Genomic DNA, 57,671 nt, shown 5'->3' with positions numbered 1-57,671 from the left:
TTCATCACCGCCTGCATACTTGGAGGTCAGCAGCTCGAGCTCATTCAATATCGTCGTATCCATGGAGTCAAAATCATACCGTTCGAACACTTCCTGAAGCGTTGTCTGGACTTTTCGCCGGAGCGCTTGTTCTTTTCCGAAGAAATCATAGGTCCCTTTGACATTTTGCATAACGATCATTCCTTTCGATTTGGCAAAATAAAAAACGCGCTGGACCTCTTGGTCCTGCGCGTTTCATATGCCGCAGGGAGGCCAACGCAAGAAGCGTTAGCCCACCCTGAATTTTATACAGGTGTGCTAACGCTGTTTGTGATGATGATGAAGTTGATTCAGTAGGGTTCGATTCATGATTCAATCACCTTCAACTGTTGATTACAAACGATTATAACGAATCGCTATGGCTCATGCAACAATCATTGCCTTAACAGTCCCGGCAGCGGCTGCGATTTTCTGGAAAAAATAACTTGATCGAAGCCGGTTTTTCTGGTATTTTCTTAGTAACAAATTGTTATTATCAATATCGAACTAAGAGATGGGCTACGATGAGCTAACTGCTGCGTTCGCGATATTTTAACAAGAGAAAGAGGGATACATATGAAGAAATTACCCGGCAACTGGAATTTATTCGAATTGGTCTGGCTTGGACTGTTCTGCGGAACAGCGATCGTATTGACTGTGATTATGAAGGATACTTTCTTAGGGTTCACGGTCTTCATGACCGGGGTATTATGCGTGGTTCTCGCGGCCAAGGGCAATCTGATGACCTATGTGTTCGGTATGTACAATACGTTCGGATACGCTTATTTAGCTTATACCAACGGATTGTTTGGGGAGGTCATGCTGAATCTGCTCTTCTTCGTTCCCATGAACGCCATCGGCTTCCTGATGTGGAAGAGAAATCGCCACGACGGCAAGCTCACCATGCGGGAGATGGATCAGAGAAGCTTGCTTCTCATAGTGGTGGTATGTGTACTGGGCAGCCTGGGACTTGGTTTCGGACTTTCATTCATCCCGGGGCAAAATTCGCCGTATATTGATGCTCTAACGACAGTGTTGTCCGTTGTGGCGACATTCCTGATGGTGAGAAGGTTCAAGGAGCAGTGGCTGCTCTACATTGTCCTGAATGCCTTCACGGTGCTGCTATGGGTGATCCGAATGCTGGAAGGAAGCAGCGACGGCGGGCTGATGATCGTGATGTGGGGCGCGTACCTGATTAATGCGGTCTATGGATATTACACCTGGAACAAAGGGGTTAAGGAGGTTCTGGCATGAGAACGTTGGGATTGACGCTGGGGAAGTTCGCTCCGCTGCATAAAGGGCATCAATTCATGTTCGACACCGCCCTGCAAGAGGTCGATGAGTTGATCGTAGTCATCTATGACACGCAGGTTATGCCGGTTCCGCTGCATGTCCGGGCGAACTGGATTCGTGAGCTTTATCCGACAGTAAGAGTCATCGAGGCCTGGGACGGCCCGGACGGATACTCGAATGATCGGGAGCATGAGATCAGGGAGGAGCAGTATATTCTGGGCCTCTTGAATGGCGAGCAGGTCACGCATTTCTACTCCAGCGAGTTCTATGGCGAGCATATGAGCCTTGCGCTGGGTGCGGTGGACAGGCGGGTGGATGAAGAGCGTAAGCTCGTTCCGATCTCGGCAACGATGATTCGCTCCGATCCATATAAGTACCGGGAGTTCATCAGTGATGTCGTATACCGGGACTTGATCACGAAGGTCGTGTTCGTAGGAGCGATGTCGACCGGCAAATCCACAATCACGGAAGCATTGGCACGGAAGTACCAGACGGTATTCGCAAGCGAATATGGGCGGGATTATTGGACCGATCATCAGGTGGACCGCAGAATCGGGCTGGCAGCATTCGACGAGATTGCGGCCGGGCATATCGAGCGGGAGGAGCAGGCCTTGCTTCAAGCGAACCGGTATTTGTTCGTCGATACCAATGCGATTACCACCTATATGTACGCTCTGGACTATCACGGGCAGGCGCCGGAGCTGTTAACACGGATAGCGCTGGAGAACGCGCAGCGATACGACTTGTTCTTCTTGTGCGACGACGATATTCCGTATGACGATACATGGGATCGCAGCGGGGACCAGAAGCGGCATGTTTTTCACAAACAAATTATCGCGGATTTGAAGGAGCGCAGAATTCCCTATATTATGCTGAGAGGGAGTCTGGAAGAGCGGATGCGCAGGGTGGAAGAGGTATTGGCTGGGTTCCAGCCGTACAGCAATTATTTTGGAGAGTTGAGCAATTAATTAAGTAACTGGAAGAGGGAGGTGAAGCTGGTGGATAGGCTGGATCGCGACGGTCTGACGGAACGCGAATTTATGGAGCGGTACCGGGCTGAGGATTACGAACGGCCCTCGGTAGCGGCAGACATGGTGATCTTCACCGTTACGGATAACGAGGCGGACAGTTACCGCAAGCTTCCGGACAAGGAGCTGAGGATTCTGCTGATCCGGCGGGGTGCGCACCCTTATCTGGGCCATTGGGCGCTCCCGGGCGGCTTCGTCCGGCCGAATGAAACGACGGAGCAGGCCGCGGCGAGAGAGCTGCGGGAGGAGACGGGAGTGGACGACGTCTATCTGGAGCAGCTGTATACGTTCAGCGACATTGGGCGCGATCCCCGTACCTGGGTGATGAGCTGCAGCTACATGGCTCTGGTGGCCGGCAGCCAGCTTGAGCTGAAGGCCGGAGATGACGCTGCCGATGCGGCCTGGTTCAAGGTATCCCACCGGCTGCTGCGGGAAGGCAAGGAGCTGACCGATGATGGATACGTCAAGACGCAGCAGTATGAGCTGAGGCTGAGCTCACATGAGGCGGAACTCGCTGCGGTCGTGGAACGGACGGTGACAGTGAAGCAAAGCTCGACAGGCACCTCTTATTCGATCGTGTCCAATGAAGGGCTGGCATTCGATCATGCGAAGATTATCGCCTACGCCATAGAGCGCTTGCGGGGCAAGGTGAATTATACCGATATCGCGCTTAACCTGATGCCGAAGCTGTTCACCTTAACGGAGCTGCAGCAGGTTTACGAGGTCATTCTGGACAAAGAGCTGCTGAAGGCCGCCTTCCGGCGCAAAGTGGCCGATCTCGTTACAGAAACGGATCATTACACCGAAAATGCGGGCCATCGCCCATCCCGTCTATATCGAAGAAATATGGAGGATAACCGATGATTTACGGAATCGAGGCCAGTGGTGGATGAGCCCGTTCACCGTTGAAGGAATCGAGTATTCCTGCGCCGAGCAGTTCATGATGGCGGAGAAGGCGCGGCTGTTCGGGGATGAGGAAATGCTGACGCTGATTGTGCGGGCCAAGCATCCCAAGGAGATGAAGGCATACGGGCGCGCGGTCCGGAGCTTCGACAAGGATGTCTGGGACAGGGAGTGCTACGGAATCGTCAAGCGGGCCAGTCTGGCCAAATTCGCGCAGAACCCGCTGCTAGGCGATTACCTCAAATCTACGAAAAACCGCATCCTGGTGGAGGCCAGCCCGCGGGACCGCATCTGGGGAATTGGCATGGGTGGGTCCAACCCGAACGCAGAGAATCCCGTTAAATGGCGGGGTAAAAACCTGCTGGGGTTCGCGCTGACCGAAGCGCGGGATGAGTTATTGCAGAAAGAAGGGGAATGAAGTGGACCGAAAACAGATTGCACAGGAGACTTTGCGAATACAGCAGCAGGGCTTCTATGAATACGAGGGGCAGCGGGTTGATTTTGCCTCGGCGCAGAAGCATTCCGAGGACGACAGTGAGCTGATAACGCCCGAACAGGGGGCGGAGCTGGTAACGGAATGCAATAAGCTGCCGAGGTTGCAGCGAGCGGCGGTCTATTCCGCCGCCAATGAGGCTACCGTGAAGGCGATCATAGATCTGGCGGAAGCAGAGAAAGACCGGGCCGGGGTGCTCAACTTCGCTAGTGCGAAAAATCCGGGCGGCGGATTTCTGAACGGAGCTATGGCCCAGGAGGAGAGCCTGGCGGCGTCCAGCGGATTATACAATACGCAGCTTCGCAACGAAGGCTACTATTTGGCTAATCGCGCCTGCCCAAGCATGATGTATACCGACCATGCGATCTATTCGCCGGATGTGGTCTTTTTCCGTGATGAGCGCTTTAATCTCATGAAACAGCCGGTTACGGCTTCCGTGCTGACGCTGCCCGCCGTGAATTACGGACAGGTGCTGCTTAAGGGAGAGGACAGTCTGCAAGCGGAACGGGTGATGAAGGACCGGATGCGGCTGGCGCTGGCGATATTTGCGCAGAAGGGAGACCAACATCTTATCCTCGGAGCTTACGGATGCGGTGTGTTCCGGAATGATCCGGTGAAGGTCGCGGGATGGTGGCGGGAGCTGCTGGACGATGAAGGCTTCGGATTATTATTTTCAACAATCAGGTTTGCTGTGCTGGATACATCCAAGGATCGTAAATGCATACATGCATTCGAAAAGGCGTTTATTGGCTGATGAGACCTATAAGCTAAGCGCCGTGAGTACGAATTGAATCGGTGGAACCTCTCAAAAGCAATGGGCATAAGCTGATCTATGTCAATTGGAGAGGATGTTGGAGTATGTTTCCTTATCGCCCGGGATTTACGCCCTGCGGGTGTTATTATTCCCCCTATTGCCAAGGCGGATGGCTCTGGCGGTACGGCGCCACGGAACCGGCTGATAGCAGCCGGCTTCCCCATCAGCAGCGGCTCACCTTCGTGCTTGTCCATGGCTCTTGGGCCGACGCCCACTTCTGGGACGGCGTAGCGGCGGCACTGCGCAGCAAAGGGCATATTGTCCATACGCCGGAATATGCCGGTCACGGCAAAGATCCGAACAAAGATGTCACCCATGCGATGATCACGAAGTCCGTTGTCGACTATATTACGAGGCTGAACCTGCATGACATCATTCTCGTCGGGCACAGCTTCGGGGGAAGCGTCATCCAGAAGGTAGCCGAACAGGTGCCGGACCGCATCAGACGCCTCGTCTTCTGGGATGCGTTCGTTCTGAAAGACGGCGAGTCGGTTGCCGATGAGCTTCCGCCCCAGACGAGACAAGGCTTTGAGCAGCTGAGAGCTGTTTCAGGTAACGATACGATCATGCTCCCGTTCCCGCTGTTTCGGGATTTGTTCGTTAATACAGCTACGCTGGAGGTAGCCAAGCGGATGTATGCAGGCGTCGCTCCGGAGCCGGCGAAGCCGCTGTTCGAGAAGCTGGATCTTAAAGCATTCTACGCGCTGACTACGCCGAGGAGCTATGTGTATTTCTATCAGGACAATGTTCTGCCGCAAGGAGAAGGCTTCGGCTGGAATCCGCATATGTCCACACGGCTCGGGCAGTTCCGCCTGATCGTCGGAGACGGGGATCATATGACGGATACGATCACAAGACCGGCTATATTGGCGCAGAAGATATACGAGGCGGGCCGGGACTGACGTGCCGTCTCGATTTTATAACCGATAAGCCTTGTTCCCTTCGATCCTGGCGGATCATGGAGTGGAGGAGGGCTTTTTGCACGCGCAAGGCTCATTATGACCCTTACTATAAGACCCTTGCTATAGGCTCCCATTGGCGCCCATAGGCATACGCGCAACTCAGGACGATCACCCCTTCTGTCTTTCCCTCACCGTCTCCCCATCAATCAGCACAGGCTGATAATAGGTGCTATTTCTCAGATCCTTCTTCCCCTGCAGCTTCTTAATGACCCAATCGGCGGCATCGCGTCCCATTTGTTCCTGCGGATGTGTCAATGTCGTGAGTTTGATGTTTGCATTTTTGGCGATATAGGAATTGTCCTGACCAATAATCGATATGTCTTCCGGAACGGACAGGTCGAGTTGTCTGCATACATTTACGACCTCCAATCCTACCTCGTCGTTATAGCAGACGATTCCAGTTAAGATGTCTCTATTTTCGGTTAGAAATTCCTTTAAGTTGGTGGACAGGTCCATTTTCGTCTCGGTATCGAAGGACAGCACCTGCTCGGGGTGGAACCGTAATTTGGCCTCTCCAAGCGCCTTGATATATCCCTTCATGCGGTATTTCCCCTGCAGATCATCCATTTTGGCAATGATGCCAATTTGGGTATGTCCTTTGGAGATCAATTCCTTGGTCGCCAGATAGCTGGATTGTACGTCATCGAGGCAAAAGAAAGGCACATCCAATTCCTCGTAATAAGCATTGATCATGATGAACGGTACGTCCTGTTCCTTGAACGACAGGTAGTACGCGATATTCGGATTGTATAGATTGCTCTTCGTAGGTTCAATAATAAGACCGTCCACGCCAAAGGACAGCATCATTTCCAGAGCCTTCTTCTCCTGCGCGACATCGTTATTGGTACTGGCTAGCAGCAGCGAATAATTATCCTCATTCAATCGTCCTTCAATCCCGCGAATAATGGAGGGGAAGATGTAGTCCGAAATGTAGGTCGTGATGACGCCGATTGTCCGATTGTTGGCATTCCCGCCGGATTTGGAGCGGAACTGGTTGCTGACATAAGTGCCCGAGCCTTTTTCACTTCTTAAAAAACCCTCATTGGACAGCTCCAAAATGGCCTTTCGAACCGTCTGCCGGCTTACATCATACATATCCTGCAAAGCGGATTCCGTAGGAATTTGTTCGCCCACGCTGTAAGCTCCTGAGAGAATATTGCTCTTAATATCATCTATGATGACCTGATACTTTGGCTTCACCTATACTCACTTCTTTCCTGTTTGTTCGCATACCAATTTATTCAATCACAATATTTGTATGTACATATTTTAACATGATTATGAACCTATTATAATCCATAGATCCGGATGTATAAACATTAAAGAGAAAAAAGAGGAAGGTTCATTGTGATATTTGTAAGTATATCTTGTAATGTATGTTGACAAATGTACGAACAAAAAATATACTAAGGCTGTCAATAAGGGAAAGCGCCTTCTTTCGATTATAGAGGTTAAAACAGTTGTTGTTGTTATAGAGGGGAGTAACGTGGTCATGGATCAGAACATTCAACAAGCGATTGCTAAGGGAGAGACTTCACTTGGTATCGAATTAGGATCCACACGTATCAAGGCAGTGCTGATTGATCACCGTTTTGAGACGATCGCATCCGGAAGCTATGAATGGGAGAATCTCCTGGTAGACGGATATTGGACGTACAACTTGGCGGATATTATCACGGGTCTGCAAGAGGCTTACAGTGAGATGAAGCAAGAAGTTGTACGCAAATATGGAATCACCATTTCAACAGTCGGTTCCATCGGATTATCGGCAATGATGCACGGATATATGGCTTTTGACAGCACGGGCGAGCTGCTTGTCCCGTTCCGGACTTGGCGTAATGCAACAACCGGTGCCGCAGCCAAGGAATTAACGGAGAAATTCCAATTCAACATTCCTGAACGGTGGAGTATCGCCCACCTGTATCAAGCCATTTTGAATGAAGAACCGCATGTGAATCGCATTGATTACTTTACGACTCTGGCCGGATACATTCACTGGCTGCTGACCGGCAGCAAGGCCATCGGCATCGGAGATGCCTCGGGCATGTTCCCGATTGATGAGACGACGCATGACTACAATGAATCGATGGTTAAGCAGTTCGACGAGCTTGTCGCGGCCAAAGGCTACTCCTGGAAGCTGAAGGGTATTCTCCCCAAGGTCTATACCGCAGGCGAGCAGGCGGGAATATTAACTGCAGCCGGAGCCAAAATTCTGGACCCATCCGGGAATTTGCAAACGGGTATTCCGCTGTGTCCTCCGGAAGGCGACGCCGGCACCGGGATGGTGGCCACGAATAGCGTGAGAAAGCGGACGGGCAACATCTCTGTGGGAACCTCCGTTTTTGCCATGATCGTATTGGAGAAAGAGCTTTCAGCCGTATATCCGGAAATTGATATGGTAACCACTCCGGACGGCAGTCCGGTCGGGATGGTCCATGCCAACAACTGCTCCAGCGACATCAATGCCTGGATGGGCTTGTTCCGCGAGTTCTATGAGGCCATGGGGCAGAAGACGGATTCCGGGCAGCTGTTCAGCGTGATGTTCAACAAGGCTTTGGAGGCAGACCCGGATGGCGGCGGCTTGCTGAGCTACGGGTATTTCTCGGGTGAAAATATTACCGGCATCGAGAAAGGCCGGCCGCTGTTCGTCCGTTCGCCGGAGAGCCGGTTCAATTTGGCCAATTTCATGCGGATTCATCTGTTCTCGGCGTTTGGCGCTTTGAAGATCGGAATGGACATTCTAACCAAGAAAGAGGACGTCGCCATTGACAGCATTCTGGCTCACGGCGGTCTTTTTAAAACCCCTGTCGTTGGACAAAAAATGGTCGCCGCCGCTTTGAATGTTCCGGTTTCCGTTATGGCAACAGCCGGAGAAGGCGGGGCGTGGGGAATGGCTATTCTGGCCTCTTACCTGACGAACCAGGATCAGCGGGAAAGCCTGGATGACTTCCTCGACAATAAGGTCTTCAAGGACACCGAGGGACAGGTCATTCATCCGGACGCTTCCGACGTGAAAGGCTTTGAAGCCTTTATGGAACGGTACACGCAAGGCTTGGCGATTGAGCAGGCTGCTGTAGATCATCTAGTAGAGAATTGGAGGGAATAACGTGTTAGAGCAACTGAAAGAAGAGGTATATGAGGCTAATCTGGACCTGCCCAAGCATGGACTCGTGAAATACACATGGGGCAATGTAAGTGCGGTTGACCGCGCAAGCGGCTTGTTCGTTATCAAACCGAGTGGCGTCAGCTATGACAAAATGAAGCCGAGCGACATGGTGGTTGTGGATTTCGACGGCAATGTGGTTGAAGGAGAGCTCAGACCTTCCTCCGATACACCGACTCACGCCGTGCTCTACAAGCATTATTCAGAGATCGGCGGCATCGTGCACACGCATTCGAATTGGGCGACGATCTGGGCTCAGGCCGGACTAGATGTTCCTGTAATGGGAACGACTCATGCCGACACTTTCTATGGCTCCGTTCCCTGTGCCCGTTTCCTGACACAAGAGGAGATCGACCGTGGATATGAGGCGGAGACCGGACGCGTGATCATCGAGACTTTTGAGCAGCGCGGGCTGGATGTTATGGCGGTTCCCGGTGTCCTGCTTAAGGGCCATGCTCCCTTCACCTGGGGCAAGGATGCCCACTCGGCGGTCATGAACAGCGTCGTGCTGGAAGAAGTGTCGAAGATGAACTTATTCGCACGGGAACTGAACCATTTTGCCGAAGAACTGCCGCAGCGTATTCTGGATAAGCACTATTTGCGCAAACACGGGAAAGACGCTTACTACGGTCAAAAGTAAATAGATTGACCTGAAAATAAGAGGAGAGGGAAGGGCAACGGAGGGGAAGTTTGGAACTGTAGGAGCGTAGGCGACCGCCTACAAGCTTTTCGCAGAAAAGCTCGCTACGTAAGCATTGGCTGTCTCCGGATTTCAACCGCAGGAGTGAAAATCAAGAAATCTGGAGACAACAGCGGCCGGAAGTCCAAACATTCACCGTAGTTGCGAGTATTCCCGAACGCTCTTCAAATATCCGGTTCAATCTAAATATCAAATAAAGAGAAGAGGATGAGCATCATGACAACCGTAAGTACCAAAGAATTCTGGTTCGTCGTAGGTTCGCAGCATCTGTATGGAGAAGAAGCGCTCTCGGAAGTTAAAGCAGATGCCCAGCAAATGACCGACGCCTTGAACAAGAGCGGCGTTCTGCCTTACCCGCTTGTATTGCAGGATCTGGCGGTTAGCGCAGATAAAATTACATCGATCATGAAAGAAGTCAACTATCGTGACGAGGTTGCCGGTGTCATCACCTGGATGCATACCTTCTCGCCTGCAAAAATGTGGATTCGCGGAACAAAACTGCTGCAGAAGCCTTTGCTGCATTTGGCAACTCAATATAATGAGAGCATTCCTTGGGCAACGATTGATATGGACTTCATGAACCTGAACCAGGCCGCTCATGGCGACCGTGAATATGGCTTCATCAATGCCCGTCTGAATAAGCAAAATAAAGTGGTAGTCGGCTACTGGGAACGCCCTGAAGTGCAGAAGCAAATTGCGGAATGGATGGACGCAGCGGTTGCCTATAACGAAAGCTTCAACATCAAAGTTGCCCGCTTCGGCGACAACATGCGCAACGTTGGCGTTACCGAAGGGGATAAAGTCGAAGCCCAGATTCAATTCGGCTGGACCGTGGATTACTTCGGCATTGGTGACCTTGTTACGTACGTAAACGCGGTTACGGAAGCAGAGATTGACGCTCTGTTTGCGGAATACGCAGAGCTGTACGATTTCGATTATGGCACTTACAGCAAGGAAGCTTGGGAAGCCAGCGTCAAAGTACAAGCCAGCTACGAAATCGCCCTGAAACGCTTCCTGGACAACGGCGGCTACAACGCCTTCACGTCCAACTTTGAAGACCTGTACGGAATGAAACAGCTTCCCGGCCTGGCCGTCCAACGTCTCATGGCGCAGGGTTATGGCTTCGCCGGCGAAGGCGACTGGAAGACGGCAGCGCTCGACCGCCTGCTGAAAGTGATGAGCCATAATCAGAACACCGGATTCATGGAAGATTACACGTATGAGCTGGCTGCCGGTCAGGAAGCCATCCTGCAATCGCATATGCTTGAAGTAGATCCGAGTCTGGCAAGCAACAAGCCGAAGATTCTTGTGTCCCCGCTCGGTATTGGCGACCGCGAAGATCCAGCCCGTCTCGTATTCGACGGCAAGGCGGGAGAAGGCATGGTTGTATCGATGGCCGACTTCGGCACTCACTACAAGCTGCTCATCAACGAAGTTGAGGCATTCGAACCGACGGTTCCAGCCCCTAAACTTCCGGTGGCCCGCGTATTGTGGAAGGTGAAGCCGAACTTCCAGGATGGGGTTAAAGCCTGGATCGAGAACGGCGGCGGCCACCACACCGTTGTCTCCTTGAACCTGACGACAGACCAAATTGTTGCCTATGCCAAACTGGTTGGCCTGGAGTACGTCATAATAAGGTAATGTATTGGCCCCCGGCGTTAGGGGGGCCTTTAAGATGACACGAAGGATGAAATGAAAGACAACACGAAAGACGAAACGACCTGCACTGATGCGGTCGTTTCGTCTTTTTCTGTTGGCCGGAGCTTCTCGCTGCTGCTTACGGGATACGGCGGAGGCGGAAAACGCTTCCCCGAGATCCTCGGATGCGAACATGCCGCTGGCTCGAGTCCGGCTTCCTGATCCGCGAGGACCTGCGCGAGAAATACGGCATGCCGGAGCTGAAGACGGTCGCGGATGTCGAGAAGTTCCTCTACATCGTGAAGGAGAAAGAGGCGACAGTTAAGCCTTTCGTCATCGATGGCCGCAAAGCGGACAGACTGGCCCTCATTTTTAACAATAACGTAAATACAAGCAAGGACATTGACCTTGAAACCACGGTCTCGATGTTCTACTACTCCTTGTCGGATAAAAAAAGTTGTCGGAGCCTGGGATGCCAAATCGCTGAATCAGCCTCTGGAACGGGTAACAAAGTATTACAAGGACGGCATCCTGTCCAAGAACATTGCCCAAGGGCAAGGAAACCTTGAAAGACAAGGTGCTCGGAATCGGCGGCCAAAAAGTCATCGATGAGATTCAGAAGCAAATTGACGTATTCGTAGCCGGTAACTGATTCAGTTATCTGACATGGGCATGGGCCGGTTATTGAAGCACAGCCGGTCCTTGTCCCGGATTCTACCCCATTAGGAGAAAGAGGAGATTGCATTGCCAGTCATACGAAGTGAGTATAATCCGGTGGTGAAGACCGCCGATGTCAAGCCTTCCCGTCCCGACTTCAAAGTGCTCGGAGCCTTCAACGCCGCGGTAGCGACTTATGGAGACGAGACCATCCTTCTTCTCCGCGTGGCCGAAGCGCCGATCTCAGAGCGCGAGGATGAACTCCTGACCCCCAAGCTGAATGAAGCGACGGGCGAAGTTGAGGTGGTCAGGGTATCAAAGGACGATCCGCGCTACAGCTTCGCCGATTCCCGCTTTGTTGCGGAGAACGGGAAGATGGTCATGCTGACCTCCATGTCCCATCTTCGGGTTGCGCGAAGCAAGGACGGCTACCATTTCACGGTTGAGGACACGCCTGCCGTGTTTCCGCAGACGGCCCTCGAAGCCTGGGGAGTGGAGGACCCCCGCATCACTCTGATCGGAGACAAGTACTACATCACGTACAGTGCAGCCTCCGTCCGGGGAGTTGGTGTCGGCCTTGCGGAGACGAGCGACTTTCGCACGTTCAAGCGTCATGGAGTCATGATGGCGCCCGAGAACAAGGACGTCATGCTCTTCCCGGAGAAAATCGGCGGCCGTTATTATGCGCTCACCCGCCCGGTTCCCCATTCCTTCGGCGCGCCGGAGATGTGGATCGCCGAGTCGCCCGATCTGCTGCATTGGGGCAATCACCGCTTCTTGATGGGACTTCGTCCGGGGGCTTGGGACGGAGGCCGAATGGGCGGGGGCGCGGTGCCGATCCGTACAGACCGCGGCTGGCTGGCCTTGTACCACGGCGCGGATGCGAAGCATCGCTACTGCATGGGCGCCGTATTGCTCGACCTCGAAGATCCGGGCAAGGTTGTGGCGCGGTCGACGCGTCCCTTCATGGAGCCGGAAGCGGATTATGAGCTGAACGGCTTCTTCGGCGGAGTGGTGTTCTCCTGCGGCGCTCTCCTGATCGGGGACACCGTCCGGATGTATTACGGGGCTGCGGATGAAGTGATGGCGGTAGCCGATATTCCGCTGGCCGAAGTTTTTGATACGCTCTCGTATGAGAAACCTTTGGCCTAATGAATATGTCAACTCGTTGCCCTATTGCGTCAACGCGCGGGCTTCGGGTTGAACTGATTATCCTCTTTCCCTGGTACGCATCGTCGTGCCCGATTACGACGACGCCACGACAATCGCTATTGATCGATCCTCAGAACAAGGCTTGCGGATAAAATGGATGAGCCAGACTGTGTCTATCATCTATATTTTCTTATAAATCAATAAAAATCTATTAAAATATTGATATATAAAATAACATGGGTATATAATATGTCCGATCATATCCATTCTTGCGTAAGGAAATATAACAATTCATTCGGGAGGCTATCATGCGCAAAAAATCCAGAAGTCTCAAAGTCTTGACGGCAGTCACCTTATCCGCAGCACTGCTGCTGCCGTCCGTTCAAGCGCCGTCCGCTTACGCGGCTGCTTCCGGCGAACATCTGACCGGCTTGGCAACCGTGCTTCAGCCCATTATCGATGCGGCTGAAGAGCATGGGGTCGGCGTATCGGTCGACATCGAAGATTTGAGCGGTACATACGGACATGAGACGATCGAGCTCGGCTCTCAGGATGCCTATTACTCCGCAAGCATTATCAAGCTGGCGTTGATTGCGACCCTTATGCAGGAAGTAGATGCCGGCCAGCACACGCTGGATGAGACGCTGACGGTGAAGCCTGAAGATGTCGTCGGCGGAGCCGGTTCGCTGCAGAAAGAGAAATTCCCGCAGGATGTGACGATCGGGCGGCTGGCCAAGCTGATGATCACGCAGTCGGACAATACCGCAACGAACGTCCTGATCGGCCTCGTCGGCTTCGACAAGGTTAACGCGTTCATCAAGAGCCAAGGCTTCACTGTCACCCATCTTGGACGCAAAATGATGACCCCGGCCAAATCTCCTGCCGAGGATAACTATACGAGCGCCCCCGAGATGCTCACTTTGCTTGATCGAATCTATAACGCGGAGGTCGTGTCAGCGAAGTCCCGCGACCAGATTCTCGAGTGGATGAAGGCGCAGGAGGTCAATACGAAATTCGGCGCCGTGCTGCAGGGCAAGCCGATTGCACATAAGACCGGGGAGCTTGGGGACGTCAGCCACGACGTCGGCTACTTCCTCATTCCGGGCCGCGAAATCGCGATAGCCGTACTTACGAAGGTGCTGAAGCCGGAAGACGCCGGCAAAGCCCAGGAGCTCGACAACCCTTACGTGCAGCGCATCGCCAAGGCAACATACAACTATCTGTCCGACCATCCATCATCTGCGGCTTCTACCGCTTCGGCATGGCCGGCTATGTCTCTGGCGGTTGCCCCAATCATCGACGCAGCCGAGAGGGAGGGCATTCGCGTGTCGGTCGACATCAAGGATTTGAGCGGACAAGCTGGCGGCGCCGAAGTTCTGCTGGGATCGCGGCAGTCTTATATGCCGGCCAGCACTATCAAAATGGCGCTTGTATCGACCCTGATGCAGCAAGTGGACAAGGGCGCATTAACGCTGGGCCAGAAGGTGACGGTTGAACCGGACGATGTTGTCGGAGGCACGGGATCGCTCCAGAAGGAGACTTTCCCGCAGGATGTGACAATCGAGCGGCTAGCGCGGCTGATGATCACCCAGTCTGACAATACTGCGACCAACGTGCTGATCGACGTTGTCGGATTGGACAAGGTTCAGGCGCTCATGGATCAATTGGGTCTTAAGACGATGCATCTGGGCCGCAAGATGTTTGCCGCAGCGCCGACACCGGCGCAGGACAACTATATCGACGCGGCCGACCTGGTGACGCTGCTTGCCAAAATCTACAACCATGAGTTTCTGTCCACCCAATCGAGTGAGCAGATTATCAATTGGATGAAGGCGCAAGAGGTGAACACGAAGTTTGGCGCCGCGCTGCCGGATGCTCCGATTGCCCACAAAACAGGCGAGAATGCGAACGTGACCCATGACGTCGGCTATTTCCTCGTACCGGGCAAGGAGGTCGCCATCTCCGTCATGACCGAGGTCACGACGACGGGCAGTTTCGATGAGGCACAGGCGATTGGCAATCCGGTCGTGCAATCCGTCGCTAAGGCGGTATACAGCAGCCTGACCAATAATGTAAAATTCACGGATGTGAAGCCCGGCTACTGGGCGGAATCGCTAATTGAGAGCGCCGCTGCCGCGAATGTCGTAAAGGGAAGTACAAGCAGCACGTTCAGTCCGGAACGCGATATTACTCGCGCGGAATTCGTCTCCCTGCTTGCGCGGTCCCTCGGTCTTGCGGCTTCCACCGGCGGTCAGCCGTTTGCCGACGTCCCGAGCGAGGCCTGGTATGCGTCAGACGTCGCTGCCGCTCAAGCGGCGGGCATCGCGCTCGGATCGGACGGCTCCTTCCGGCCGAATGCTTCGATCAGCCGCGCGGAGGTCATGTCCTTGATTACCCGGGCCTATGAATACAAGCATGGCAAGGTCGCCGTACCTTCGGCAGCCGCCTCCTTCAAGGACGGAAAGAGCATACCGTCCTGGGCGAGCGAGGCTGTCGCCAAAGCAGTCTCCCTGCAGCTTGTGAACGGCTATCCGGACGGCACCCTCCGTCCCGGCAATCCGGCCACGAGAGCCGAAGCTGTGAAGCTCATCGCAGATTTGCGTTTTCAGCTATAATCCGAATCCGATCATAAAAGAGAAGGGCGCGAAAGACCTGAATGAACAGGTCCTTCGCGCCTTTTTTTGCGACCATAATGCAGGGCTTGCTTACGGTAGCCTTACTCATCGCTTGCCGTTCCTTCCAGTATGCTTGCGCGCATAATTTCGTATGAGAGAGGGAAACCGGGGCATACTGTCCCTAAAGCTTGTCACCTTAACCGATAAATACCGGTCATTGTTAAAATTTCAGCATAAGGATGTCGTTGATGATGCAGGAGAACAATTCAAACCATAAACCTGCCGAGCGTACAACGCCAGAGGCTTCCTCAAATCAAAAGGGCAAGACAGCAGGGGAAACGGGGCAAACGCCGATTTCACCGTGTCTGCAGGACAATCTGAAGCGGATTCAGGATACATTTCAGGACTGCAACGACCTCACCATAATTCCCTGGAGCTATGGTCCTTCCTTGGAATATAAGGCGTTCTCCGTTTATTTTGACTCGCTGATCCAGAACAAAAAGACCAATTACATGAAGGAATCGCTGCAGGATTTGGTTACACATGAAATCGGACCGGCGACAACGATTACGCCTGAAGTGATTAAGAGCTTTTTTGCGAATAACGGGGTATCGGCCCAGTCGGCTAACGTCGAGGATGATTTCACGAATGCCGTCAATTCTGTCCTGGAAGGCAGCATTGTCATCTTCTTTGACCAATGGGACAAGGCGCTAAGCTATTGTGCGTTCGGGATACAGCTGCGCCAGGTTGCGGAGCCGATTACGGAATCGGTCGTGCAGGGGCCTCATATGAGCACTATCGAGGATCTGGAGACGAATATTGGCTTAATCCGTTTTTTGCTGAAATCGAGCCGTTTGAAGCTTCAATCATTAACGGCGGGCAAGGAGAGCAGAAGGAAGATCACCTACGGATACCTGGATGGTGTCGTGAATCCAGAGACATTATCCGAGTTCAAGCGGAGGATCTCGCAAATTGACCAAGAGGAGATTCTGGAGACATCCTACCTGGAGGAATGGATCGGGGATTCGCGTTATACACCTTTTCCCCAGGTCCGATATACGGAAAGACCGGATACGGCGGTAGCCGCACTGCTGGACGGCAAGATTATTGTAATGGTAGACGGAACACCGACCATTCTGATTTGCCCCGGGCTCTTCTTTGAGTATTTCTCATCAAGTGAAGATTATTATCACAACACGGTCTACTCCTCATTGATCAGAATACTCCGGATCGGCGCATGCATCATAGCGCTGCTGCTGCCAAGCTCCTACATTGCCTTAACTACCTTTCATTCGGAATTAATACCCACCATTTTGCTGCTTGCCATTCTGGATACGCGGGAGGGGATTCCGTTCCCCGCCTTTGTCGAGGCGCTGCTTATGGAATTCTTCTTTGAACTGCTCCGGGAAGCCGGCATACGCCTGCCGCGGCCGATCGGTTCCGCCGTCAGCATTGTCGGAGCGCTCGTAATCGGACAGGCGGCAATCCAGGCGAAGATCGCATCCCCGGTGATGGTCATTGTTGTCTCCCTGACGGGGATCGCATCGTTTGCCCTTCCTCAATACAGCATGTCCATCGCCATCCGCGTCTTGCGGTTTCCTTTGATGGCTCTGGCGGCAACGCTTGGAGGATTCGGTGTTATGCTCGGTCTGCTGCTCTCCTTTCTTCACTTGTCAAATATGAGATCGCTCGGACAACCGTATCTGTCCTCTGCCGCACCGCTTGATGTGAAGCAATTTCGGGATATTTTCGTTGTATTCCCCCGTCAAATCCTGCTGCATGCACCCAGGAATCGCCATCTGCACAAGCTTAAAGGAGGAGGGAGAAAGGCATAATGAGAAGATGGATTGCCGTTACCCTGTCCATTCCGCTAGTTCTCCTCACATCCGGCTGTTGGGATAAAACGGAATTGACGGAGTTTGGGTATGTCCAGGCAGTAGCGCTTGATAAGGGAGAACAGGGGAAAATTGCGCTTACCACCCATTTCTATAGTCCTACCAGCGGGGAGGGGACGGGGGGAGACAGCAAGAAGACGCCGGCAAAAGGCATCAGTATACGAACAGAGGCGAACACTGTCTTTGAGGCGATACGCGATATCCCCATTCGTTACGGACGCAAGGCGAAGTGGGATCATATACGTGTGATTCTCATAGGAGAAGAGTTGGCCAAGGAAGAGGACATTCGGGAAGTGCTTGATTTCTTCTCGCGAGATCAGGAGCCAAGGCCGACTGTTCCTGTAATGATCGCTGGAGGGAATGCAGGAGACCTGTTCAAAATCAAGCCGTTTATTGAGAGTACGATCGGACAACAGCTGCAGGAATTGCTGAAAGCCGGTGCAAAGTATACGGCCAAGACATCTAAGATTCCGTTCTTTGATCTTGCCTTGCAGTTCATGGGCGAGACAGATGTTGAGAATCTGCCGTATGTCAAGGAGACCGGCCCGTCCCGGGTTATTACCGCGTCCGGAGTTGCCTTGCTCAAGAACGGGAAAATGACCAGCGTCGTGCCGCCTGCCGATACCGAATCATTGATGATGCTTCTGAATAAATATGATAACGGAATTATAGAGTTTCCTTGTCCGGAGTCGTCTGAAGAGGATAAGAGAAGGATGGAATCCTTCGAGGTCATGTCACTAAAGACGAAAATAAAAACGGATACGAAAAGAGAAAGGGCCGTTATTCATATCTCAACCCGGATTGGCGGATCGCCTGGCGAGCTTACCTGCACTACAATCAAAACAGAAAAGGATGAGGAGCGTCTGGAAGATCATATTCAAAAATGCATCGAGAGCCGCCTGCAGAAAGTGATCGCCGCATTCCAGGAACAAAAGATGGACGTGATTGGCGCCGGAGATCAAATCTACCGGAAAAACCCCCGGTTGTGGAAACGCTGGAAACCAACATGGGACAAGCGTTTTGCAGAGAGCCGGGTGGACATTCATGTTGACGTTAACTTTTCGGATGCGGGAATCAAGTCGACTACGCCGTTCGGAAAAAAAAGAGAAGTAACATATTCCACGCAAAGAGGAATGCGCATATGTGGGCAAAAACAGCCTTTCTCCTGATGATTTACCTCGTGATTCTGGCAAGTGACGTGCCAAAGGTGATGAAGAGCCGGCCTAAAGAGCGTGTCGCTTATATAAGCATCATGTTAATCACTGTATATCTAGGCTTTGATTTCGTTCTGGGGAAGCACTGGCCTGATCTCAACACCTTGATCGACTATGTTTTGAAGCCTCCTTCCGATCAAATTATGAAATACTTGAAGCCTTCTTCCTGATCCGTCCAGACGACAGGCGGGGAACATTGTTTTTTATGGGAGGATTATATGTACAAGAAAGAATCCATAAGCGCATCACAAATGTCGGTTCTTTTTTTTGTTTATATGACAGGCTCTGCGATTATCAACATTCCCGGACCTCTAACGAGCTTTGCCAAAACAGGAGCATGGATTTCCCTTTTGATATCATGGAGCCTGGGTGTGATCTTTCTATTGGGCCTGCTCTATTTAAACCGGCAGCACCCGGGACTCAGCTTTATTGACTACAGCCGAAAAATGATCGGCGGCCCGTTTACGGTCCTGCTCGCGATTCCGTTCATTACTCTCGTTCTGCATATGAGTGCCGGAATCGTACTGGATATCGGATTATTCTTTAGAAGCTCCATGCTGAGAGAAACGCCTATGTATGTCATTCACGCCTGTGTATTCCTTATTGTTTCATTGACTGCCCGCTCGGGCATCGAGACGATGGCGAGAATGTTCACCGTCCTCATTTCCGTCACCGTGTTGTCCGTAATTGTAACTTTGTTATTGTCTATTTACTATTTCAAACCGGAGCATCTGTTTCCCATTGCTCCTGAAGGAATCAGACCGATTCTGCATGGCGCATATTTTACCTCCGGATTTCCGTATGGTGAAATTTTTCTGTTCTCCATGCTGACGCCCTACGTCCGCAAGGAGGACCGGGAACGCTTCGAACATGGCATGCTGCTCGCTATGGTGGCGAACGGCATCTGCTTCATCCTTGTAACAGTATGCGCCATTATGGTTCTGGGCCCGTTATGCGGCTCGGTTAAATATACATTGTTCCAGATTGCCCGGTTGATCGATATCCAGGATATTATTGAGCGAATCGAATCCATTATCGGTTTTGCACTGGTTGTCGGCTCCTTTATGAAAGCGACGATTGCGCTGCTGGTGCTGGCCTTAACGGTTGCCCGGCTGTTGAAGCTTACGGATTATCGGATATTGATTTTCCCGCTTGCGCTGGTCAATTTCTTGCTCTCCATCGTGCTCTATAAAGGTGAGACCAGATGGAGCGAAGTCGTAGGGAACGTTTGGCCGCTGTGGAATGCGATCGCCAATGTGCTTCCTTTGATCATTATGACACTCATCACGCTGTTCACGGCCAAGAAGCGGTCTCATTGACCAAAGTAGCTTCCGCCGTTAACATGGATTACCTGCCCCATTACATAGGAAGAATCGTCGGAGGCCAGGTATACGTAAGCCGGGGCGAGTTCAACAGGCTGGGCGTCTCTTCTCATGGGGGAGTCAAAGCCGTTGGATGCGTAAGCTTCCGGAGGGAAGGAGGCCGGGACCAGAGGGGTCCAGGTAGTGCCTGGAGCAACGGCGTTGACACGTATTCCACGATCGATTACCGAAAGCGCCAAGGAACGGGTAAACGCACTGATTGCCCCTTTGGTTGAAGCGTAATCAATCAATACCTTGTAGCCGCTTGTTGCCGTTTCGGAGCTGGTATTGATAATCGCGCTTCCAGGCTTTAAGTAAGGCAATGCCGCTTTGGTCAGAAAGAACATCGCAAATATATTGGTTCGGAACGTCAATTCAAGCTGTTCGCGGGTGATGTTCTCAATGCTCGGCTGGTAAAATTGCACCGCTGCGTTATTGACCAGAATATCGATTTTGCCGAACGTTCGCACGGTCAGGTCCACCACATGCTTGCAAAAATCCTCATCCCCAATATCTCCGGCAATCGTAATGCATCTCCGGCCCAGCTCCGTTACTCTCGCCCGCGTCTCTTCGGCATCTCCGTGTTCGTTGTAGTAGACAATGACAATGTCCGCTCCCTCTTTGGCAAAAGCATAGGACACCGCCCTTCCGATGCCGCTGTCGCCGCCGGTAATAATCGCCAGCTTATCCGCCAGCTTGCCCGCAGGTGACTTATCCGCCCTCTCGGATACCGGTCTGGGGCACATGATGGATTCAATTCCAGGCTGCCCCGGCTGATGCTGCGGAGGGTAGAAAATAGGAACAGTCTCACATTTCCGGTAACTGCCGAATACGGGCTTCATCGTACCCCTCTTTTCTCGCTAAGTTAAAATCAGCCGTTCATCTCGCAGCCCACAGCAGTCCTCTTCGAACCATGGTCAATACTTGCGGCAGCAGCAAGATTTCGGGAGAATGCCCGAGAGCGTTAAAATAGACACGCCCTTCCCCGTATTTCTTGATCCAGGACACCGGCATCACAACCGGTCTCCATATCAGAGGTGGCTTGATACGGTCGAAATAGGTAGTCGTAAGCACATGTATAGACGGATCGATGATCATATACCATTGCTCCGTAGTTACGGTAAAATCACAGATTCCCATGACCAGCGGATTGTTCGGATCGGCGATATGGACCGTGTAGGTAACCCCGGTATCTCCAGGATGTGCGAGGAACTGTCCGCCAACCATGGCGTGGTACTGGATTTCACAGCGGAAGGAATCTCCCATTCCGTGCACTCCGGCAATCCCGGTTCCCTTCTGAACGGCATTCGTGAAATTGCCGAGTTGCTCCGGAGTAAGCTCTCCCGTTGTCCATTCGGGAACGATTAAATCGGTTCGGGCCAGCTTCTCCGCATCGAGAAAGACATCCAATGTATCGGAAATTTCAACTTCAAAATGCTCCTCTGTCAGTATCCGAGCCAGAATTTGAGCAATCACCTGGGGTTGATGCCCCGGATATCCTCCTTGAACAATCAATGCCCGTTTCCTTTCCGGTTTCCGCCATGGACTATATGCTCCAGCGGCGATTGGTGGATATATCGTCATCGGATGCCTCCTTCCCTTTTTCCGGGCTTATTACCGAGTGTATGCGCTCCTGCCATGTTCAATGTATTTCAACCGCAGCAATCCCGATAGGCCGCAGTCTGGGCATTCGAAAATACCGGCAGGCATATACATGTACGGGATGACTCCGGAATTTAACGAAGAGGAAGGTGAACCTGCTTGAGAATTTATGTCGCAGGCCCGGCAGATACATTACGAACGGTTGCAGATAAATTCCAGATCGAGCTGGAACAATTGATTTCGATCAACGTGCATATTTCGGGACCGGACCAGCCTGTTGCCGGCCTGAATATTAATCTCCCCTCACCCGGTCCTATGCCCAATCCCTTGCCTGTTCCGCAGCCCGACCATTCAAAGACGTTCAGCAGCCCCGTTTCGAAGCTGGAATGGATTCCATTAACCTCATTGGAAAAAATGAGTCAGACCGAATATGATGTGCTCATTGCAGGCACTGGAGCAGGCGGTGGAGCCGTTCTATGGCGATTATGCCAGCAGTGGGGGAATAACGGAAAGAAGATTGGAGTCGTAGAAGCTGGCGATTTGCTGCTGCCGACCAATCTCATGAATGTCCAGACCATGAATCACCTGGACTATCTTGACATTGCCTATAACGATCCCCAATTTGCAATACCGATCCCGGGGACAAAATTGCGACAAGTTATCGCGCTTGGAGGAAGAACGTTGAAATGGAGCGTGGTTAGTCCGCGGATGTATGCGGCTGTTGCTTCCCGAGATTGGCCGGTTCCGGAACGGGAGATGGAGCTGTACTACAGCATCGCCGAGCAGGCGATGGGTGTGACGGACTATTATACAAAAGGCTCCCCGATCAATGAGATTTTTCTTAACCGTCTGTGGAGCAGCGAATATGCCGAAGCCATGAACGAGCCAATGGCCGCCGACCTCGAACCGACCAAATATGGAGAGATTCATTCCAACGTTTTTTTCAGCTCTATTGCGTTCCTTGCTCAGGCGTTGAACCCAAGGCCGTATGACCTTGCTGTATTGGCACGCGCTGTAAGGGTGATAACAGAGAGGGGAAGAGCAAGAGGGCTGCAAGTAATGACGCCGGATAAACGTTCCTTCGAGTTGAAAGCGAAGAATGTTGTCTTGTGTGCAAGCACTATCGAGACACCGAGGATACTGTATCATTCCGGAATACGAGGGAGAGCGATTGGCCATTACCTGACGAATCATTCGTACGCGATCGGGAAGGCCACATTCAATCATAAAGATTATCCGTATGTTTTAGGCACAATAGGCATACTGATTCCCGAAACTGGCGAGCGCCCGTTTCAGGTGCAAATTGGAGGCCCAAACGGTTACCGGTTCTATCATGACACACAGACTCCTTTCAAGGAGCAATTGGAAATGAATATTGCCGGAGTCGGCAACGTAGAATCGAGATTTGAGAATCAAATCCTCTTCAATCCTAATGTGCGGAATGAATACGGCATGCCTGAAGCGCAGGTTCAGCTTACATACAGTGATGCGGATTTGGCGGTACTGGGGCTGGCGGAAGAAGCAGTGAAGCATGTTTCATCCATACTCCAGACGCCGATGGTCTCCCTGAACCTTCAAGAAGCTCTGGCCGGCGATCATGAATCGGGGACTTGCCGGATGGGCCGCGATCCCGACACCTCCGGGACGAATCCATACGGTCAAGTCCATGGGATCTCCGGCCTTTATGTCGCGGACAACAGCGTGCTGCCCTTCCTTGGAGCCGCCAATCCGACGCTGACCACAGTTGCATTGGCCATGCGTACGGCGGACTATATCATTCGTTCTTCGATGTGACTGAGGCATAACCGACTAGCTCGGTGAACCCCTTCCCATTGATTGCTGCTCGGATACCTTGAGGAGAAAGGGACTCCCCCGTAACGGAACAGGCGCCTTCCCAGATCGCTTTAAGAGGTCCGATAATTGCAATTTCCTGGTGATTAAGAAGTGGAGCAACATGCAGATTCATCGCAAAATCAGGAAGGGATATATCCCATTCCACCGGGTATCTGGCGCCGGAATATATACTTCTCCAGTATTTAAGCGGCTGAAGTGACACCTTCTCTGTAGTCGCAATGGCACCGTCTGCAGCAATTAATTTGGCTATGGGGTTATCCGGTGACCCGGAGTGCGCCGGACGCAATCTGCTGATGAGTAGTTCCCGCCCATCCTCCAGCTGCAGCCCGAACCAATCCCAGCCCATTCCCGAGATAAGACCGTAATTCCGCCCCCACTGGTGGTCAATCCATCCTTCCCCGGTTAACGTTTCGGTCATTCCGGATTGCTGGAGTTCCCCGAACACCTGATTTCGGGTTATCGAATAATAACGGAACCGATTCAGGGCTCCTTCCTCATCAATGGAGGATACCGGCTTTAGAGGGCGGAACTTCAATCGGATTTGGAAAGAGGGGTCGGTTATGTGCAGCTGATAATGCGGCTCCGGCTTCTCTTCGAAGATGAATTGGGAATTGCCGTAATGAAGCCTGGTTGGGGAAGACTGTACGGAAGCATGGGTCAGGAGTACATGCGGCTCCGGCATGTTTCCCTTTAGCAGTTCTTCGTATTGCTGCCGGATCATTCGGTCCCCCGGATTCATAAGGAGATACAAGGGAAGATAGAGAACGATCATATGCTTGGTCAGGCTGCGGTCCAACAGCGATCGTGTCTCGACCTTTCCCTCGCGGAGCCGGACTAGGGAATAGATCAGATAATGGCCTTTCAACAGGGGCACTTCTCCAACCCGAAAGAAAGATACCGCCAATGCATAATGGTTGCCCAGGCTTCCTGTGAGAAAAGCATAAGAGTACCACCATTCCAAATTCGACGCGGGGTGATCGGCAGGATCGAAGGAGGTCAAACGTTGATTTGCATACATATCTCACATACACATCCGTTTTTTTTCTACACGGTATGTTGATCCGCCCAATATAGGTACTTGTTTAACAAAAAACGATTTGTAAGCGGATTCAATGGGGCTGTGCTTCCAATAGAAGAGGACGACAACCTGTCTAATTATGGGTGATCTGGGGGCGGTACAAATGCGAATTTGCACTTTCGAGGCTTTCAGAACGCAATGTCAAGCAGCCGATTCCGTGTGCTTAACTGCAACTTGGAACAGAATTTGGGCCTTTTGATTCCTATTCTCTACTTGATAATCGTACTTTTTAGGACCGGATAGGCCGGCATTAAGCTAAAAAAGGTGCTTTAGTCCCACTCCAAATATCGGTAATTATTCTATAATTGATTGGATAAGCATGCTATTTTGCGACATTTTTCCGCAAAAGGGGGGTAAATATGTTTTCGCCTTTCCTCAAAAAGAAGAACTCTTCTGAACAGCGAACGGTGCAAGATATAAATGAACAAACGGTCTCTGACTATATGCTTGAGGAACCTTTGGCAGATTCAGGCAATACCGAGACGGGAGAAGGGCGCGCTTACTCCATATTTTCCAATAAATCTCATATGGACAAGCCGTCTCTTGATCTGGTGTTTGCCGTAGAGCAGATGGTCCAGGCCAAACAGCGCGTAGAGGAAAGCCATAACGAACTGCAGGACCGATTAAACTATGCGAACGGGAACATCGAGCGGTTGAGTCGGGACCTGAAGCATTTGAATAAGGTCATTGAAGACCGCGAGAAGAGCATCCTGGAATTGGAACGGAAGCTGACCGAGAAGAACCTGAAGGTCGATCAGATGATGGAGGATTACCGGGAGCTCCAGACAGCCTTGTCCGATCAAACGGAAGAATTGAAGAGTCTGAATGAGCTGGAGCGGCAGAAATATGAAGCTCTTCTTCAGAAGAATAACGAATTACAGGCTGAGAAGAACAGAAAAATCAGTGATCTGGAAGAGAAGATCAGCAAGCTCGAGATCGAGTATACGCATGTGAAGCAGAAGTTCGAAGTGCAGCGAGAAGAGAAGGCGTATCTGGTCAACATTGTCAATGACTTTACCACACGCATGACGGCACCTTTCTCGCCAAAGACAGGCAGCAATGACGTGTCGTCATCGGAGTGAGTTCAATCGAATGACGAGAATATAAGACTGAGGGCAGAGAACGAATGGAAACGTATAGCACACAGGTGATAGAGTTGCTGTCGCTTGGGATAGTGCCGGATGGTCGTTTCCAGATCAGAATCGGTGTTACCCATCAGGACACACAAGCTTCATATGCGATGGAAATCGATGAGTTGACATATTCTTCTTTGAATGCGCTGCACCCATTGAATGGGGATCGTGTGCGTCTTTCCCCTTATCCGAAGTGGGACCCCTATCGAAATACGTATTATTGTTCGATCGTAAGAACAACGGATGCCGTAAGGGAGACGCTGTATTTCACTTGCACGAAATTGTTCGCGGAGCAGCTGCAGCGAATCCGGCAATTGAAGTCCTCCTTGATTCCCGGGTATGAGCTTGTTCCTGAGCTGCCGTTAGCTGATGCCGCCAATGAAGCCGAACCGCATCGAACCGGCCGAATGTCCGCACGCAGTATAAGGAAGGCTGCGCGTTATTTGATGATCGCCGGGCTGCTGGCCTTGCTGTGTATTCAGGTTAAGGACAACTGGCTGGCCAATAGCGCTGACGCCTTGAAACGGGATATGGGTGAGTTGAAGGCTGCGGCAACCACCGAGTCGACGAAAGCAGACTTGCCGCAATCGATCGGGAGTCTCCCCATAAGGGTTGAACCGGTACCGGTTGTGAAGAACATAGCTGAAGTGCAGCAAGAGACTGCACCGCCGCAGGAGACCGCACCACCGCCGCCGGCTGAGGAGTATAAAGAGTATGAAGTCGTGGAGATTGGCGCAGAGCAGCCTTTCTTTGGGCTGCCAAAGGGCTATGTGTCGCTAACCTTTGACGACGGCCCCTCTCCGTATACGAAGAAGATTGTGGACATCTTAACCAACAGGAAATTGGCGGCGACCTTTATGTTCATCGGCCAGAATGTCGAGCATAACCGGGAAGCTGTTGCTTACGCGAGTGAGCATGGGATGGCAATCGGCAATCATTCCTGGGACCATAGCAGTAAGCTGACGAAGGCAAGTCCTGCCGAGCAGGCCGCCAATTTAGCGAGGACCTCCAAGCTGTTGGAGTCGATTACCGATACTCCCGTTACCTTGTTCCGTCCGCCGTACGGCTTGATCAATAAAAGTCTTATTTCCAGCGCGGGTGGGCAGCAGCTGAAGCTTCTCATGTGGAACCGCGATCCGGAAGACTGGAATGCTGACAGGAAGGAAGATATTCTAAATTACTTCCATAAGGTTAGTGCCTCCGGAGGCGTATATGTGTTGCATGAAGACCGGCTGACTGTAGAGGCGCTGCCCGAGATCATCGGGTATCTGAAAGAGAAGAACCTGAAATTCGCCATTTTAAAATAATAGGATGAACCTTAGAACCCTCGATCCATGAATTTATGGAGCCGGAGGTTTTATTTTTTTATTAACGGAGATGCATAAAAAATTAGATAAATATTAAAATCTAAACCCAATAGTGATACACTAGGAATAGATATGAGTAGATCCAGATAACGTGTGCAACTAGGTCATACCTGGCTTGTTGTGGCGCCTAAGCAGGAGCGCCTGCATCCTTCCTGCAAATCGTAGGGGATAAGGACGGTAAACATGAGCAACCGACAAACGAAAACCGATGTGATCTTGATTGGTGCTGGAATCATGAGTGCAACGCTGGGATCTCTGCTGAAAGAATTGATGCCGGAGTGGAGCATTACCGTGTTCGAGCGGCGAGCAAGCGCAGGAGAGGAAAGCTCTAACGAATGGAATAATGCGGGCACGGGCCATTCTTCCTTATGCGAGCTGAACTACACCGTGGAGCAGCCGGATGGTTCCATCGATATTAGCAAAGCGGTCAAGGTAAATGAAGAGTATCAGTTCTCCAAGCAATTTTGGGCATACCTCGTAAATAGCGGCCGAATTCGGAATCCACGTGATTTTATCGTACCGGTGCCTCATATGAGCTTCGTACAGGGGCAGCAGGATGTCACTTTCCTGAAGAAACGATTTGAAGCGCTTTCACGAAACCCGCTGTTTCAGGGTATGGAGTTTTCCGATAACCCGGCCAAGCTGATGGAATGGATTCCGCTAATGATGAAGAACCGGGCGCTGAATCAGCCGATAGCGGCGACAAGAATCGAATCGGGGACGGACGTCAATTTCGGTGCGTTAACGCGCATCTTATTTGATCAATTGAAGAGCCGGAACGCTGATATCAAGTTCAACCATCAAGTCGACGATATGAAGCGAATGGGCGACGGCTCGTGGGAGCTGAAAGTGCGGGATGTGAGCAGCGGCACCGCAGAACGCCACACGGCGAGGTTCGTCTTTATCGGTGGCGGGGGAGGAAGCCTGCATCTGCTGCAGAAATCCGGAATTCCCGAAGGCAAAGGCATCGGCGGATTCCCGGTAAGCGGATTGTTCATGGTGTGCGAGCGGCCTGAAATTGTTGCGCAGCATCATGCCAAAGTGTACGGAAAAGCCGCGCTCGGCGCTCCTCCCATGTCGGTTCCGCATCTGGATACGCGGGTCATCGACAAGAAAGAGCTGTTGTTCTTCGGACCGTTCGCCGGTTTCTCGCCCAAGTTCCTGAAATTTGGCTCGATGTTTGATCTGATCACGTCAGTGAAGCCAAGCAACCTCACCACCATGCTGGCTGCCGGCGCCAAGAACATGTCTTTGACCAAATACCTGGTTCAGCAGGTGATGCTGTCGAAAGAACAGCGCATGGAAGCCTTAAGGGAGTTCGTCCCGAACGCCGAGAGCGGAGACTGGGATTTGGTAGTGGCGGGCCAGCGTGTGCAGATTATCAAGGATACGGCTGCCGGCAAAGGAACGCTGCAATTCGGCACGGAAGTGATCAGCGCTGCCGACGGGTCGGTCGCAGCCCTGCTCGGCGCTTCACCGGGTGCTTCTACCGCCGTCTCGGTCATGCTGGAGGTCATCGAGAGATGCTTCCCGCAGCATAAGATGGCCTGGGAGCCGAAAATCAGAGAGATGGTTCCTGCTTACGGCGTGTCGCTGTTGAATAATCCTGATATTTTGCATGACATTCAAGCTTCTGCCGCGCAGTCGCTGGGGCTGGCGGATACGGCGAAGCACGGCGAGCTGATCAACAAGTGATTACCCGGCGGGGTATATGCGGATCGTATGATCTCGTTAGGAAACTTCGGGGAATAGGGCAGGCTTGCTGGATGACAGATGGAAAGGGATACTCGCAGAGGGTATCTCTTTTTTTGCCGGAAAATTGCCTGTAGAGGCGCTACGGCCAGCTTGCCCTTGCAGCGCGTGGAGAAGTCCTCCCAGGAAGTGCTATAATCACACCAAGGAGTTAAAGTAGGAGGCATGAGGAATGCAGGATAATTTGCTGGATCAACTGGAAACCTGGCATGAGGAAGACGAATTCGACCAAATCGTCGAGGCGATTATGGAAATTCCCGAAGAGGACAGAGACTATGCGCTGAACAGCCATTTGGGAAGAGCTATGAACAATCTGAAGCGTTACGATGAAGCCATTGCCATCTTCAAGAAGATTGAACAAGAGGGGCAGGATGACCCGCTCTGGCAATATCGCATCGGCATCGCCTATTACTACACCGAGCAGTTTGGGAAAGCGAAGCGGGCCTTCAAAGCCGCAGACCGGCTGGCGCCGGACGATGAAGACACGCTGGAGTTCCTGGAGGCTCTGGAGGATACGGAGGATGAGGAGCCGGAAGAGCCGAAAGCGAAGAAGCAAAAGCCGGTTCAAGCTCCGCCAGCGAAGCGGAAAGCCTTACCTGTGAATACGGATACAGCGCTTGATCTCGCCGATTTTTGGGAGGACAGTGAGCAGGCCGACGAACAATACCGCCTCGACCCGCCAACGGATGAGCAGATTGCTTCGGTGGAGGACGAGCTGGTCTTCAAGCTGCCCGCTTTTTATATTCAGATGATGAAAGAGCATAACGGCGGGGTTCCCCGTAAACGTTACTTCCCTGTAGGCGATCCGGATTCTAGCGAATATATTGAGGTCACTGGCCTCCTCGGCATCGGCAGGGACAAGAGCCACTCTCTGTGCGGGGAGCGGGGCAGCAGAGCCCGTGTCATCCATGAAGACTATCCGGAGTTCGGCGTCATTATCGGGGAATGCCCTGACGAGAATGAAGTCGTGATGCTGGATTACCGCCCGTCCGGCAATGACGGCGAGCCTGAGGTTATTCATGTGGCCAAGGAGAATGGTAATAAAATCACGTATCTGGCTCCGAGCTTTGAAGCTTTTGTCCGTGGATTAAAGGATAGCGCGGAAGCATCGCCTAATGAATGATATCCATCGCCTTGAGGGGTGAGGAGACCTCAGTTTGGATGATATGAGCAAAAGGAGGAAGCCGAATGTTCATCGTACTGTTAACCTACACCGCACCGATTGAGCGGATTGACGAGCTGCTTGAGGAGCATCGGGCATTTCTGAGAACACAATATGACGGCGGCCGGTTCCTCGTGTCCGGTCCGCGCAACCCGCGTACAGGCGGTGTTATTGTCGCCAAGGGGGAGAGCCGGGAGGAGCTGCTGAAGGTACTGGAGAACGATCCGTTCTACCGGGAAGGCGCCGCGTCTTACGAGCTGGTATCGTTTAATCCGGTGCTGCATCAGCAGGTGCTAAGCGGATTTCTCGGCAAAGAGTGAGCAATAGCGGAATGCATGAAGGCAAGCGGAAAGAGGCTGCCCCAGAGATCGTGAAGATCTGCGGGGAGCCTCTTTCTTGCGTTAGCCTTTCGCGGAATACGTGAAGTCCTCAAGCATCCGCCATATCGATGAGGCTCTCCGCCCGGCTGCTCCGGCGGTACGCGAAGGCCGACACAATCGCGATAAGCGCGGCGACCGAGAGGCCCCAGTAGATGTTGGCGTACGCGTCTGGCAGAGGCAGGCCATGCTGCCATTCGAGTGCGCTTGCCGACATCGCGATGCTGAAAGCGCCGCTGACGAATTGCAGCAGCTGGAATAGTCCCATGCCGGAACCGATCTGGCCGGACGGCAGGATGCGGGAGATTTCGTTCGATACGCCGCTCTGCAGGCTGGTGAAGGACAAGCTCATGAGCATGTAGACCAGCATGATGGCGATCCACGAATGGCCCGCGAACAGGGCGAACAGCACGGTCGCGCCCAGGACAAGCAGCGGCGCATACAGGAGAATGCCGGCGTTGCCGTAGCGGTCGATCACCCGTCCCACCTTGCGAGAGACGATAATGGCAAGCAGGGAGCCGGGGAAGATGACCAGGCCGGCGTGGCTCGCGGTGAAGCCGAAGAGATGGATCAGAATCTGCGGGAGCAGGAATAAGGTCGCGAAGCTGCACAGATAGGAGGCAATCCCCACCAGCGCCAGCACCATATAGGAACGGTTGCGGAACAGGGCCGGCAGGATGAACGGCTCCGGTACCCGGCGGATGCGGAACACGAAAATGGCCAGTGAGGCTAATCCGGCGGCCAGCCCGATCCAGAGGCCGCTCGTCAGGAACAGCAGAAGGCCCGTGGTGCCGATGCCGAGCAGCAGTCCGCCGAGCCCGTCGAAGGAGCCTTGGCTTGGCGCTTCCTTAGGCAGCAGTGTATGGAAGAAGGGAACCAGCAGCAGCACGGCCGCCGTCACCGCGAACAGCCAGTGCCAGCCGAGATATTCGACGATGGCGCCGCCGGCCACCGGACCGAGGCCCAGACCGAGCGAGACTGCCGACATAATGGTGGCCATGGCTTTGCCGCGGCGGTCCAAAGGCACATAGCGGGTGAACAGCACCATCGACAGCGAGATGACGGCGCCCGAGCCGGATGCCTGTGCGATGCGCACAATGAGCAGGAGCAAGAAGCTGCTGCTGAAGAAGCCGCCTACCGAAGCCGCTCCGAGTGTCAGCAGGCCGATGGTGAGCAGACGGCGGATCGGCATGAAGTCGGACAGCCGGCTGAAGGTAATGGATGAGATCGAGAACATGATCGAATATCCGGTTACGATCCAGGAGGTGGCGGAGGCCGAGATACCGAAAGCAGCCGTAACATCGGGCAGCGCCACATTGAACATCGCCGTATTCATAATAACGAGCACGACGGCTATGCTGAACAGTGCGGTGAGCAGCCCTTCCCGTGGAAGAGTGGTTACCACAGGGGAGTCCAGGCTTTCCGCTGGTTCGGAAACGGTTGAATGTTGATTCATTTGGAACAGCCACTCCTTCTCTATATTTCATTGTTCTATAGTTCGATTAATTACGAACAATTGAAATATAGCATGCAGTCATGTAAAATGCAATTAGGAACTTTCATGCCAGCCTGCACCATTTGCAAGGCAAAGGAGATCATGATCCATGAAACTGCTCTATCACCCGGACCGCAAAGACATTCAGCTCGCTTCCGTTCTATACGCGCTAAGCGATCCGATTCGTCTGCAGGTGGTTTCGGAAATCTACAATAACGGCGAACGGGCGTGCAACAGCTTCAATGTGCCGATCGCCAAGTCCACCCTGTCGCATCACTCCCGGACACTTCGGGAAGCCGGAGTCGTCTTCACCCGCGTCCAGGGCACTCAGCGTATTCTGTCCCTGCGAACCGAAGACTTGAACGCACGCTTTCCGGGCTTGCTTGCTTCGATATTGAAAGCATATGAACAGACGGAGAAGCCGGAGTTCGTGCAGGAGCAGAGCGACGAGAATTCTAGTGCGGCGGAATAAGCCCGGTTTGCTGCAATAAGCGATCGGAGAAGAGCGGTTGATGCGGGAAATAGCGTCTGCCGTTCTTTAATGTCTGCCGAAATCGGGCGTAATTGGGATAAAAACGGATGACTCCGCGCATGTTATTGGACAAAGACATCGAGGGAGTGCATCATAATGGCAAGGCGCAAGAGAAGATATACTGTTCCGGGCGTTGAGCAGGACATGCAGAGCTTTAAAGCCGCTGTCATGAAGCGGGAAGGCTATGCCGTTGATCCGAATCGCCCGGACGACGTCAAATACGAAGTAGCCAGGGAGCTTGGCGTGCCGCTGCAGCCAGGCTATAATGGCGGTCTGAATACGGAGGAAGCCGGACATATCGGCGGCGCAATCGGCGGTTCCATGGTTCGCGAAATGATCCGTCTTGCCCAGGAGCAGCTCGCGAAAGGCAAGCAATCTTAAGGCAGCCAGGGGACGGACGGCAGCGGCAAATAAGCGCACTCATATGCGCGATCACCGGCATCATCGAAAATCGAAACAGTTAGTTATGACCAGAACGCCAAATGGCGGCACAGGGATGGAACCCCCGTGCCGCCATTTTTGTTGCAAATGATCGAGCTGAAGCGGACGTTACCGGCTTATTTTTTTGCTGGCAATAAAAGCGTCGAGCTGTTTTTGCTTCTCGGCAATAATCTTGTCCAGTCCGTTCTTCTTCTCCTTGTCGTACCATTCCTGCGCCTTCGACGGATCAATCGCTCCCGTATTGAGGGCGGCGGCATACTGCTTCGAGATGTTGATCAGAACGGCAGCCTCGGATTTGACCGGCTCAACGTCAAAGATGAAGCCGAGCGCCGGAGATTTATGAGCTTCTGCGTTGAATTTCTTCATCTCGTTCCACTTATCCGGATCTTCCGATTCATACGTATAGTTGAGGAACTGGCTTCCAAGCTCCCAAGCTACGCCCGGAGAGTAGTCTGAAGCTTTAGGTCCGGCCTTGATGACATTATCGGATACCTTCACGTAATGCTCGCCTTCGATGCCGAAGTTGATCAGGTTGTTGAGGTATTTATCGGAGTGCAGCAGATTGATCAGCATCATGGCGCGGGCCGGATCTTTGGATGTGGACGAAATTGCGAGCATCGAGCCTGCAGTTTCGCTTGTGGATGACGTTATCGGTCCGATATTGAGCATCTTGATCTTGCCTACCATATCGAGAGCATTTGCGGTTTCTTTATCGTATCCGGGGATCATGGACGCGACAACCATAAATACATTGCCCTTCTTCAAGGCATCCGTTACGCCGAGCGAAGTGGTAGGGGCATCTTTATTAATAAGACCTTCTTGGAAAAATTGATGTGTCAAATCAAGGTTTGACATATAACCGGGATCTTCGAAACGGCTAATGACCTTGGTAGAATCGCCGTCCTTGCGGATCAATCCATCGATTGCATTATCTCCCAAATAGTCCAGCTGAGCCATGTAGTGACTGTTGAAATTCTCTTCGCCTGTCAGGAATAACGGAGTGAAAGCAGAGCCCTCCTTCTCCTTAACAGTCTTAAGGATCGGTTCGAGGTCGGCGATCGTCTTCACATTGTTCAACTGCTCGGTAAGTCCCAGCTTGTCCGCAATATCGCTGCGGTAGAAGACCCCGCCTTGTGCTGCCAATTCCTTGTTGGTTGGAATACCGTAAGTGTGGCCGTTAATCTGAGAGCCTTCGAGGAAGGTCGGGTCGAGCGAACTAATGATGTCTTGGCCGTATTGCTCTAACAGATTGCCGGCAGGGCCATTCGGGTCGTCAACGGCCAGAAAAGCACCCTTCGAGACGTTATTGGCATAGCCGTTCCATTGTGCCGTGAACACGACATCCATCGGTTCGCGGCTGGCGATGAGCAGCGGCATCTTCTCGTCATATTGGCCAAAATCGAGCGAAGTAATTTTTACAGTGGCGTTGATCTTGGGCTGCAAGTATTCGTTGATCTTGGCTTCAATCGCTGCGGTATCCTTTTGCGCCGAGCCTTCCCAGAGCAGTTTGATCTCATACGGCTTCAGGCCCGATGCGCCGGAGCTAGTGCCAGTCTGAGACGAAGCTGTTCCGGATGGGGAAGCGTCACTACTCTGGTTGTTTCCCCCGCCTCCGCATGCTGCCAGCACCATCGACATAAGCAGGACAGCCGTTAAAGGCTTTACCGCTCGCTTGAAGCGTTTGTTTCGTTTGCTCAACATTGTGTTTGCCTCCCTAGTTTCACAATTTGTAGCTATGATCAACCGGATGTTAACCGGATGGAGCTCGCCTGCAAGCGAATCTTTTTTAAACGTCCAGTATTTAAGCGCCCTGCATTATCCCTTTACCGCTCCGACGGTCAGACCTTCGATGAAGTAACGCTGGAAGAACGGGTAAGCGAAGATGATCGGGCCGATGCCGACAACAGCCATTGCCATACGCACAGTCTCGCTGGGAAGCTGGTAGTCGGGGTTCGTTCTCAGGATCGCCGAGTAAGCGGCCGAGTTGGAGCTTAAAAATTGCAGGTCCTGCAAGGCCTTGTACATACGGTATTGAATATTGATATGGATGTTGTCATTAATGAACAGCATGCTCAAATACCAGTCATTCCAATAATTCAGCGTGCACAGCAGACCGACGCTGGCAAGTACAGGGAGGGACAGGGGAAGGACGATCTGAGCGAAAATACGCCATTCGCCCGCTCCGTCAATTTTGGACGACTCGATCAACTCGTACGGAACTGAGTTCATGAAGAAAGTTCGCATGACGAGTACGAAGAAGCCTTGAACCAGATAGGGAGCGATCAGCACGAGCAATGTATTTTGCAGATGCAGGTATTGGGTGTACATCATATAGAACGGTACAAGACCGGCGTTAAACAGGATGGTGAACACCATGATGAACGAGAATGTGCCCCGCTGCTTGAAATCCCTTCTGGATATTGGATAAGCGAATAGCGCCATGATTAGAAGAGAAGCAGCTGTGCCGATAATCGTAACGAAAATCGAAATGCCGTAGGAGCGCACAATGTTAACCCAATCATTAAGCAGAAAATCATAAGCCGACAAGCTCAGTTTATGAGGGAAGAAGCTGTAGCCGTTAGCCAGAACCGTCTTTTCATCGCTGAAGGAGACAATCAGCACGAGCAGAATCGGAATGACGCAGATTGCCGAATAGATCCAGAAGAAGATGTTGATTGCCAGATTGGCTGGCTTGGACACATCCATAACCGACGATTCCTTGTTCTTGGGCTTCCTGCCCAGTGTTGCCGATGCGGGACTTGCCATGTCGCGAAACCTCCTGTATTGGTGATGGATGCTTCCGGGTTTAAAATAGAGCGTCTTCCTTGCTGATCTTCCGGATGATCAAGTTGCTGACAAAGACGACTACAAATCCGACAACCGCCTGATACAGTCCTGCTGCGGAAGACATTCCGAAGTCGCCAGTGACGATTAAGCCTTGGTAGACATAGGTGTCGATAACGAGTGTGGTATCGTATAGCGCTCCCGCGTTGCGGGTGACTTGATAGAAGAGACCGAAGTCGGAGTAGAAGATGCGGCCGACTTGAAGCAGGGTAAGTACGATAACGATAGGCCGGAGCAAAGGAAGGGTAATGGTCCGGATCTGGTTCCATTTGGACGCTCCATCAATCGTAGCCGCTTCGTAGTATTCTTTGTCGATGCCGATGATAGCCGCCAAATAGAATACCGCATAATAACCGATGCCCTTCCAGGTGTTGACGATCGGGAGTATGAATGGCCAGTATTTGGGATCCGAGTACCAATCAATAGCATTGTCGATGCCAAACCAGGGCAGAATTATTTTGTTAAGCAGGCCGATTTCGGGGTTGAGAAAGCCATATACGAGATAGGTGACGATAACCCAGGAGAGGAAATAAGGCAGGAACATCATCGTCTGGTGAAACTTGGCGAGTCTCGGGTTGCGCATGGAGTTGAACAGAAGCGCAAGAGCGACGCCGAAGATCAGGTTCAGGACAATGAATACCACGTTATAGATAATTGTGTTCTTCGTAATATTCCAGGCATCGCTTGTGCTGAAAAGGAACTCGAAGTTCTTCCAGCCGACCCAGGGGCTGTTGAATACGCCCGATTGGTAATTGACGTTCTTGAAGGCGAGGACCGATCCGATCATCGGAAGATAGTTATTGATCAGCAGAAAAATCAGCGCCGGCGTCATCATCAGGTAAAAAGCTCCGTACTTCCGCCAGTATCCGACATTCTGCTTTTGTCCGGCAGCGGGGAGAGCCAGTCGCGCAGTCTTGACAGGTTGCTCCATTTGCGATCACTTTCCTTTCATCTCGTTATGTCTCTCCACATCCATCATTATAGAGGGGTTCCCCTACCCCCTCTATCTACTGGGGTGACATGGATAGCAGATATGTGACATTTTTTGAAATATAACTTACATAAAGAGTTATGTACGTGATATGTATCGTTGCGAGACGGCAAAAAAGCCGTGGAGGCGGTAATCCATCCCGTCGGGTGGAATCCGCTCTACGGCTGAATGCGCGCCCTGAATGCGCGCCCTGAATATATGCTCGGAACGAGTCAGGAGGCGTGCTCGGAATGCGCGCTGGCTGGGGCTGGCTACGGCGCCCGGTATTTCTTGCGGTAGTCCTGCGGCGTGAGGCCGGTCAGCTTACGGAACAGCTTCGCGAAGTAGGAGAAGTGGAGATAGCCGAGCCCCTCCGCGATGCTGCTGATCTTGTCATCCGTCTCGGCAAGCAGCTTCTTCGCCTGCTCTATCCGCTGCTGTGTAATATATTCTGACAAGGAGAGCCCTGTCTCTTTGCGGAATAATCTCGATAAATAAGCCGGATTTCGGGACACCACGGCGGCGATATCATCGCGCGTCAAATCCCGCTGCAGATTGTCCTGGATATAGGCGTAGGCTTTGGCAATGATCGGTGATGAGTCCCGCTGTCTGCCTTCGGACTCCTCCGCGATTTTGCTGGCGAGGCGGGCGGCCCATGCCAGCAGATGCTGCGGTGACCGGGAGGCCTGCGGATCGTTCAGCTCTTGTACGGTCAGCACCTCGTATACGGACACGCCCTTTCGATGGGCGGTCTGGTAGAAGAGGTGCAGCAGGCCGTAGTAGAGCTGCTCCAGCGTCTCCCGGCTCGTCATCTCGTCCTGCAGCCGCCTTGTCGTCTGCTCCAGCTGCCGGATAACTTCGTCCTGCAGTCCCTGATCGAGCAGCTCTCCCCACTCGGCAAGGTTCGGCATCGCTCCGGCACCGCCCGTTGCAGCCGCATCGGAGGCGAGCGCCGCGTCGATAACCGACTGCGGGGAGGAGACATTCGTCCGCTCCGTCTGCAGCAGGCGGTCGATGGCGCCGGACAGCTCTTCCGCCGGCGCCGGGCTGCCGACATAGCAGGAGATCTGGCAGTGAAAGCTTCCTTCGGAGGCTGTCATGAATTGGCGGCAGCGCTTCAGGAGCTCCGCCCGGTCGAGGGCCAGATCCTCCGGACAGTAGAGCAGGATCAGGTTCAGGCCGCCGCTGTCCTGGAGCACAACACCGGGCAGCTCGCCGAAGAGAATATCCGCCGCAGCCTTTCGGATTGCATATTCCATGATGGTTTCATCGCGCGCGCTCATATCCACACTCCAGTGCTCGATGCTGAGCAGCAGCGGCAGCACCCTTCCGCCGGCCTTCAGCGGAATGTCGTACAGCTCGAACTGCCGGTTCAGCCGCTCGGGCTGGAGCGATATTCTTCCGGCAATCAGGTCCTGCCAGAAGCGCTCAACCAGTACGGGCAGCCGGTTCTTCCACTGGAGCAGATGCTGTTCGATCAACGCTTCGACGTTCTCGCGTTTCTTCTGCTCCTGAATTTCTTTCAAGGCGCGGGCGACAATCTCCTTGAGCAGATCATGGTCGATCGGCTTCAGCGCATAGTCGAAGCAGCCGAGCTGCAGCGCTTCGCGGGCGTATTCGAACCTTGCGTGTCCGGTCAGGAATACGACCAGCGTGTGCGGGAATCGCTCATGAATCCAGCGCAGCAGCTGCAGCCCGTTCGTCTCCTGCATCTCAATGTCGGAGATGACAAGATCGACCGGCTGCCGTTCCATAATCTCCATGGCGGATTTGACGCTGCCGGCTTCCAGAATAGCGGACAGGGGCTGGTCGCTCCAGTCGATGCCTTGCGTAATTCCTTTGAGTGCATATATTTCATCATCCACGACCAGCATGTTATACAACATCAATCTCCTCCATTTCGTCTCTGGACGGGGGCTTCGCAGGTGATTCGTTGTCGCGGAAGGCGGACGGCCGCTGAACCGGCAGCCTCACCTCGACGACGGCCCCGCCATGATCGCCGTTCCGGAAAGTAATGCCCCCCTCATCGCCGTACAGAATCCGGAACCGGCGCAGCACATTCCAGATGCCGAGATGCCGTTCGCCGCTGCCGTTCGTATACGTTCCGCTCTCAAGCTCCTTCAGCATGTGCGGCGGGAAGCCCGGACCGTTGTCGGTGATGGTGATTCGTACGATGCGCGCCGGATCGCCTTCCTCATTCTCGGACTTTATCCAGATCCGGAACGGCATGCCGTCCTGCTGCCGTCGAGTCAAGCCGTGCAAAATGGCGTTCTCGGCGAACGGCTGAAGCAGCAGCGGCGGAATTTCGAGCGCCATATGCTCCGGCGGCACCTCGATTTCGAAGACGAGCATGTCCACATAGCGGAGCTTCTGGATCTCCATGTAATGCCCGATATGGCCGAGCTCCTCCTCCAGCGTAACCGTCGTCCGGTTGCCGTGCATTAGGAAGCGGAAATAGTTGGCCAGATGAAGAGTCATTTTCTGCACCGATTTGAAGTCCTTGAGCGCAGCCATATTGTAAATAATATTGAGCGTATTCGTGTAAAAATGCGGATTGATCTGCATCTGGAGATGCTTGTACTCCGCCTTTTGCACCCGAAGCTGCTCCTCATACACATCGATTTTGAGTTCCTCGATCTGGCGGGCCATCTGATTGAACGTCTTGGTCATGATGGAGAATTCGGAAGCGCTGGACGGAGCGGGCAGCCGGACGTCAAGCCGTCCATGACCGAGCCGGCGCATGCCGACAACAAGCCTTGCGAGCGGGCGGAACAAGTAGCGGCGCAGGTAGAGGATATAGCCGGTGACAACCGCGATGGAGAGCAGCGGTATCCAGTAGTAGAGCATTTTCTGGAGAAAAGGCAGGTTCTTGAGAATATACGGTTCCGTGGTCACAATGACGTAGCGGATGTCCGCATATTGCGAATTCCGGGTAAGCACGAGGTATTTCTTGTTCTTCCACTTGATCGTTCCCTCGCGGTCCTTCATGTGGAGGATTGCCGATTGGAATCCGCCGTCGAGGTTGTCCGGCAGCCCTTTGGAGGAGAGCAGATTGCCCTGGCCGTCCATCACAAATACCGCACCTTGCGGCCCGACGTCAAGCTTAGAAATCGTCTGGTTCAGGGTGTCGATCCGGACGAGCGCGCCGTCGAGCATTCCGAAGTCGATGTCAATCGCTTTAATCAGATGAGCGCCGTATCCGGGCAATCTGACAGCTTCCCATTTGTCGCTGAGAGGCGCACCCTCCTTGAAGAATTGGGCACTGTATGACGTAAGCAAAGTACTCAGCTCGCTTGATTTGGCGTTGTTCTGCGTGGCGAAGAGGGGGTAGCTGCTTTCCTTGGTCAGATAGACGTAAAATGTATCGACCATCTTGTAATAGCTCGTATCCAGCGCGAACCGGTTGCTGAGCCGGACCTTCGCGAGTGTATAATCCGGTTCGGTCACCGGCAGCGTCTTAAGCGACAGAATCTCGGAATCATTGGCCGTTCCCAACTGAATGAGGAAATCAAAGGTGCTCTTCAGCATGGTGTCGTTGGCATTGACCTCCACATCCAGCAGATTGCCGTAATTGGTTGAGACCTGCTCGCGTACGATTCTTGCGGCGTACAGATTGTTATAGATAAGGAAGAGGACCAGCGGAGCAACAATAAGGAAAAACCCGAAGACGATGCGGAATCGCACGGACTGCCAGGATCGCATTCGAATTCCCTCCTTGTTCATTGAGGATTTTCATTATAGGATACCTCAAAATCAGAAAATTCGGCAATATACAAAAAAATTCGACAGCATTATTGCTGTCGAATTGGGGATTCTTTAATTTTGCGTATTTGTACGCTTGCTACTTAATGCCAAAACTGTCCCAAAAGGAGGTTGCAATCAAGATTGCATCCCGCTGTCAATACGCTTCATGAACTCTTCGGCGGCGCTGTAGCCGAGCTGCTTCAGCGCCCAGTTATTGGCCGCCGCCTCAATCGGTTTCTTCGCCAACTATGAAGCATTCCTTCGCGTCGTCGACTCGATGATTACCCAGCACTTCAAGTGGCTGCGTAAGGCTACGGATCAAGGCTGGCGCGCAGACATACCGTCGCTGAATGTTGTTGCGACTTCGACTGTGTTCCAGCAGGACCATAACGGCTATACCCACCAGGACCCGGGTCTGCTCGGTCATCTGGTCGACAAGGGTCTCAAGATCATTGACTGGGCAAGCACCGACAAGGGCGGAGAACCGGACATCGTGTTCGCTTCCGCAGGTACGGAGCCGACGATTGAAAGCGTGGCCGCCATCTCCATTCTGCATGAGAAGCTGCCGGAGCTGAAGATTCTCCCTCCAGAATATCACCTAACAAATTCTTCTGAAATCAAAACAGTTGGCAGACCGGGCAATGTACAAGAATGAACGGCGGCGCTGTTGTGGCCATTGCGAAGAAAAGTGCGAATAAGGATCTGGCGGCTCAATATGTGAAGCGGATCATACAGGTATAACAATCAGAGGTTCCAAAAGGGACATTTTCATTAAAAATGTTGTCAGGAACCGGACAAAGAGGATGTCCTTCTCTAGTAATCTATTTTGTTAGTGTACTTTCATAATTTTAGGATAACAAGTCTTCCGAAACTTTGGTATAATTCAAGACGAAGCCGACACCAACCAAGGAGGATCTGGTCATGAAGGATAACGAAAATCTCAAGATATATAATCTGGCCGATATCGGTCATTTGAAAGTTCACGGACGAACGACGAATAACCGGAGTCCGCTTACCCTGTTCTGGACCGGAAGCGGCATTGAGCTTAATGTTACAGGTTCGGAGCTGTGGATTGAAGTCGAATGTGATTATGATTTGTATGAGCCATGGATTCATATGCTGGTTAATTCCGCTCCCGTGAGCCGTAGAATGCTGACTGCCGGACGTTATTGGGTGTGCGTCTTCAGAGGGTTAAATGAAAACGCTGCTAAAAATGTCCGTGTTCTGCGCGAGATTCAGGCGATGAGCGGAGACCCCGCATGCTCGCTGCAGATTCATGCCGTGAAGACGGACGGCGCCTTCCTCCCGGTTCCGGAGAAACCGTACAAGATCGAGTTCATCGGGGACAGCATCACCTCGGGCGAAGGCATTATCGGAGACAAAGCTGAGACCGAATGGATTTCGATGTGGTTCAGTGCGGTCGATAACTACGCGGCATTGACGGCGGATGCCCTGGACGCGGACTTCCGGATTCTCTCGCAGAGCGGCTGGGGCGTGCTGACGAGCTGGGATAATAACCCGAACGCCAACCTCCCCCGATATTATGAGCAGGTGTGCGGGCTGCTGGCCGGAGAGAAGAATGAGGAGCTGGGCGCATTTGAGCCAAATGATTTTGGAGCCTGGCAGCCGGATGTGGTGGTGGTCAATCTGGGAAGCAACGACGGAGGCGCGTTTGTGTCCCCGGAATGGAAGGACGAAGTCACGGGCAAGGTCTACAAGCAGCGGCTGAATGAGGACGGCAGCTTTAATGAAGAGGATGCGTCGAACTTCGAGAAGGCGGCAGAGCGGTTTCTGCACACTCTCCGCCAGAACAATCAGCATGCCCATATCGTCTGGGCTTACGGCATGCTGGGCATGCCGATGATGCCGGCCATCTACCGTGCAGTTGAGGCCTATACACGGAAGGCCGGCGACCGGAAGGTATCGATCTTCCAGCTGCCGAACACGAATGAGGAGACGGTGGGATCGAGAAGTCATCCCGGAGCGCTGTCCCATCAACAAGCGGCGCGGGAGCTGACAGGATACCTGAAGGGGATTTTGGCAAAGTAGGCAGACGGAGACAGCTGTATTTCCTTGCTAAGACAAAGGTTCGCAGCAGAGTATAATGGTTTAGAACATAATTGGATGGAACTTGCTGCGGGGAAGAGATGGTCCGGCAGGATAAGCTGGGGGCTGAACTCCGGGCAGCGGCGATGCTTCCTGTCCGTACTAAATGAAAGGCGGAGAGTCTGCCATGAGCAGGGTAAGCCCTCTTGATATCACGAAGCAGCTGGAACATATGGAAATTGAACTGACGAAGCTGAACGCGAAGCGCTCGCTCAGCGAAGTGGAAAGACGGCTGGAGATTGCCGAGCTGGGGAACTGCCTGCTGCTGAAAGATACAGCGCATCCGCAGTCGCCGTACTATAACCGGGTGAAGGGCTTTGGCCCCGGCGATATTCCGCTGCTGAGACGGATTCTGAACCATTACGGCGAAGCGGCCCCTTGCTTCGACCTGACGCCGAATCATATGACGGCGGATGTCTCGGAGGCGCTTCTGAAGCAAGGATATATGCCGGTGGAGCAGCTGGTCTTCTTGGCGGCCAGGCCCAAGACGCAGGCGAAGCCGTCCCTGCCTGAAATGCGGATTGAGGCGGTAACCGGGGAGAGCGCGGAGACGTTTATTTCCTGGATTGCGCGGTCTAATGGAGAGGCTCCTTACAGCCGCAACATCGTGGACCGGGTGAAGGGCTATTTTCACGCTTCCCATTTTCACAATTACATGCTCACCATCGATGGGCGGCCTGCGGCCATGGGATCGCTTTTTCTGCACGGCAGTGAAGGATATCTCGCCAATGATTATACTTTTGAGGAGTTTCGGGGAAGAGGCTGCCAGACGGCCTTAATCGGCCATCGGCTGTCAGCCGCTGCGGAGCTTGGACTGGAGAATGTCTATACGGATGTGGAGTTCGGCTCGGTGAGCCATGCCAATATGGAGAAGGCCGGCTTCCGCACGGCCTTCATCAACACATTCTGGATGCACGGGTAGACTGGTCCGGGCGGTGGCCTGAGCCGAAGAGAAGACCGGAATCAGCGCGGATTAAGCCTCACCTGGGAGCCTTTGCCTCCGCTCTGGATGCCGGTGTCTTTCACGCCGGCCGCCTTCAGATCATTCGCAAGCCGTTCCAGGACCGATTTGGCAGCCGCAGCCTCCTTGGCGCCGGCTGCCTTGACATTCAGCAGAACCGGCTTGCCGGACAGCAGCAGCTTCTCTGCCTGCCGAAGCTTGGTCTCATAATCATGGTCTTCGATGAAGGCGGTGAAGCGGAGCTCCTTGACCTTCTCGCGGCTGCCTCCGCCAGAAGCGCGGCCGTCTTCCGCTCTGCGGTCCGCAGCTTCCTTCCGCATCGCCGCTTTTCCGGTGCCCTTGGCCATCAGCGTGCAGGGAGGCGGACTGCTCATCAGCGACGTGCAGACGAGGTCGGCACCTGCGCTAATGGCCATCGCCAGCGCTTCGTCTCTCGCAACAACGCCGAGCTGTTCGCCATGCAGTCCGGTGAGGCTTACCTCGGATGCCTTGATTTGTTCGTTGATCAATACTGCCATATCTAAAGAACCTCCCAAACGGATCGATAAAGCTATCATATACGGATGCGGGTTCGCGTTCAAACACGGGATCACGCAGTACGGCGGACCGCGCGCCGCACGGTCCGCCGTACTTTCTCCAAGAAGCTGCTTCGCCGCTGGGCGGGGCAGCTTCTTCATCGAGAGGGCCCCTGAACTGCTAGGCCCGGTTACGCTCCATCCATGCAGCGGCCCAGTCCACAAGCGGCCGCTGCTCCAGCAGCCGGATCTCGGCTCCGCCGATCCGGCGGACCGGAACGCCTATGGCCGTGTCGTATTCCTGGCCAAGCCGGATGAAATCGGAGTCGTCAACGGCCTGGGTTTCGTAGTCGATCCATTCCCGCCGCCCGTCCTTCATGACGGCGCTGCTCTCCCGGGCAAACGCCTTGCCGGGGAAGTCGGCGATCGTCTCGGCCAGATGCAGAGAGGTGTTCTTCTCATAGCCGACACCGATAAGCAGAATATGTCCGTTAAGCTGGTACAGCTTATCCAGCGGCGAGCCTGAGCCGAAGATGTTGCTCAGATCATGATCCCGCGTCAAATAGTCGGCATGTTTGCCAACGGCCGCCACGGACCGCGCGGGATGATCGGAACGGAAGGCGCCCGGCCACTTCCGGAACATTTCGGCAACAACCCCCATGCCGATGGCAGGGGTGATTTCCTTGTCGTAGGCTGGCCAGTGCTCGCGGATAACCGGCCACCACTCGGCCTTGGCCTCCCAATGTACGCCTGTGGAAGGATCGAGATTCTTCCACGTCTGGGAGGGCATCATCAGCGTTCCTTCGCTGCCGACGATTTCGAGCAGAGCCCGGATCAGAGTCTCCGCTCCGCCCACTACATAACCAAGCTTGCTTAAGGACGTATGGACGAAGATATGCTGGCCTTCGGAGACACCGCTGTCTCTGAAGGCCTTAACCAGATCCTCTTTCGTAAATATCTCCCGTATTTCCGCTTGTTCAAACGTTTCCATTGATTCCATCGCTAAAAACCCCCCATTTCTTCGAATGAAGTGCATAAGTTTCTTGTGAATAAGACAAGCCGCCTCTATATGAGAAGCGGCGGCATCCTGGCTTCAATGAGGAAGACGTTCTTCCTCCCACCGGGCCAGCCAGCCCGCGATGTCCTCCGGCTTCAGCGGCCGGCTGAAGTAATAGCCCTGAATTCGCTCGCAGCCATGCTTCAGCAAGTATTCAAGCTGGTCATGCTGCTCCACGCCTTCTGCGACAACTGCCATGTTAAGGCGTCTGCCGATCATGATGATCTGCTCCACCAGCACGGCCTGGCTCGTCTTGTGCGGGATGTGATCAATGAAGGACTTGTCTATTTTCAGGGTGGAGATCGGCAGATGGGTCAGATAGCTCAAGGAAGAATAGCCGGTTCCGAAGTCATCCAGGGCAATCCTGACACCGTGGCTCTGCAGCGCAGTCAGCTTCGGCCCGATCAGCTCGTAGGACTCGACAAGCACGGTTTCCGTGATCTCAAGCTCCAGGCTTCCCGGCTGCAGGCCGCAGGATTCCAGCGTGCGCAGCACCATGTCGTTGAAATCCTTCTGCATCAGCTGGGGCATAGAGATGTTGACCGACATGGTGAGGTGGCCGCAGCCCTGCTCGTGGAGAGTTTTCAAGAAAGCGCATGCGCTTCGCAGCACCCAGGCGCCAAGCGGAATAATAAGATGCGAGTCTTCGGCTACTCGGATGAATTTCAGGGGAGACACATACCCGAGAACCGGACTCTTCCAGCGCAGCAGCGCCTCGAACCCGGTCACCTGATTGAGCGACATATCCGCCTGCGGCTGATAGACCAGCTCGAATTCATTGCGCTCCATGGCCGCGTACAGCTGTTTCTCGATATTCATCCGTTCGGCGAAAATATCGTTGAGCGGGTGATCGAACACGACGAAGCGGCCGCTTCCCTTCTCTTTGGCCTTGTACATGGCGATGTCGGCCCGCTTCACGAGCTCCATGATATGGCTGCCGTGATCGGGATATAAGCTTATGCCGATGCTGAAGCTGATATGCAGCTGGCTGCCGCCCATATCGATCGCTTCCTTAAACCCGGCAAGAAGGCTCGATACGAACGTTTCGATACAGGATGGATCAGACAGCGGATGGAGCAGGATAATGAAGTCGTCTCCTCCGAACCGATACAGCCTTCCCTTGCCGTCCATAATGGAGAGCAAGCGCTCGCTGGCTTTGATGATCAGCCGGTCGCCGAATTCATGTCCGAGCGTGTCGTTGATGTATTTGAAGTTATCGATATCGAGAAACAGGAGAGCGGCCCGTTGATTGGCATCGGCCAGGAAGCTGCCTTCCGCATGTTCATACAAGGCAAGCTTATTGGGGAGATCGGTCAAGGCGTCATGGTACGCCAAATATTCCATCTTGCGCTCGCTCTCCGCCAGCATTTGCTGGTTATCGGTGAGCTGGTCATACTGCTGCCGGAGCTCTTCTTCCGTCGCGATGATTTCCTCGTAGGCGGCCTCCAGTTCTTCATGGCTGTGGGCCATTTCCCGGTAGGTTGCCTCCAGATTCTCCTCCATTCTCTTGATCTGCTTCAGCTGGCGAAGAATGAGAATAAACACCAGAAGGGCGGTGGCGAAAACGAAGAACCACCCCTTGATCATGTTGATTGCCTCGATCCAGCCAGGCGAGGTAACCAAAGCCGAGACTGCACGGTCTGTCAGCAGAATCCACAAGCAGCCCACGATGAAGTAAATACCGGCAATCCGGGCCGAGCCTAGCAGAGGGTTAAAGGAGCGCTTCCCGGTAGCGGAAGAGGAGTGGTGATGATCCGAGGCTGTGTCCGTTTCATGTGATCCCTGCTTGACCTTCCCGCCAATGAACTGCCGCATAATGAGTTCCTCCAAATCATAAACATTTGCCTGCTGTTAAAATTTTCTCCGATGCCCCTTTGAAATCCTTTTTCCGCAAGCCAAAAACCCCTTAAAAAGGGGTTGCGGCGTCGATTTCTGATTATGGAGCGAGGAGCAAAAGCCAAAAAAGCCTGGAACAGCTCAGGCTCTAGGGCAAAAGTATATCACAGCGGCTTTCGGCAGTCTAGCAAATTTTGTGAGATGTGGCATAATTAGTCCGGTACTCGGGTCCTGACAGCCGCGGGCGGCTGTCGGGGATTACCCGAACTCATGAACTCATGGCTCTATGCGTATCCGTCAAGACAGCTGGACATAGAAGGTAGTGGATTCCCCAACGGTGCTCTTGGCGTAAATTTTACCTTTATGCTGCTCGACAATCGATTTGGCGATTGCAAGGCCTAGTCCGTAGCCGCCCTGCTTGCGCGCTCTGGACGCGTCGGTGCGGTAGAACCGGTCGAAGATCCGGGTTAAATGCTCGGGCGCAATGCCCGCCCCCGTATTGGTCACCGACAGCAGAACGCCGTTGTGGGACTTTTTGAGAGCAAGACTTATCGATCCGTGAGGGTTCGTATATTTCATCGCGTTGTCCAGCAGGATCATCAGGACCTGTTGAATCTGCTCGCTGCTGCCGCGAATCATAAGCCCGGGTTCGATATCGTAATCCAGTGACAGCTGCTTCTCGAAAATAACGGCCTCCATCGTAAGGATGGTGTTCTCGGCCGCTTCGCTTATATTGAATTCTCTGACCACCATGCGGGTTCTGGAGTCGTCCATTTCGGTCAAATACAGCAGGTCGCTAGTCAGTCTTGCCATCCGCTCCGCTTCCGACTTGATATAATTCAGCCACTTCGACTGGTTCCGGATCGTGTCTTCGCCGCCTGCCAGCAGCACATCCGCATTGGTGTTGATGATGGCGAGCGGCGTCTTGAGCTCATGGGAGGCGTCGCCGATGAACTGTTTCTGCTTCTCGAAGGCTTCTCTGACAGGCTTGATCGAACGGTTGGCGAAGTAACGGCTTGTAAAATACAGCACGACCAGCATGACCATCCCCACGGCGGCGAAGGTGTAGATGAGTTTCGTCAGGATATCCTGCCTATCGGAGGTATCCAGGAAAACGAAGATGTACCCATCTGCGGTCGGCTGCTTCAGATAGGTCCATTTGCTCCCGTCCAGCGAGAACGTTCCGGTATCCTTCTTCATGGACAGGGCTTCCTGCAGGGCTTGCGGATACAGGCTGGCATCTATATCAAACGGAGCCTTGGTTGTCGTGATTTCGTACGTCTTGTTCGTCTGCACCGTAAAGGCCACCGAGCGTTCGAACGCCTGGCCGCCGCCTCCTCCGGAGCCGCCATCTGCAGGACCGCCCCCTCCGGAAGGGCTTCCTTGATCCGGCTGCCCGGGGCTGCCGCCATCCCGTTGACCGGGCGACTTCTGGGGGGAATCCGCACTCCGGTGCAGTTCCATATCGATGTCGGCCCGGACATTCTGGTACATAATGATATAGATTGAGGCAAAGGCCACCAGCATGATAAGGGAGATGGTTACCAGATTGACAATGAGGAACCGGTTTCGGAGCTTGTCGAACATCAGCTTGTCACCTCTAACACATAGCCAACCCCCCGAATGGTGCTAATCCGCACCTCCGAGTGCAGGAAGGTCATTTTTTTGCGCAAAAAAGAAATGTAGACTTCAACGTTGTTGTACTCCACCTCGGAATCAAAGCCCCACAGCTTCTCGATAATCTGCTCCTTGGAGGTCACGGCCTGCTTCCTTGTCATCAGGAGCTCCAGCAGCTCGCTTTCCTTCAGGTTCAGCTTCATTTCCTTCCCTTTAACGGTAAGCTTCAGATTGCCCGGATGCAGCTCGATATCTCCAAATTTCAACGTGTCCTCGGGCAGCACCTCGCCTTTGCGGCGCAGGGCGGCCCGGATTCTGGCCATCAGCTCTTCCGTGGAGAACGGTTTGGCGATATAGTCGTCCGCCCCGTAATCGAGCCCGGTCACCTTGTCCGAGATTTCGCCCTTGGCGGTCAGGAGAATGACGGGGGTGGGATTGCCTTCGCTGCGCAGCTCCTTCAGCACGCTGATCCCGTCAAGCTCGGGCATCATGATGTCCAGCAGCACCAGATCGTAGATGCCGCTTAGCGCATTATCGAGCCCCGAGCGGCCGTCATGGACGATATCTACCGAATAGTTATGTTTCTTTAATATTTGGGAGAGAGCTTCCGCCAGATGCACTTCATCCTCAACAATTAATATTCTCATAGGTTGTTCATCCTCGCCTAATGTAGTCGTCTATTAAGATGAGGCCATTATATCAGGAATACCTTGAATGAACCTTAACCTTCAGGAAGGAGAACACCTCCGCCCTCAAGACTTTTGTTAAATTAGTGTAAAAAAAGATAAACACCGTGTAAAACCATTTAAGATTCATTAAAGGTTCGAAGCATAAGCTGTTCACATCAGCCGATGCGAGAACATGAATGCAGCATCCAATATCATTCCAAAGACCTCCCAAATAGAAAGGATTTGAACAGACATGGCGATCGAGGTGTTTAACCGGTATGAGAACAAGTACCTGCTGGACGATGAGGCTTACCACCGCCTTTACGAGGATCTGCTCCACTATATGGAGCCTGATGAATACAACAAGAGACATGAGTTCTATTCCATCAGCAACCTGTATTTCGATACGGCTCATGACTCGCTGATCCGAACGAGCCTCGCCAAGCCCAAGTATAAGGAGAAGCTTCGTCTGAGAGCTTACGGGGTGCCGGAGCAGGATGCCCGGGTGTACCTGGAGCTGAAGAAGAAGGTGTTCGGTCTCGTCAACAAAAGAAGAACGGCGCTCTGCCTGGACGAAGCCTATGATTTTGTCCGCACCGGCCGGCTGCCGGAGATCAAGGATTACATGAACCGCCAGGTTGTCAATGAAATCAGCTACTTCCTGGAACGGTACAGCCTGCAGCCGAAGGTCTATCTCGCTTATGAGCGCAAGGCGATGTTCTGCAAGAACAACCGCGATCTTCGGATTACGTTCGACACCAATATCCGGAGCAGACGCTATGATCTGAAGCTGGAGAGCGGAGACCACGGGGCGCCGCTGGTGGAGGACGGAAGATGGCTGATGGAAGTGAAGGCGGAGAAGACGATTCCCGTATGGCTGGCCAAAATGCTCTCCGAGCACCAAATGTACCGTACCAGCTTCTCCAAGTACGGCAATGAATACAAGAAAATGCTGAAGAACGGCAAGATTGAAAGGGAGAGTGTCCTCTATGCTTGATTCGATTTTCTCAACGACTGTAACGACCACCGATTTATCGTTTACCGATTCGATACTGACCATTCTGCTGGCTATCGTGTTGGGCGGCATAATCAGCCTGACGTATATGAAGACCAATGCGGCGGGATTCTCGCAGAATTTCACGTTGACGATGGTGCTGCTTCCTTCCATTGTGGCGATCATCATTCTGCTGATTGGCAGCAATGTCGCCAGAGCCTTCAGCCTGGCGGGTGCCTTCTCCATCATCCGGTTCCGAAGCGCGCCCGGCGACCCGAAAGACATTTCTTATGTGCTGTTCACGATGGCGGCGGGTCTGGCCTGCGGCGTGGGCGCTTTCGGTTATGCCGTACTGTTCACCCTGATTCTGTGCGGACTGATGTTCGTGCTGAACCGCATCAACTTCGGCGCAAGAAAAGGAGTGGACAAGATGCTGAAGGTGACGATTCCGGAAAATCTGGCCTACGAGGACGCTTTTGAGGAAGTCTTCAAGAAGCACGGCGTTGGCTACGAGTTGAAAAAGATGAGAACGACCGAGCTGGGAAGCCTGTATGAGCTGGTCTACATGGTGTCGATGAATGAGAATACGAACCAGAAGGAATTTCTGGATGATATCCGCTGCCGAAACGGAAATCTGGATCTATCGTTGACGATGAATCCTCCGGCTGCGGACAACTGACAACAAGCTAACGGATATAAGAAAGGAATGATTTCAATGATGAAAAATCTTCTAACAACGAGCAAGAAACTGGCTATTGTCTTCCTGTGCGCCGCATTCATGGCGGCCTGCAGCTCCAACTCGGCTACAGAGACCAATACAGGAACTTCTTCGAACGTTACCGTCGCCTCGGCGTCTGCGACTGACGCGGCTTCGGGAAGCGCGACGGCTTCCAGTGCACAACTGGCGAACGTCAGCGTATCGGATCTCGTCACCTTCGACGAAGACGACCAGTCGGCCGACTGGAGAACGGAGAATCCGGTCACGATCAGTCTGACCGGCAGCGGGGCCACAATTGAAGGCTCGGGCGCCGAAGCCGCGGACGGATCGGTGACGATTACAGCGGCCGGAACCTATGTCCTGAGCGGCAAGCTTACTGACGGGCAGATTGTCGTCAATGTTCCGGATGATGGAGATGTTCATCTCGTTCTGAACGGCGCGGATATCAGCAGCAGCGACAACGCCGCTATCTACGTCAAGGATGCCGGCAACGTGAAGCTCACCCTGCAGGAAGGAACGGAGAACTCCGTTTCCGACGGCAAGACCTACGTTCTTGAGGATGCGTCAAGCGACGAGCCTGATGCAACCATCTTCAGCAAGGCCGATCTGATCATCAACGGAACCGGGACGCTGAACGTTACCGGCAATTATGACAAGGGCATCAAGAGCAAGGATGATCTGAAGATTGTGTCCGGTACGCTTAACGTCAAGGCGGTGGACGACGGCATCGTGGGACGCGATATGGTTGCGGTAAGCGACGCCAACATTACGGTGAATGCGGGCGGAGACGGCATCAAGTCGACCAATGATGAGGATGCCGAGAAGGGCTTTGTCGCAATTGCGAAAGGAACGTTCAACATTACGTCCGGCAGCGACGGCATCCAGGCCGAAACGTCCCTTGTGATTGAAGACGGAACCTTCAACCTGGTAACCGGGGGCGGCAATGTGAACGGCGAGGTGAAGACGGAGGAGAACGGCCCGGGCGGAATGATGGGCGGCATGAATGGCGGCGGACAGGGCGCCGCGTTGGCTGCATCGGCTACAACGGCGGCACAGACCACAAGCACTGCATCGTCGGACACATCCGCATCGTCGGAAACCGAATCGACAAGCATGAAAGGGATCAAATCGGCAGGGGATATGGTCATCAAAGGCGGGTCCATTACCGTCGATTCAGCTGACGATTCCGTGCACAGCAACAGCAGCATATACATTGCCGGCGGCACGTTCAGCATCGCATCCGGGGATGACGGCATTCATGCCGATACCTCGCTGACGATTGCCGACGGTACCGTGGACATCACCAAGAGCTATGAAGGCATCGAATCTGCGAATATTATACTCTCCGGCGGCGAAATTCATGTGACGGCCTCCGATGACGGCGTGAACGCCGCAAGCGGCAGCAGCGATTCCGAGACGGGCGGCGGCGGGCAGCCGGGTTCCGGCAGCGCCGGAAATAATCTGCTCTCCATCACCGGCGGGTATGTAGAGGTCAATGCGAGCGGCGACGGACTGGATGCGAACGGCTCGATCGAGATGTCCGGCGGCACGGTCATTGTCAGCGGCCCGACGAATGACGGCAACGGCACGCTGGATTTTGACGGCACATTCAATATTACCGGCGGTACCCTGGTGTCGGCAGGCAGCGCGGGCATGGCGCAGGGACCATCCGAGGAATCCTCCCAGTATTCCATCGGAATGACCTTCACCGAGACGCAGAAAGCCGGAACTCTGGTGCATCTGGAGGACAGCGAGGGCAATGAGATTGTGACCTTTGCTCCGGCCAAGGATTATCGGACGGTGGTTATCAGCTCCCCTGATCTGAAGAAGGACGGCTCCTACACCCTGTACAGCGGCGGAACATCGACCGGCACTGAAAAGGATACCGTATATACGGGCGGAACTTATAGCGGCGGCAGCAAGGTTGTCACGTTCAACCTGGAGAGCATCACCACATGGGTGAATGAATCGGGAGTCACTACGGCTCCAAGCGGAATGGGCGGTGGCGGAATGGGTGGAGGCGGCAAGGGCGGTCCCGGCGGAGGCGGTCCTGGCGGCGACGGGGAAATGCCTCAGGGAAGAGGCCCTCAGGACGCAGGCACAGACGGTGCAGGAGGGCAGACTCAATCTCAATAACCTCACCTCAGACGACAGAAGCGGTACAGTCCTATGCTTGCATGGGCCGTACCGCTTCTTTTATTATTTCTCGGTAAGCGCTCGGCGCCTCAAGGGCGCCGGCAGGCGCTCATCCTTACTTGCCGGAGTGCTTCGCTTCGTCTTTGACTTCCTCGCGGAAGCCTCGAATGCTCTCCTTGCGCCGCTCGTTCTTCTCCTGAATCTGCTCCTGCTCATTGCTGCTGATTTCAGAGCCGAATTCGTTCAAGTAATCCTCGGCTTCATGGAGATTCTCCAGCGTATTCTGAATGCTCTGCTGCAGATGCTCGACATTGTCGGACCGGTTATCCGGCTTAGCCATGGGGTATCCCTCCTGTCAGATGAAGTGCGCATGGGCGCTAATCTGTAGGCTTTGCGGGAAGATGTTCTTTTATGCACATGGCTTTCGGCTCTGCATATTCGGCATTTAAGCGAAGAATAAACGAAGTGCAGTAAGAGCATGAGCAGGCCCAACATATCGGGCTGGGATAATAAAAGCGGGAAATGCCGGATCATCGGCATTTCCCGCTTTTTTGTGGTGCGCCCGGCATGGGCGATAACTCGGCGGTGAAAGTCCGCTACGGGCTTGGCAGTAGGAACTGTTAGCTGAAGGCAAGGGTGTCCGCCGCGAGGCGGAATCTGAAGGAAGCCGGAGGCAAACCCTCGGTCTGACGAACAGAAATCACATATAAGGCATGATGGGACGGACGAGCTTGCCACACAAAGCAAAGTCCAATACTGCCCGAATCCCATGATGTAAATGTGGCAGATAGATGAGGGGAAAGTTATCGCTCTTACCCGGGGAGATCTCACAGACGGGGAGTAGGAGAAAAAAAAATCCGAAACACGGAGTAAAGCTTGTTGTGAGAGGTCAGCAGACGCCATAGTACGCCTGTTGCGTCAGCGGCAAGCGGAAGGGCTGAACAATCGTAAGTCTCGAGTACAGACTGGAAGGAGAACCGGTGCGATGAAAGCAGAATACCGAAAGGGCTGCCCTCAAAGGGATAGTGTGGAACACGAAGAGTATGCGGGAGTGCGGAGTGCCGGAGCTCGGGAAGGTAAAGAAAGAGACGGTGCAAACGATCTGATGGAACGCATCCTGGACAGAGATAATCTGAACCGGGCGTACAAACAGGTCAAAAGTAATCACGGAGCGCCCGGGATCGATGGGATGACCGTAGAGGCGGCGCTTCCGTGGCTGCGGGAAAACAGAGATGAACTGCTGCAAAGCATCCGGGAAGGGAAATACAAACCAAGCCCGGTGCGGCGCAAGGAAATCCCCAAACCAGATGGAAGCGGAGTGAGAAAGCTCGGCATCCCGACCGTCGTAGATCGGGTGATCCAGCAAGCGATCTCCCAGCAACTGCAACCGTTATTCGAGCCACTTTTCTCGGATGGAAGCTATGGCTACCGCCGGGGTCGAAGTGCGCAACAGGCCATTCGGAAAGTCAAAACGTACGCCGAGCAGGGCTATGGACAAGCGGTTGAAATCGATCTGTCGAAATACTTTGACACGTTGAACCATGAGCTTCTTTTGAACTTGCTGCGCAAACAGATCGAGGATAAACGCGTCATCGACCTGATCAAAAAGTACCTGAAAAGCGGAGTCATGGAAAACGGGGTACGACGCGCAACGGAGGAAGGATCGCCGCAAGGCGGGCCGCTGTCTCCGCTTTTGTCAAATGTCTATCTGAACGAATTCGATCAGGAGATGGAGAGCCGAGGCGTGAGGGTCATCCGCTATGCGGACGACATTGTCGTGCTGGCGAAGAGCAAACGAGCAGCCATGCGACTGCTGGAATCCAGCCGGACGTACTTGGAGCAGAAGCTAAAACTTCAAATGAACCCGCAGAAGAGTAAGGTCGTCAGCGTCGTGGCGCAGAAACACTTTAAATTCCTCGGCTATGCGCTGGGAAAGAACGGGAACGGTGTGTACATTCGCACCCATCCGCAATCTCTCGCTAAAGCAAAGAGGAAACTGAAAGAGCTCACGAATCGAAGACAAGGCAGGAGTGCAAGAGAGGTAATGGAGAACGTAAAAGTCTACATTCGCGGCTGGCTGGGTCACTTCTACGTAGCCGACATGAAGCGAATCCTGCAAAACTGGAATGAATGGCTGCGAAGGCGGATGCGCATGTACATCTGGAAGCAATGGAAGAAGCCAAGAACGAAGGTACAAAATCTGCGAAAGCTGGGGATACCGGAGTGGCAGGCTTACCAATGGGGAAATACAAGGCGGGGCTACTGGCGAATAGCCAGAAGCGCAGTATTGAATCGCTCTGTAACAAACGAAAGGCTCGTACAGGCAGGGTATTATGACTTCCCTGCCCAGTACGAGCGCTTGCGTCAATTGCACTCAAACGGTTGAACCGCCGTATACCGAACGGTACGTACGGTGGTGTGGAAGGTCGGCTACTCAATTAATGGGTAGCCTCCTATCCGATCTGCGGATTAATACAGGCTGGGCAGCTTGTCGAGCGTAACGGCATAGTCATGATGATAGGTCCGGTACAGCACCTCGTTCGTCGTCCATTCCTCCGAGGCGCCGTAAGCGTTGGACCAGGTCATATACCAAAGCCAGGGCACGCGGGTCTCCGCCAGCTGTTCGATCGACGGGATCGATCCGATTTCCGCCAGCGCGGCCGGCTTGCGGGATGGCGTAATCCGGATCAAATCATCGTATTCCTCTTTCCGGTCGGTATGCTCATGCTCCGGGGGATATAAGTCTCTGGAGATCAGATCGACGACATCATCCCCAACATAGCCCTCGGCCAGCGGTGAATTCCAGACCCAGATCAGATTGTTCAGCTTATGATGGTTGGTGTAGCGGTCATACATCAGCCGGTACAGCTGTTTTGCCGTCTCGGGCCCGTGCTGGCCCCACCAGAACCAGGTCCCTTCGGCTTCGTGGAAGGGCCGCCAGATGATCGGAATATTCCGGTCCGCGAAAGTACGAAGAAGCTCGGCTATATGGTCCATATCGGACAGAAGGGCGCTGTGCTCCGGCGTTCCGGGAATAACGGCCTGTCTGGCGTCAAAGGTCGTTTTCTCGGAGTAGAAGCTTTTGTCCCGGCCTCCAAACGGCGAGAACCAGTGCCAGGTAAAGGTAAGCAGCCCCTTTCGGTTCAGCGCCCAGTCCCACGCCTGCTCTAGCGTATTTTTGTTCTCTTCAATTTCCGTAAGGCATTCCTCGTCGGCATCCTCGTAATTGATCCCCGGCGAATAGGCGAGCAGCTCAAAGCCGCATAGAGCCGGAAGCCGGCCGGTTACCTCCTCGATATAGCGAAGCTCTTTCTGAACTGTCGTCTGCGTATGCTGGCCGGTGAGGATGCCTTTTCCCTCGAGATTGGCCAGATAGTTCAGCACGGCTCTGACTTCTGCAGAAGCCTCCGGGTTGCACGGCTCTATCGTTTGATTGTATGTTGTCATCAGTGTTCACATCCATTCAGAATGTTAGGATAATGTTATTGTAATATAACAATATTATAATAACAATTATCTATTTTGTATAGGGTCACTTTCCCGGCTGCACTTTCCCGGGCGGCATCTGCTGGCTGTATTTCAGGAGATATCATTCAAATCGTCCCCATTTGCGATAAAATTAATTAGCGAAGTACGAAGGTTGCCCGGAACAAATAGAAGGAGGAATGGGAATTATGCGGCTAGGAGGTCCAGTTAGCAGCGGGAATCATGATCCGGAAGAGTGGATCGCGGCGTTGAGACGGGAAGGCTATCGCGCGGCGGTGTGTCCGCTGGAGGAGAATGTGGAAGAAACGGCGATCCGGGAGTACCGGCTCGCCGCTGAGAGGCATGATATTCGGATAGCCGAGGTCGGCGCCTGGAGCAACCCGATCAGTCCGGATGAGGATATCTGCCGTCAGGCCTTGGCTTACTGCAAGCGCCGTCTGCATCTGGCCGACCTGATCGGCGCCCGCTGCTGTGTCAACATCTCCGGCTCGCGGAGCATGCAGTAGGATGGGCCGCATCCGGACAATTTCGGAGAGGACACCTTTGCACTGATCGTGGATACGGTCCGCGAGATCATCGACGAAGTAGAGCCTTCGGCGGCTTGCTTCACGCTGGAGACGATGCCTTGGGCGCTTCCGGATTCGGCTGACGCTTATCTTGCGTTGTTGAAGGCGATCGACCGGAAGGCGTTTGCGGTCTATTTTGATCCCGTCAACCTGATCGCAAGTCCCCGCACCTACTACCGGAACGGGGATATGATAAGGGATTTTATCGCCAAGCTCGGACCCTGGATTGTCGGCTGCCATGCGAAGGATATTGTCCTCGACAGCCGGCTGTCCGTTCACTTAAGCGAGACGGCGCCGGGACAGGGTGCGCTTGATTATGCAGTGCTGCTGCGAGAGCTGCACAGGCTGAACCGGGACATCCCGGTTATTCTGGAGCATCTGTCCGGCGAGGAGGAATATCGCCGGGCGGCGGCCTATGTCAGAAGCGTCGCTTCTGCTGAGGGAATCAAACTCTAAAACCGGCAACCAGACGTGTGACTGCTGGCGGGGAGTTTATCGTTCCCTGCCGGGGAACGGATAAGATGGCTGGTAACATAAAGCCCGGCCTTAAGCGGTCTTAGGCTGCGTCCATTTCTCCACAACCGGCACCAGCACCCAGATGGCGGCGCCGGCGATGACGGCAGCGATCGCGGAGCCGCCTGCATGCAGAAGCAGCAGCGGAATCCAGAGCAGGCTCAGGAAGAAATGCGTCTTGCGCACCCAGGGGCTTCGCACGCGCCGGATCAGGAAGCCGTAGCAGGCGATAGCCAACAGG

49 protein-coding genes and 4 pseudogenes (2 of these 53 only partly in view) are annotated in these 57,671 nt (G+C 53.3%); 33 read left to right on the top strand and 20 right to left on the bottom strand.

Features of this window, described 5'->3' with window-relative positions:
• Nucleotides 1-171, bottom strand: the start of a protein-coding gene (locus PSTEL_RS25550; RefSeq protein ID WP_038699738.1) for a histidine--tRNA ligase. The gene continues 1,119 nt to the left of window position 1, outside the view; 171 of the gene's 1,290 nt are visible here — the first part of the coding sequence; it begins with the start codon at nt 169-171; its stop codon lies off the left edge, out of view.
• A 423-nt stretch (nt 172-594) separates the two neighbouring features.
• Between PSTEL_RS25550 and pnuC the strand changes: the two genes are divergently transcribed.
• The 6 genes and pseudogenes from pnuC (at nt 595) to PSTEL_RS25520 (ending at nt 5,451) form a co-directional block, all read left to right on the top strand.
• A complete protein-coding gene (gene pnuC / locus PSTEL_RS25545; protein ID WP_038699736.1) occupies nt 595-1,272 on the top strand; it encodes a nicotinamide riboside transporter PnuC in 678 nt (225 codons plus the stop codon).
• Nucleotides 1,269-2,279, top strand: coding sequence for an AAA family ATPase (locus PSTEL_RS25540; RefSeq protein WP_038699734.1), 1,011 nt, complete (start codon nt 1,269-1,271; stop codon nt 2,277-2,279). Before pnuC ends, PSTEL_RS25540 begins: the two co-directional genes overlap by 4 nt.
• A gap of 30 nt (nt 2,280-2,309) precedes the next feature.
• A complete protein-coding gene (locus tag PSTEL_RS25535; RefSeq protein WP_038699732.1) occupies nt 2,310-3,203 on the top strand; it encodes an NUDIX hydrolase in 894 nt (297 codons plus the stop codon).
• Between the two features lie 16 nt (nt 3,204-3,219).
• Nucleotides 3,220-3,660, top strand: a pseudogene (locus tag PSTEL_RS25530) (NADAR family protein); the annotation flags it as partial.
• A 1-nt stretch (nt 3,661) separates the two neighbouring features.
• The gene (locus tag PSTEL_RS25525; protein WP_038699730.1) at nt 3,662-4,489 is read left to right on the top strand and encodes a TIGR02452 family protein; all 828 of its coding nucleotides are present in this window, start codon (nt 3,662-3,664) and stop codon (nt 4,487-4,489) included.
• A gap of 104 nt (nt 4,490-4,593) precedes the next feature.
• Nucleotides 4,594-5,451, top strand: a complete 858-nt coding sequence (locus tag PSTEL_RS25520) for an alpha/beta fold hydrolase (protein ID WP_038699728.1) — start codon at nt 4,594-4,596, stop codon at nt 5,449-5,451.
• A gap of 168 nt (nt 5,452-5,619) precedes the next feature.
• Here PSTEL_RS25520 and PSTEL_RS25515 read toward each other — a convergent pair whose 3' ends face one another.
• Nucleotides 5,620-6,711 carry a GntR family transcriptional regulator gene (locus PSTEL_RS25515; protein WP_038699726.1) on the bottom strand — a complete coding sequence of 364 codons (1,092 nt, stop codon included), beginning with the start codon at nt 6,709-6,711 and terminating at the stop codon, nt 5,620-5,622.
• Between the two features lie 292 nt (nt 6,712-7,003).
• On the opposite strand from PSTEL_RS25515, the gene PSTEL_RS25510 reads away from it, so the two are divergent.
• From PSTEL_RS25510 to PSTEL_RS25465, 10 genes are all read left to right on the top strand, one after another.
• A complete protein-coding gene (locus PSTEL_RS25510) occupies nt 7,004-8,617 on the top strand; it encodes a xylulokinase (protein WP_038699724.1) in 1,614 nt (537 codons plus the stop codon).
• A 1-nt stretch (nt 8,618) separates the two neighbouring features.
• Nucleotides 8,619-9,314 carry an L-ribulose-5-phosphate 4-epimerase gene (locus PSTEL_RS25505; protein ID WP_038699722.1) on the top strand — a complete coding sequence of 232 codons (696 nt, stop codon included), beginning with the start codon at nt 8,619-8,621 and terminating at the stop codon, nt 9,312-9,314.
• A 276-nt stretch (nt 9,315-9,590) separates the two neighbouring features.
• Nucleotides 9,591-11,015, top strand: a complete 1,425-nt coding sequence (araA, locus tag PSTEL_RS25500; RefSeq protein ID WP_038699720.1) for an L-arabinose isomerase — start codon at nt 9,591-9,593, stop codon at nt 11,013-11,015.
• A 182-nt stretch (nt 11,016-11,197) separates the two neighbouring features.
• Entirely contained in the window at nt 11,198-11,581 is a 384-nt protein-coding gene (locus PSTEL_RS25495) for a hypothetical protein (RefSeq protein WP_038699717.1), read from the top strand.
• Between the two features lie 175 nt (nt 11,582-11,756).
• A complete protein-coding gene (locus tag PSTEL_RS25490) occupies nt 11,757-12,821 on the top strand; it encodes a glycoside hydrolase family 130 protein (protein ID WP_038699715.1) in 1,065 nt (354 codons plus the stop codon).
• A 308-nt stretch (nt 12,822-13,129) separates the two neighbouring features.
• On the top strand, nt 13,130-15,436 hold the full coding sequence (locus tag PSTEL_RS25485) for a serine hydrolase (protein WP_038699713.1): 2,307 nt from the start codon (nt 13,130-13,132) through the stop codon (nt 15,434-15,436).
• A gap of 251 nt (nt 15,437-15,687) precedes the next feature.
• Complete coding sequence (locus PSTEL_RS25480; RefSeq protein ID WP_084065496.1) at nt 15,688-17,271, top strand: spore germination protein; 1,584 nt, start codon at nt 15,688-15,690, stop codon at nt 17,269-17,271.
• Nucleotides 17,271-18,500, top strand: coding sequence for a Ger(x)C family spore germination protein (locus tag PSTEL_RS25475; RefSeq protein ID WP_084065338.1), 1,230 nt, complete (start codon nt 17,271-17,273; stop codon nt 18,498-18,500). Before PSTEL_RS25480 ends, PSTEL_RS25475 begins: the two co-directional genes overlap by 1 nt.
• Complete coding sequence (locus tag PSTEL_RS25470; RefSeq protein ID WP_038699711.1) at nt 18,473-18,715, top strand: hypothetical protein; 243 nt, start codon at nt 18,473-18,475, stop codon at nt 18,713-18,715. Before PSTEL_RS25475 ends, PSTEL_RS25470 begins: the two co-directional genes overlap by 28 nt.
• A 48-nt stretch (nt 18,716-18,763) precedes the next feature.
• Complete coding sequence (locus PSTEL_RS25465) at nt 18,764-19,864, top strand: GerAB/ArcD/ProY family transporter (protein ID WP_038699709.1); 1,101 nt, start codon at nt 18,764-18,766, stop codon at nt 19,862-19,864.
• On the opposite strand, the gene PSTEL_RS25460 is transcribed toward PSTEL_RS25465, so the two are convergent.
• Complete coding sequence (locus PSTEL_RS25460; protein WP_038699707.1) at nt 19,858-20,748, bottom strand: SDR family oxidoreductase; 891 nt, start codon at nt 20,746-20,748, stop codon at nt 19,858-19,860. The genes PSTEL_RS25465 and PSTEL_RS25460 overlap by 7 nt on opposite strands.
• 37 nt (nt 20,749-20,785) lie before the next feature.
• Nucleotides 20,786-21,421, bottom strand: a complete 636-nt coding sequence (locus PSTEL_RS25455) for a ThuA domain-containing protein (protein WP_038699705.1) — start codon at nt 21,419-21,421, stop codon at nt 20,786-20,788.
• Between the two features lie 246 nt (nt 21,422-21,667).
• Between PSTEL_RS25455 and PSTEL_RS25450 the strand changes: the two genes are divergently transcribed.
• Nucleotides 21,668-23,302 (top strand): GMC oxidoreductase, encoded by a 1,635-nt coding sequence (locus PSTEL_RS25450; protein ID WP_052099053.1) that lies wholly within the window; start codon nt 21,668-21,670, stop codon nt 23,300-23,302.
• Here the strand turns inward: PSTEL_RS25450 and PSTEL_RS26575 are convergent.
• The gene (locus PSTEL_RS26575) at nt 23,283-24,380 is read right to left on the bottom strand and encodes a lipocalin-like domain-containing protein (protein ID WP_052099048.1); all 1,098 of its coding nucleotides are present in this window, start codon (nt 24,378-24,380) and stop codon (nt 23,283-23,285) included. The two genes, PSTEL_RS25450 and PSTEL_RS26575, sit on opposite strands and share 20 nt — an antisense overlap.
• Before the next feature lie 467 nt (nt 24,381-24,847).
• On the opposite strand from PSTEL_RS26575, the gene PSTEL_RS25440 reads away from it, so the two are divergent.
• The 5 genes from PSTEL_RS25440 to PSTEL_RS25420 all read left to right on the top strand — a co-directional run bounded on the left by PSTEL_RS25440 (nt 24,848) and on the right by PSTEL_RS25420 (nt 30,174).
• Complete coding sequence (locus tag PSTEL_RS25440; RefSeq protein ID WP_245625033.1) at nt 24,848-25,522, top strand: hypothetical protein; 675 nt, start codon at nt 24,848-24,850, stop codon at nt 25,520-25,522.
• A 206-nt stretch (nt 25,523-25,728) separates the two neighbouring features.
• On the top strand, nt 25,729-26,880 hold the full coding sequence (locus PSTEL_RS25435) for a polysaccharide deacetylase family protein (protein ID WP_169744630.1): 1,152 nt from the start codon (nt 25,729-25,731) through the stop codon (nt 26,878-26,880).
• A gap of 243 nt (nt 26,881-27,123) precedes the next feature.
• Entirely contained in the window at nt 27,124-28,635 is a 1,512-nt protein-coding gene (gene mqo / locus PSTEL_RS25430; protein ID WP_038699699.1) for a malate dehydrogenase (quinone), read from the top strand.
• A gap of 229 nt (nt 28,636-28,864) precedes the next feature.
• Nucleotides 28,865-29,815: an SMI1/KNR4 family protein gene (locus PSTEL_RS25425; protein ID WP_038699697.1), complete on the top strand. Its 951-nt coding sequence runs from the start codon at nt 28,865-28,867 to the stop codon at nt 29,813-29,815.
• A 65-nt stretch (nt 29,816-29,880) separates the two neighbouring features.
• A complete protein-coding gene (locus PSTEL_RS25420; protein ID WP_038699695.1) occupies nt 29,881-30,174 on the top strand; it encodes a YciI family protein in 294 nt (97 codons plus the stop codon).
• Between the two features lie 109 nt (nt 30,175-30,283).
• Here the strand turns inward: PSTEL_RS25420 and PSTEL_RS25415 are convergent, their stop codons facing one another.
• Complete coding sequence (locus PSTEL_RS25415; RefSeq protein WP_052099045.1) at nt 30,284-31,687, bottom strand: MFS transporter; 1,404 nt, start codon at nt 31,685-31,687, stop codon at nt 30,284-30,286.
• 148 nt (nt 31,688-31,835) lie between these two features.
• Between PSTEL_RS25415 and PSTEL_RS25410 the strand changes: the two genes are divergently transcribed.
• Together PSTEL_RS25410 and PSTEL_RS25405 are read left to right on the top strand one after the other, a co-directional pair.
• Nucleotides 31,836-32,198, top strand: coding sequence for an ArsR/SmtB family transcription factor (locus tag PSTEL_RS25410; RefSeq protein WP_038699693.1), 363 nt, complete (start codon nt 31,836-31,838; stop codon nt 32,196-32,198).
• 156 nt (nt 32,199-32,354) lie between these two features.
• The gene (locus PSTEL_RS25405; protein ID WP_038699691.1) at nt 32,355-32,639 is read left to right on the top strand and encodes a small, acid-soluble spore protein, alpha/beta type; all 285 of its coding nucleotides are present in this window, start codon (nt 32,355-32,357) and stop codon (nt 32,637-32,639) included.
• A 168-nt stretch (nt 32,640-32,807) separates the two neighbouring features.
• Here PSTEL_RS25405 and PSTEL_RS25400 read toward each other — a convergent pair whose 3' ends face one another.
• The 6 genes and pseudogenes from PSTEL_RS25400 to PSTEL_RS27800 form a co-directional block, all read right to left on the bottom strand.
• A complete protein-coding gene (locus PSTEL_RS25400; RefSeq protein ID WP_038699689.1) occupies nt 32,808-34,400 on the bottom strand; it encodes an ABC transporter substrate-binding protein in 1,593 nt (530 codons plus the stop codon).
• A gap of 114 nt (nt 34,401-34,514) precedes the next feature.
• The gene (locus PSTEL_RS25395) at nt 34,515-35,465 is read right to left on the bottom strand and encodes a carbohydrate ABC transporter permease (RefSeq protein WP_038699687.1); all 951 of its coding nucleotides are present in this window, start codon (nt 35,463-35,465) and stop codon (nt 34,515-34,517) included.
• A 40-nt stretch (nt 35,466-35,505) separates the two neighbouring features.
• Complete coding sequence (locus PSTEL_RS25390; protein WP_038699685.1) at nt 35,506-36,474, bottom strand: ABC transporter permease; 969 nt, start codon at nt 36,472-36,474, stop codon at nt 35,506-35,508.
• A 311-nt stretch (nt 36,475-36,785) separates the two neighbouring features.
• Entirely contained in the window at nt 36,786-38,399 is a 1,614-nt protein-coding gene (locus PSTEL_RS25385) for a helix-turn-helix domain-containing protein (protein ID WP_052099043.1), read from the bottom strand.
• Complete coding sequence (locus tag PSTEL_RS25380; RefSeq protein ID WP_038699683.1) at nt 38,389-40,215, bottom strand: sensor histidine kinase; 1,827 nt, start codon at nt 40,213-40,215, stop codon at nt 38,389-38,391. The genes PSTEL_RS25385 and PSTEL_RS25380 overlap by 11 nt, the downstream gene beginning before the upstream one ends.
• A 177-nt stretch (nt 40,216-40,392) precedes the next feature.
• Nucleotides 40,393-40,488 (bottom strand): annotated as a pseudogene (locus tag PSTEL_RS27800) (HPr(Ser) kinase/phosphatase); the annotation flags it as partial.
• Nucleotide 40,489: 1 nt separating this feature from the next.
• Between PSTEL_RS27800 and PSTEL_RS25375 the strand changes: the two are divergent.
• The 3 genes and pseudogenes from PSTEL_RS25375 to PSTEL_RS25365 all read left to right on the top strand — a co-directional run.
• Nucleotides 40,490-40,837 (top strand): annotated as a pseudogene (locus PSTEL_RS25375) (phosphoketolase family protein); the annotation flags it as partial.
• A 341-nt stretch (nt 40,838-41,178) separates the two neighbouring features.
• Entirely contained in the window at nt 41,179-42,306 is a 1,128-nt protein-coding gene (locus tag PSTEL_RS25370) for a GDSL-type esterase/lipase family protein (RefSeq protein WP_038699679.1), read from the top strand.
• A gap of 184 nt (nt 42,307-42,490) precedes the next feature.
• Complete coding sequence (locus PSTEL_RS25365; RefSeq protein WP_038699677.1) at nt 42,491-43,285, top strand: GNAT family N-acetyltransferase; 795 nt, start codon at nt 42,491-42,493, stop codon at nt 43,283-43,285.
• 41 nt (nt 43,286-43,326) lie between these two features.
• Here PSTEL_RS25365 and infC read toward each other — a convergent pair whose 3' ends face one another.
• From infC to PSTEL_RS25340, 5 genes are all read right to left on the bottom strand, one after another.
• Nucleotides 43,327-43,842: a translation initiation factor IF-3 gene (infC, locus tag PSTEL_RS25360; RefSeq protein ID WP_038701701.1), complete on the bottom strand. Its 516-nt coding sequence runs from the start codon at nt 43,840-43,842 to the stop codon at nt 43,327-43,329.
• Between the two features lie 178 nt (nt 43,843-44,020).
• The gene (locus PSTEL_RS25355) at nt 44,021-44,839 is read right to left on the bottom strand and encodes an AAC(3) family N-acetyltransferase (protein WP_245625032.1); all 819 of its coding nucleotides are present in this window, start codon (nt 44,837-44,839) and stop codon (nt 44,021-44,023) included.
• A gap of 93 nt (nt 44,840-44,932) precedes the next feature.
• Nucleotides 44,933-46,711, bottom strand: coding sequence for a putative bifunctional diguanylate cyclase/phosphodiesterase (locus tag PSTEL_RS25350; protein WP_052099038.1), 1,779 nt, complete (start codon nt 46,709-46,711; stop codon nt 44,933-44,935).
• 318 nt (nt 46,712-47,029) lie between these two features.
• Nucleotides 47,030-48,319, bottom strand: coding sequence for a sensor histidine kinase (locus PSTEL_RS25345; protein ID WP_038699675.1), 1,290 nt, complete (start codon nt 48,317-48,319; stop codon nt 47,030-47,032).
• Nucleotides 48,319-48,996, bottom strand: coding sequence for a response regulator transcription factor (locus PSTEL_RS25340; RefSeq protein ID WP_038699673.1), 678 nt, complete (start codon nt 48,994-48,996; stop codon nt 48,319-48,321). The genes PSTEL_RS25345 and PSTEL_RS25340 overlap by 1 nt, the downstream gene beginning before the upstream one ends.
• Before the next feature lie 274 nt (nt 48,997-49,270).
• Between PSTEL_RS25340 and PSTEL_RS25335 the strand changes: the two genes are divergently transcribed.
• From PSTEL_RS25335 to PSTEL_RS25325, 3 genes are read left to right on the top strand one after another with little or no spacing between them, the layout of a single operon-like run.
• Entirely contained in the window at nt 49,271-50,014 is a 744-nt protein-coding gene (locus tag PSTEL_RS25335) for a polyphosphate polymerase domain-containing protein (RefSeq protein ID WP_038699671.1), read from the top strand.
• Nucleotides 50,007-50,690 (top strand): DUF4956 domain-containing protein, encoded by a 684-nt coding sequence (locus PSTEL_RS25330; RefSeq protein WP_038699669.1) that lies wholly within the window; start codon nt 50,007-50,009, stop codon nt 50,688-50,690. The genes PSTEL_RS25335 and PSTEL_RS25330 overlap by 8 nt, the downstream gene beginning before the upstream one ends.
• A 36-nt stretch (nt 50,691-50,726) precedes the next feature.
• Nucleotides 50,727-52,865 carry a carbohydrate-binding domain-containing protein gene (locus PSTEL_RS25325; RefSeq protein ID WP_245625031.1) on the top strand — a complete coding sequence of 713 codons (2,139 nt, stop codon included), beginning with the start codon at nt 50,727-50,729 and terminating at the stop codon, nt 52,863-52,865.
• A gap of 115 nt (nt 52,866-52,980) precedes the next feature.
• Here the strand turns inward: PSTEL_RS25325 and tlp are convergent, their stop codons facing one another.
• A complete protein-coding gene (tlp, locus tag PSTEL_RS25320; RefSeq protein WP_038699667.1) occupies nt 52,981-53,205 on the bottom strand; it encodes a small acid-soluble spore protein Tlp in 225 nt (74 codons plus the stop codon).
• Nucleotides 53,206-53,850: 645 nt separating this feature from the next.
• Between tlp and ltrA the strand changes: the two genes are divergently transcribed.
• Entirely contained in the window at nt 53,851-55,251 is a 1,401-nt protein-coding gene (gene ltrA / locus PSTEL_RS25315; RefSeq protein WP_038694523.1) for a group II intron reverse transcriptase/maturase, read from the top strand.
• A gap of 83 nt (nt 55,252-55,334) precedes the next feature.
• On the opposite strand, the gene PSTEL_RS25310 is transcribed toward ltrA, so the two are convergent.
• On the bottom strand, nt 55,335-56,312 hold the full coding sequence (locus tag PSTEL_RS25310) for a glycosyl hydrolase (RefSeq protein ID WP_038699665.1): 978 nt from the start codon (nt 56,310-56,312) through the stop codon (nt 55,335-55,337).
• Between the two features lie 227 nt (nt 56,313-56,539).
• Between PSTEL_RS25310 and PSTEL_RS28655 the strand changes: the two genes are divergently transcribed.
• Nucleotides 56,540-56,857, top strand: coding sequence for a sugar phosphate isomerase/epimerase family protein (locus tag PSTEL_RS28655; protein ID WP_245625030.1), 318 nt, complete (start codon nt 56,540-56,542; stop codon nt 56,855-56,857).
• A 24-nt stretch (nt 56,858-56,881) separates the two neighbouring features.
• A pseudogene (locus PSTEL_RS28650) lies at nt 56,882-57,373 on the top strand (sugar phosphate isomerase/epimerase family protein); the annotation flags it as partial.
• Between the two features lie 90 nt (nt 57,374-57,463).
• On the opposite strand, the gene PSTEL_RS25300 reads toward PSTEL_RS28650, so the two are convergent.
• A protein-coding gene (locus PSTEL_RS25300; RefSeq protein WP_038699663.1) for a hypothetical protein crosses the window boundary here: on the bottom strand, nt 57,464-57,671 show its 3' end. Its footprint extends 419 nt past the window's final position; only the last 208 of its 627 coding nucleotides appear in the window; the start codon falls outside the window, past its right edge; it ends in the stop codon at nt 57,464-57,466.

Source organism: Paenibacillus stellifer, assembly GCF_000758685.1.
GTDB classification, from domain to species: Bacteria; Bacillota; Bacilli; order Paenibacillales; family Paenibacillaceae; genus Paenibacillus_AQ; species Paenibacillus_AQ stellifer.
The sequence above is the reverse complement of the archived record's forward strand: the minus strand, read 5'-3'. Positions and strand labels throughout refer to the sequence as shown.

Coding starts and splice junctions, on each gene's coding strand:
- pnuC (WP_038699736.1), top strand. CDS start 595: ATGAAGAAATTACCCGGCAACTGGAATTTATTCGAATTGGTCTGGCTT.
- PSTEL_RS25465 (WP_038699709.1), top strand. CDS start 18,764: ATGTACAAGAAAGAATCCATAAGCGCATCACAAATGTCGGTTCTTTTT.
- PSTEL_RS25310 (WP_038699665.1), bottom strand. CDS start 56,312: ATGACAACATACAATCAAACGATAGAGCCGTGCAACCCGGAGGCTTCT.
- PSTEL_RS25335 (WP_038699671.1), top strand. CDS start 49,271: ATGGCGATCGAGGTGTTTAACCGGTATGAGAACAAGTACCTGCTGGAC.
- PSTEL_RS25420 (WP_038699695.1), top strand. CDS start 29,881: ATGTTCATCGTACTGTTAACCTACACCGCACCGATTGAGCGGATTGAC.
- PSTEL_RS25405 (WP_038699691.1), top strand. CDS start 32,355: ATGGCAAGGCGCAAGAGAAGATATACTGTTCCGGGCGTTGAGCAGGAC.
- PSTEL_RS25380 (WP_038699683.1), bottom strand. CDS start 40,215: ATGCGATCCTGGCAGTCCGTGCGATTCCGCATCGTCTTCGGGTTTTTC.
- PSTEL_RS25355 (WP_245625032.1), bottom strand. CDS start 44,839: ATGGAATCAATGGAAACGTTTGAACAAGCGGAAATACGGGAGATATTT.
- PSTEL_RS25460 (WP_038699707.1), bottom strand. CDS start 20,748: ATGAAGCCCGTATTCGGCAGTTACCGGAAATGTGAGACTGTTCCTATT.
- PSTEL_RS25410 (WP_038699693.1), top strand. CDS start 31,836: ATGAAACTGCTCTATCACCCGGACCGCAAAGACATTCAGCTCGCTTCC.
- araA (WP_038699720.1), top strand. CDS start 9,591: ATGACAACCGTAAGTACCAAAGAATTCTGGTTCGTCGTAGGTTCGCAG.
- PSTEL_RS25495 (WP_038699717.1), top strand. CDS start 11,198: ATGCGAACATGCCGCTGGCTCGAGTCCGGCTTCCTGATCCGCGAGGAC.
- PSTEL_RS25485 (WP_038699713.1), top strand. CDS start 13,130: ATGCGCAAAAAATCCAGAAGTCTCAAAGTCTTGACGGCAGTCACCTTA.
- PSTEL_RS25400 (WP_038699689.1), bottom strand. CDS start 34,400: ATGTTGAGCAAACGAAACAAACGCTTCAAGCGAGCGGTAAAGCCTTTA.
- PSTEL_RS25425 (WP_038699697.1), top strand. CDS start 28,865: ATGCAGGATAATTTGCTGGATCAACTGGAAACCTGGCATGAGGAAGAC.
- PSTEL_RS25475 (WP_084065338.1), top strand. CDS start 17,271: ATGAGAAGATGGATTGCCGTTACCCTGTCCATTCCGCTAGTTCTCCTC.
- PSTEL_RS25345 (WP_038699675.1), bottom strand. CDS start 48,319: ATGTTCGACAAGCTCCGAAACCGGTTCCTCATTGTCAATCTGGTAACC.
- PSTEL_RS25390 (WP_038699685.1), bottom strand. CDS start 36,474: ATGGAGCAACCTGTCAAGACTGCGCGACTGGCTCTCCCCGCTGCCGGA.
- PSTEL_RS25470 (WP_038699711.1), top strand. CDS start 18,473: ATGTGGGCAAAAACAGCCTTTCTCCTGATGATTTACCTCGTGATTCTG.
- PSTEL_RS25330 (WP_038699669.1), top strand. CDS start 50,007: ATGCTTGATTCGATTTTCTCAACGACTGTAACGACCACCGATTTATCG.
- PSTEL_RS25540 (WP_038699734.1), top strand. CDS start 1,269: ATGAGAACGTTGGGATTGACGCTGGGGAAGTTCGCTCCGCTGCATAAA.
- PSTEL_RS26575 (WP_052099048.1), bottom strand. CDS start 24,380: ATGTATGCAAATCAACGTTTGACCTCCTTCGATCCTGCCGATCACCCC.
- PSTEL_RS25510 (WP_038699724.1), top strand. CDS start 7,004: ATGGATCAGAACATTCAACAAGCGATTGCTAAGGGAGAGACTTCACTT.
- ltrA (WP_038694523.1), top strand. CDS start 53,851: ATGAAAGCAGAATACCGAAAGGGCTGCCCTCAAAGGGATAGTGTGGAA.
- PSTEL_RS28655 (WP_245625030.1), top strand. CDS start 56,540: ATGCGGCTAGGAGGTCCAGTTAGCAGCGGGAATCATGATCCGGAAGAG.
- PSTEL_RS25340 (WP_038699673.1), bottom strand. CDS start 48,996: ATGAGAATATTAATTGTTGAGGATGAAGTGCATCTGGCGGAAGCTCTC.
- PSTEL_RS25480 (WP_084065496.1), top strand. CDS start 15,688: ATGCAGGAGAACAATTCAAACCATAAACCTGCCGAGCGTACAACGCCA.
- PSTEL_RS25385 (WP_052099043.1), bottom strand. CDS start 38,399: ATGTTGTATAACATGCTGGTCGTGGATGATGAAATATATGCACTCAAA.
- tlp (WP_038699667.1), bottom strand. CDS start 53,205: ATGGCTAAGCCGGATAACCGGTCCGACAATGTCGAGCATCTGCAGCAG.
- PSTEL_RS25365 (WP_038699677.1), top strand. CDS start 42,491: ATGAGCAGGGTAAGCCCTCTTGATATCACGAAGCAGCTGGAACATATG.
- PSTEL_RS25325 (WP_245625031.1), top strand. CDS start 50,727: ATGATGAAAAATCTTCTAACAACGAGCAAGAAACTGGCTATTGTCTTC.
- PSTEL_RS25370 (WP_038699679.1), top strand. CDS start 41,179: ATGAAGGATAACGAAAATCTCAAGATATATAATCTGGCCGATATCGGT.
- infC (WP_038701701.1), bottom strand. CDS start 43,842: ATGGCAGTATTGATCAACGAACAAATCAAGGCATCCGAGGTAAGCCTC.
- mqo (WP_038699699.1), top strand. CDS start 27,124: ATGAGCAACCGACAAACGAAAACCGATGTGATCTTGATTGGTGCTGGA.
- PSTEL_RS25350 (WP_052099038.1), bottom strand. CDS start 46,711: ATGCGGCAGTTCATTGGCGGGAAGGTCAAGCAGGGATCACATGAAACG.
- PSTEL_RS25520 (WP_038699728.1), top strand. CDS start 4,594: ATGTTTCCTTATCGCCCGGGATTTACGCCCTGCGGGTGTTATTATTCC.
- PSTEL_RS25395 (WP_038699687.1), bottom strand. CDS start 35,465: ATGGCAAGTCCCGCATCGGCAACACTGGGCAGGAAGCCCAAGAACAAG.
- PSTEL_RS25415 (WP_052099045.1), bottom strand. CDS start 31,687: ATGAATCAACATTCAACCGTTTCCGAACCAGCGGAAAGCCTGGACTCC.